This is a genomic window from Microcella pacifica (genome assembly GCF_009371975.2).
Lineage (GTDB): Bacteria > Actinomycetota > Actinomycetes > Actinomycetales > Microbacteriaceae > Microcella > Microcella pacifica.
Map to the genome: position 1 here is coordinate 56,531 of NZ_VIKT02000005.1, position 57,671 is coordinate 114,201.

Here is a 57,671-nt window from a genome sequence, read left to right on the forward strand (position 1 = left end):
CGACTGCTGCTCGACGCCGCGCGGCGGCACGGGAGTGCCGCCGCTGCCATCGGCGTGCTCTCCCCGCTCGCCTATCTCGCGATCCTCGCCGCCTACGGCCTGGCGCCCGTCTCCGTCGTCGCTCCCGCGCGCGAGCTCAGCGTCGTGCTCGTGGCGTTCGCGGGGTGGCTCGTGTTCCGCGAGCCCCACCCCGTTCGCCGCGCGCTCGGCAGCGCCGTCGTGCTCGCGGGCGCGGCACTGCTCGCCGCGGGCTGACCGGGCGGGGGCCGCTCGGCGGCGCGAGCCGCGCATCCCGACCGCCAGACGCCTCGCGGCCACTAGACTGGCCCTCGACCCACCGAAGGAGCCGCCCGTGATCGCCGACGTTCTCGCCGAAGCCGCAGACAAGATGACCAAGGCCGTCGAGGTCGCCAAGGAGGACTTCTCGACCGTCCGCACCGGTCGCGCGAACCCGCAGCTGTTCCAGAAGATCCTCGTCGACTACTACGGTTCGCCGACGCCGCTCGCCCAGCTCGCGAGCCTGCAGAACCCCGAGGCGCGCACACTCATCATCACGCCGTACGACAAGACGGCGCTCAAGGAGATCGAGCGCGCGATCGTGAACTTCCCGAACCTCGGTGCGAGCCCCAACAACGACGGCGAGATCATCCGCGTGACGATGCCGGAGCTCACGGAGGAGCGCCGCAAGGAGTACGTGAAGATCGTCAAGGGCAAGGCGGAGGACTGCAAGGTCGCGATCCGCAACATCCGCCGCAAGGCGAAGGACGACCTCGACGCTCTCAAGAGCGAGGTCGGCGATGACGAGGTGGCGCGCGCCGAGAAGGATCTCGAGGCCCTCACGAAGAAGCACACCGACGCGGCCGACGAGGCTCTCAAGAAGAAGGAAGCCGAGCTCCTCGAGGTCTAGATGCCCCCGGAGCCCGTCGAACCCACCCACGAGACCCCGGTGGAGGAGTCTGCCGAGCCGCAGCCTGCCGAGCCCCGGCGGCGCTTTCCGTTCGCGCGCCGCGGTCGTACGCGCGCCGACGTCGAGGCCGCCCTCCAGGACGTCGAGACGGCCCTGCACGACCTGGAATCGCGAGCACGCGAGATGGATGCCCGGGTGGAGGCCCGCGTCGGCCGCAACCTGCCCAAGGCCATCCTGTTCGGGTTGATCCTCGGTCTCGCCCTGCTGTTCAGTCTCATCGTCGTCAAAGAGATCTTCATGCTCTTTGGGGCGGCCCTCGTGGCCTTCACCGCCTACGAGCTCGCGAGCGCGCTGCGCTTCGCGGGGCGCGATGTGCCGCGCATCCCGCTCGTGATCGCCGCGGTGGGCGTCATCGTGCCCGCGTTCTACCTCGGGGCCGAGGGCCTGTGGTGGGCGATTCTCGCCGGTGTCGCGTTCGTGAGCCTGTGGCGGCTCGCCGAGCAGCTCATCCCCGCGCGGCGCACGGGCGCCGCCTCGCTGGGAACAGACCTCGGCGCGGGCATCCTCGTGCTCGCCTACGTGGCACTTCTCGGCGGTTTCGCCGTCGTGATGGCCGGCCAGCCCGGCGGGCAGTGGTGGGTGCTCGCGTATCTCATCGTCGTCATCAGCATCGACACGGGCGCGTACGCATCAGGGCTGCTGTTCGGCAAGCACCCCATGGCGCCGCGCATCAGCCCCAAGAAGACATGGGAGGGCTTCGCCGGCTCCGTCGTCGTGGCGATCGTCGCCTCGGTTCTGCTCGCGCTCTTCATGATCGGCATCGAGTGGTGGGTCGGCGTGCTGCTCGGCCTCGCACTCGTCGGGGCGGCGACGCTCGGCGACCTGACCGAGTCGCTCATCAAGCGCGATCTCGGCATCAAGGACATCTCGACGTGGCTGCCCGGCCACGGCGGGTTCCTCGACCGGCTCGACTCGATCCTGCCGGCGACGGTCGTCGCGTACGTGTTCTTCGTCATCGTCGCCTGAGGCTCTCCGACTGGGGCAGAATGGTGACGTGACCTCCACGTTTCCCGCTCCGCGCCCGGGCAAGCCGGGCTACGACATCGACGAGGTCGAGCAGTTCCTCGAGGTGGCCCGCACCGCCTACGGGGCGGCACCGGGCACCGACGGCTCGCTCACGAGCGACGACATCCGCCACACCGCCTTTCGCGTGCGCCGCCGCGGCGGGTACTCGGCCCGTCATGTGGATGCCGCTCTCGAGCGCCTCGAAGAAGCCTTCGCCGCACGGGAGCGCGAGCGGGCGATCGCCGAGCTCGGCCAGGAGGCGTACGACGCCGAGTCGCGCACGACGGCGCAAGACATCATCGATCGGCTCGCACGGCCGGAGGGTCGGCGGTTCCGCCGCGTGAACGCCCTCTCGCGCGGCTACCGCGCGAGCGACGTGGACGCCTTCATGGACCGGGTCAGCAGATACTTCCAGGAGGGCGCCCCGCTCACGGTGGAGAACGTGCGCACGATCGCCTTCCGCCCCGCCTTCCGCGGGTACGACGAGACGCAGGTCGACCTGCTGCTCGACACGACGATCCGGCTCATGCTGGCCGTCCGCTGAGCCACCCCTCGGCTCCACGGGCTAGAATGGCGCCCCGTGGGTAGGCATGCAGCGACAAAGGCGCGCCCCACCGCGTCGAGTCGACCCGGTGAGGGCGCCGTCGACCATGCCCGAACCACGGCCCGCACTACGCCGGGAGTGCCGACGATCGAGCGCCACGTGCGCTCCTCCTGGTCGCTGCCCCTCTTCGCCTCCGTCGCGAGTCTCGCCTTCGTTCTCGCGGCCGTGACCGACCCCACTCCGAGCCTGAGCCTCGTAGCCGAGCAAACGGAGGCGCCCGCCGCGCCCGACGTTCAGACCTTCGTCGCCTCCCCCGATCACGAGATCTCGGCCGATCGCGGGGAGTGGACCACGAGCCGCGTCGTCACCTACGGCGTCGCCCCCGCTGCGGGCACGCCCGACCCCGGCACGGCGCAGGGGATCGCCGCAGACATGGTCGCGGCGCGCGGCTGGAGCAGTGCGGAGTTCGACTGCCTCGTCGCCCTCTGGAACAAGGAGTCGGGCTGGAACGTCTACGCGCACAACGCCAGCTCGGGGGCCTACGGCATTCCCCAGGCGCTCCCCGGCAACAAGATGGCGAGTGCGGGCTCCGACTGGGCGACGAACCCCCGCACGCAGATCATGTGGGGTCTCGGCTACATCGAGGCGCGCTACGGCACGCCGTGCGGTGCGTGGGCGACGAGCCAGCGCATCGGCTGGTACTAGGCTCCCTCGGTATGCCCCGCAGCAACCGATCGCGTCGCCGTCGCGCCGCGGAGGAGCCGTCGGAGCTCGATCTCGAGCGCATCCTGCTCGGCATGCGGCGCACCGAGGCGAAGCGCTCGGGCACTTGGAACGTGCAACCGGTCGGGGCCGCGGCCGCGCAGAAGGTCTACACCTGCCCGGGCTGCGGGGCCGAGGTGCCGGCGGGTGTCGCGCACGTCGTCACGTGGCGTGCCGATGGCCTCATGGGGGAGCAGGCAGACCTCGCCGCACGGCGTCACTGGCACTCCCGCTGCTGGCAGATCGAGCCGTGACCCGCACCACTGATGACGTCACGAGCACCGCTGATGACGTCACGCGCACCGCTGACGACGAGGATCGAGAGGACGCGACCGTGAGCGAACTGATTCGGGGCGGTACGGTGCTGCCCGCCCGGCGCGAGGAGATCGAGCTGCACACGGCCGACGGGCTCACGCTCGTGGGCGAGCTGGCGCTGCCGGAGGAGGCCGAGCCGGTCGCGACGCTCGTGTGCCTGCACCCGCTGCCCACGGCGGGTGGGTTCATGGATTCGCACGTGCTGCGCAAGGCGGCGGCCCGCCTGCCGGCGATGGCGGATCTCGCCGTGCTACGCTTCAACTTTCGCGGGGTGTCCTCGCCGCGCGGCACCTCGGAGGGCGACTTCGGGCACGGCGAGGCCGAAGCCGATGACCTCGCCGCCGCGATGGCCTTCGTGCGCGAGCGCGGCCTGCCCGCGCCGTGGCTGCTCGGCTGGTCGTTCGGCACCGAGGTCGCGCTCAAGCACGGTCTCGAGCACGAGATCGATGGAGCGATCCTGCTCTCGCCTCCGCTGCATCGTGCGAGCGAGGAGGAGGTCGCCGCGTGGGCCGATGCGGGCCCGCGCCTCGTCGTCGTGGTACCCGAGCTCGACGACTACCTGCGGCCGCCCGAGGCCGAGGAGAGGTTCGCCTCCGTGCCGGAGAAGGAGTTCGTCGCCGTCGAGGGCGGCAAGCACCTCTGGGTCGGCGAGGCGCAGACCGCGCGGGTGCTGAGCGAGATCGTGGCGCGGCTCAACCCCGGTGTGCTGCCGCTGCCCACCCACTGGCCGTAGGCCCCACCGCTAGAGCGCCTCCTGCTTGGGCACGACGACCTGGTCGATGATGATGAGGATCGAGGCGGCGACCGGAATGGCGATGAGGGCTCCGAGGATGCCCAGGAGCGTGCCTCCCGCGAGCGCGGCGATCACGACGACCACGCCGGGCACCCTCACGGCCCGGTTCATGATGTTCGGGCTCAGCACGTACGCCTCGATCTGCATGTAGACCAGGTAGTAGATGGCCGCGACGATGACGGTCGAGATCGATTCCGGGTTGACGAGAAGCTGCGTGAGCACGACGAGGATCGACCCGGAGAGAGTTCCCACGAGCGGCACGAGTGAGAACAGGAACGCGACGAACGCGAAGAGCGCGGGGTACTGGGCCCCGATGATCGACAGGAAGATGAAGCTCAGCACGCCGTTGCAGAGCGCGAGCGTGACCTGGCCGACGACGTAGCGCCCGACCGCCGAGGAGACCTGCTCGGCGATGCCGATGAAGCGCTCGCGCTTGGACATCGGCACGAGCTTGTAGACGGCGCCCTTGAGGTTGTGGAGCGACGCGACGAAGTAGAGCGTCAGGATGAGGATGATGAGAGCGCCGAACACGCCCGTGGCGATGCCGATGCCGACCGACAGCACGCCGCCGCCGACCTGCGTGAGGTTGTCGGGGTTCGTGATCCACTCGAGTGCTGACTCGGCCGCAAGACGCACATCGACGACCTCGACGGGGATGAACGACTGCACGTTGTCGAAGAAGTCGTCGAGTGAGTCGAGCGACCTCACGTAGTCGGAGATGCGCGCCACGAGCCGGCTCGACTGCTCGACGATCACGGGGATGATTGCGAAGACGAGCCCTGTGAAGAGGCCGAGGACTCCGACGAGGACGGTGAGGATCGCCGCCCAGCGAGGCCACTTTCGCTCCTCGAGCCACGAGACGAGCGGGTCGAGCCCGAGGGCGATGAAGAGCGCGGCACCGATGTAGGTGATGATCGTCGCGAGACTCGTGATCGCGCCGCCGATGACGAGCGCCACGAGTACCCCGAGCCCACCGAACAGGCCGAAGCGAAATGCGTTCTGAATCTTCACGTGCCGTGGCTCCTGAGGTCGAGCGGCGTCAGCCTAGTCGTCGCGCTGGGACAGCGTTTCTGCCTGCGAGAGTACTCCGCGCAGACCCTCGAAGTAGCCCGCCACGGCGTCGCGTTCGACGCGGATGCGTGCGAGCGACTCCTCCGCCTCGGCGACGAGCTTCGCACTGCGCTCCTCCGCCTCCTTCTGCAGCGCCTGCGCGCGCTGCTCGGCATTCGCGAGCACCTCGCGCGCCGTGGCGTCGGCATCGGCCCTCCGCTTCTGGGCGTCTTCGCGCGCGCTGCGGTCGAGATTCTCGGCCTCGGTGCGCACCGCGGCCGCTCGAGCCTGGGCCTCGGTGAGCTGGGCGGTCGCCTCATCGAGGTAGCGCTGCGTCTGAGCAACGGCCTCCTGCTGGCGCGCGAGGTACTCCTTCTCGGCTTCGTCCCGTCGCGCCGTGAGCTCGACCTCGAGGTCGGTGCGGGCCTGCTCGGCAGCGCGCTCCAGGCGCGCGCGGCTCTCCTCCGCATCGTGCACGAGCTGCGCCCGTGCCTTCGCGGCCTCGTCGGCGAGGGCGCCGCGCTGCCGGGCCGCCTCGCGCTCGAGCGCACTGCGGGTCTCGAGCGCCTGCTGCTCAGCTGCTTCTCGCAGTTCGGCGAGCTCGCGCTCGGTCGTCGCGCGCAGCTCCATCGTGTCCTGCTCGGCTCGCTCGCGCAGGCGCAGCGCGGCCGTCTCGGCATCCTGGCGCCGTTGCGATGCTTCGCGCTCGGTCGACGCCCGCAGCTCCGCGAGCTCGCGCTCGGTGCTCTCCCGCAACTCCGTCGTGTCGCGCTCGGCGGCGTCGCGCAGTTCGGCGGCCTCCCGCTCGGCGGTCTCCCGCAGCTCGGTGGCGTCGCGCTCGGTGATGTCGCGCAGCTCGGTGGTCTCCCGCTCGGTGGTCTCCCGCAGCAGCGTCGTCTCGCGCTCCGCGGTGAGGCGCAGAGCGGCGAGCTCGTCCGTGAGCTCCTTCCGCCGACGGGCCTCCTCGGCCGCCCAGGCCTCCCGACCCTGCGCGACCTCGCGCGCGGCCTCGTCGCGAGCCCGCCGCACCTCGTCCTCGAGGTCGGCCCGCGCGTTCGTGATGTCGGCGTCGAGCTGCGCGCGGCGCGTGGCGTCGTCGCTCTCGAACTCTGCGCGGGCCTGCTCGGTCTCACGGGCGAGCTGTGCCGCGGCATCCCGTGCGTCGGCCACCTCGCGGTCGGCGACGACACGCAGCTCGGCGAGCTGCCATTCGGTCTCGGCGCGCTGCGCCGCGATCTCGCGCTTCGCCGTCGCGCGCGACTCCGCCGCCTCCGTGGCGACGGCTCCGCGGATGGCGGCGGCCTCCCGCTGCGCCTCGGTCACGAGGGCGTCGGCATCGGCGCGCGCACGCGTCACGAGTTCCTCGGCCTCGCGCGTCGCGTCGTCGATCAGCTGTCGCGCGCGCTCCGTCGCTTCGGCGACGAGCTGCTCCGTGCGGCCCGCCGTCTCGGCCTGCAGACGCTCCGCCTCGGCCTGAGCGCTCGTGCGCAGCTTCTCCGCATCGATGTCGGCCTGGCTGATGAGCCGCGTGGACTGCTCCTCGGCGACGCGCAGGGTCTGCTCGAGCTTCGTGCCGAGGCCCGCGTAGGTCGGGCGGCCCACCTCGTCGAGCTCCGACTGCAGGTCGTCGATGACGGCGTGCAGGCGCTTGAGCTCCTTGGCGGTCTCCGCCCTCTCCGTGTTCGACTGGATGAGGTCGCGCCGGAGGTCCTGGAGGGCCTTGTCGACGTCCTCGCGCTTGTAGCCGCGCATCTCGGTGCCGAAATCGAACTCTGTGCCTGCCACGTGGGGGTCTCCATGGGTCGGTGGGGCGCGAACCCTGCGAGTCTATCGGCGCGCGCGGCCTTTGCCTCGCCTGAGTATTCGGCCTGAGGGGGCCCGCTTGGCCGCCCCGCGACGACGCGCACCCCGAGCATCCGCTAATCTGGAATGTCTGTAATCTGCTGGCCGCTGACTGCACCGAGCTGACGCTCTCGTCGCCCGATCAGTCCTGAACCGCAGCGACCTCGTCCCTCAGCGACCGCCTCCCGCGGTCGTCACGCGTGGGCGGGCGCTGAACGGGGAGTCGTGCGCCGGCACGAGAGGAGTGAATCCGTGCGATTCATCATTGCCATCGTGTTCTTCGTGGTCGCCGTCGTCGGCGTCGGCCTCGGGGTCGCCCAGCGCACCGTGCTCGCCCCGCCCGAGAGCGTCACGTCGACCGTGCAGCTCGACAGCGCCGCGACCGTCACGGTCATCGACGGGTCGGCCCTCAACGCCTACGAGGGTCGCCAGACCCTTGCCATCAGCGGCGGGGTCGTCGCCCCGCCCGAGACCGCCGCCGATGCCGAGGCCGACCCGGAGGCGGATGCCGACGCGGAGGACGGCGAGGAGCAGATCGCCCAGACCGACCGGGTCGTGGCCGCCTACGGGCGCACGGGCGACGTGCTCGCGTGGGTCGGCGACGCGCGCTACACGCTCGTGACCTTCGACGAGGAGCTCGGCGAGCTCGTGGCGCAGCCCGTGAGCGGGTCGGAGGAGTCGGTTCCCGACCCCTACGGCAGCGACCTCTGGTACGACGACTTCACGGGCGAGGGCGAGCTCGGCATCACCGTCAACGTGCCGCGCGACGTCTCGCTGCTGCTGGCCTCGGACGGCGAGCTGCCCGCGCCCCAGGAGTTCTCGGTCACCTGGCCTCTCGACAGCAGCACGCCGTACTCGACCTGGCTCATCCTCGGCGGAGTCGGATCGCTCATCCTCGGCCTCATCGCCCTGCTCTGGGCGCTCCTGCACATGCGCCGGCAGCGCGGACCGCGCCGGAAGTCGTCCAAGACGCAGAAGATGCCCAAGGTTCCGCGGCCCTCCCGCTACCGCCCGCTCTCGGGGCGACCGTCGCTCGGTCGGCCGAAGGGGCGGCGCTCAGCGTCGCGCATCGCTCTCGTGCCCGGGCTGCTCGTCACAGGCCTCGTGCTCTCGGCGTGCACGCCCAGTGCATCGATCGTTGCGACGCCGAGCCCCACGCCGACGGAGGAGCCCGAGACTCCCGCGGTCGCGGCGAGCGAGCGCCAGATCGACCGCATCGTCAGCCGCATCGGCGAGACGGTGGCACGCGCCGACGAGGAGACCGACGAGAGCCTCGCCGCCACGCGACTCGCCGGCCCCGCGCTCCAGTTCCGCGAAGCGGCCTACGCGGTGCGCGAGGAGGACTCCGAACTCGGGTCGCTGCTGTCGATCCCCTCTCGCGATGTCGCGCTCGCCCTGCCGCAGCGCCTCCCCGACGAGGGCGCCACGTGGCCGCGCGCGATCTTCGCCGTCGTCGAGGACCCGAGCGATGAGACGCGGCCCCCGCAGGCGCTCATGATGATTCAGGACGACCCGCGTAGCCCGTATCGCGTGCACTACGCCCTGACCCTCGAGCCGCAGGCGGTCGTGCCGCCGCTCGCGCCCGTGGGGCTCGGCAGCCCCCTGCTGCCCGCCGACACCCCGCAGCTGGCCGTGACGCCCGCCGAGGTCGCCGCCTCCTACTCGCAGCTGCTCCTCCGCGGCGAGGATGCCGAGAACTTCGACCTGTTCGCGGCCGAGGGCGACAGCCTGCGCACCCAGATCGGCGTCGAGGCGAAACGAGATCGTCGCTCCGCCCTGCCCGACACCGCGTCGATCGAGTTCACCAACCGCGTCGTGGAGGACGCCGACATCCTCTCCTTCGTCACGAACGACGGCGGCGCGATCATGACGGCCTACCTCACCGAGACCGAGACGGTCACGCCCACGCAGTCCGGCGCGGCCGTCAACTCGAGCGGCGCCGTCGAGGCGCTCTCCGGCAGCGCGCAGAGCACGCGCGGCATCATCGCCACCTACGGCTTGCAGATCCTGTTCTTCGTCCCGCCCCTGGACAGCACGGAACCCGTCCGCGTGCTCGGCTACACCCAGGGGCTCGTCAGTGCCAGGGAGGTACCGTGACCGACAGCCCGATGAACCCTGACGCCCTGCGGGGCGCCGTCGACCTCTCCTCGCTCGTGCGCGCGGCGCAGCAGCCGCCGGCCCAGCAGGCCTCGGCGGGCGCCGCCGGCCCCGCGCCGGCCACGGGCACCGGCACGAGCGCCGTCGTGCGCGATGTGGGCGATGCCGAGTTCGGCGAGGTCGTCGAGCTCTCGCGCAGCGTGCCCGTGATCGTCGAGTTCTATGCCGCGGGCATCGCCCCGGCCCTGCCGGGCATTGTGAGCTCCTACGGTGGCCGACTCGTCCTCGCCACGGTCGACGGCAACAGCAGCCCGCAGGTCGCGCAGGCGTTCCAGGTGCAGCAGGTTCCCGCGGTCGTCGCCCTCGTCGGCGGTCGGCCCGTGAACCTCTTCGTCGGCATGCCTGCCGAGGCGGAGGTGCGTCAGGTTCTCGACCAGGTGCTCGAGCTCGCGGCGCAGAACGGCGTGACCGGAACGGTGTCGGCCGACACGCCCGAGGAGGGCGAGGAGGAGCCCGCCGAGCAGCCCCTGCCGCCCCTCCACCAAGAGGCCTTCGACGCCATCAGCCGCGGCGATCTCGAGGCGGCGGCCACGGCCTACCGCACGGCGATCGCGCAGAGCCCCGCCGACGGCGACGCGGTGGCCGGTCTCGCGCAGGTCTCCCTGCTGCAGCGGCTCGAAGGGCGTGAGGCATCGGAGATCCGCGACGCGGCAGCGGCGGCACCCGATGATCTGGATGCTCAGCTCGCGGTCGCCGACCTCGACCTCAGCGGGGGTCACGTGGAGGACGCCTTCGCGCGCCTCCTCACGCTCTTCCCGGGCCTCGACGCCGACGGCAAGGCGGTCGTCCGCACCCGCCTGCTCGACTACTTCGAGATCGTCGGGGCGGAGGACGAGCGCACGATCACCGCGCGCCGCGCCTTCACCAACCTGCTCTACTGACGCCTCAGGCGGGGCTCAGGTAGAGCCCCGCGAGGGGCGGCAGCGTGAGCTCGACCGAGGCGGGGCGGCCCCCGTAGGCGGAGTTCTCGGCCGTCACCTGGCCGAAGTTGCCCACGCCTGAGCCGCCGAACTCCTCGGCGTCGGTGTTGACGACCTCGCGCCACACTCCCGCGCGCGGCAGGGGCAGGCGGTAGGGGCCGACCGTGTTGCCGCTGAAGTTGAAGACGCCGACCACGGGCGTGCCATCCGCCGCCCGACGCTCGAACGCGATGACGTTGTTGCCCGCGTCGCCGCCCTCGAGCCACTCGAAGCCGGCGGGAGAGTTGTCGAGCTCCCACAGGGCGGGGTTGTCGCGGTACACGCGATTGAGCTGGGCGACGAGCCGGTGCAGCCCGCGGTGCACGGGCTGGTCGAGAATCCACCAGTCGAGGCCGCGCTGCTCGCTCCACTCGCTCGGCTGCCCGAACTCCTGCCCCATGAAGAGCAGCTGCTTGCCGGGGTGCGCCCACATGAACGCGAGGTAGGCGCGCATGTTGGCGAGCTTCTGCCACTGGTCGCCCGGCATCTTGCCGAGCAGCGAGCCCTTGCCGTGCACGACCTCGTCGTGGCTGATGGGCAGCATGAAGTTCTCGCTGAACGCGTAGAGGAAGCTGAAGGTGATCTCGCCGTGGTGGTGCGAGCGCCACATCGGGTCGCGCTGGAAGTAGCTGAGGGTGTCGTGCATCCACCCCATGTTCCACTTCATGCCGAAGCCGAGCCCGCCCTCGGAGGTCGCTCGCGTGACGCCCGGCCACGAGGTCGACTCCTCGGCGATCATGACGATGCCGGGCACGCGCTTGTACGCGGTCGCGGTGGTCTCCTGCAGGAACGCGATCGCCTCGAGGTTCTCCCGGCCGCCGTGCACGTTGGGAAGCCACTCGCCTTCCGAGCGCGAGTAGTCCAGGTAGAGCATGCTCGCGACGGCGTCGACGCGCAGGCCGTCGATGTGGAACTCCTCGAGCCAGTAGAGGGCGTTGGCGACGAGGAAGTTGCGCACCTGGCTGCGGCCGAGGTCGAAGACGTAGGTGCCCCAGTCCGGCTGCTCACCGCGACGGGGGTCGGGATGCTCGTACAGGGCCTTGCCGTCGAACCGGCCGAGCGCCCACTCGTCTTTGGGGAAGTGCGCCGGAACCCAGTCCATGATGACGCCGATGCCGGCCTGGTGGAGCCGGTCGATGAGGTAGCGCAGGTCATCCGGATGCCCGAATCGCGCCGTGGGGGCGTAGTAGCCGGTCACCTGATAGCCCCAGCTGGGGCCGTAGGGGTGCTCGGAGAGCGGCATGAACTCGACGTGCGTGAACCCGAGCTCGGTGACGTACTCGATGAGCGGGTCGGCGAGCTCGCGGTAGCCGAGACCCGGGCGCCATGAGCCGAGGTGCATCTCGTAGACGCTCATCGCCTGGCCGTGCGGGTCGTGCGCGGCGCGCCGCGCCATCCAGTCGTCGTCGTTCCAGGTGTAGTCGGTGTCACCGACGATCGATGCCGTCGCCGGGGGAGTCTCGGTGTAGCGCGCCATCGGATCGGCGCGCGTGAGCCACGTGCCCTCGGCGCTCAGCAACTCGAACTTGTAGGTGGAGCCAGAGCCGAGGCCCGGCACGAAGAGCTCCCAGACGCCGTTGTCGTCGAGGCGGCGCATCGCGTGGCCGACCCCGTTCCAACTGTTGAAGTCGCCGATCACGCGGGCTGCCTGGGCGTGGGGCGCCCACACGGCGAAGCTCACACCGTCGACGCCCTCGTGCGGGCGGTGGTGGGCCCCCAGCACGTGCCAGAGCTGCTCGTGGCGCCCCTCGCCCCACAGGTGCAGGTCGACATCGCCCACCGAGGGCACGAAGCGGTAGGCGTCATCGGTGTGCCAGTCGGGCCCGCCGTCGTAGGTGCTCTCGACCGTGTACGCCTGGCCCTCACCGGGCAGGAAGCCGTGCCACAGCCCGTCGGCGACGTGCTCGAGGGGCACGCGTGTGCCGTCGGCGCGCACGACCGTCACCGTGGCGGCGAGCGGGCGCACGACCCGCACGACCCAGCCGCCGTCGAGCGCGTGCGGCCCGAGCGCGTCGTGGGGTCGCGGGTGGCGCCCCTCGACGAGCGCGCGCCGGTGGTCGTCGTGCAGCGCCGGCAGCGGTGCGGCCGCCGTCGCCGGCGTCGGGGCAGGGGTGGTCGCGGGCTTCTCTGCTGCGGGCTTCTTCGCTGCGGGCTTCTGCGCTGCGGGCTTCGCGGCGGGCTGGGCCGTGGGCTTGTCTGCGGCCTTATCTGCGGGCTTCTGCGCTGGGCGCTTGTCGGTGGCCATCAGACCCCCTTCGGGTAGTCGATGCGGAAGATGTGGACGGGGTGCACGAAGGCGTCGAGTCTGACGTAGTTCTCCGTGCCCCAGGTGTACCGCTCGCCTGAGAGCAGGTCCTTGACCTCGAAGGTCGACCCGGGCGGGAGGCCGAGCGCCTCGAGATCGAGCGACACGGTCGTCTCGCGGGCCGAGTGGGGGTCGACGTTCGCGACGACGATGATGCCGTCCGTGCGGCCGGAGCGTACGAATCGGCCGGGCAGCACCTTCGAGTAGCAGAGGATCGCATCGTCGCGCGTGACGTGGATGCGCAGGTTGCGCAGCTGGCGCAGAGCGGGGTGCTGCGCACGGATCGTGTTGAGCTGCGTGAGGTACGGCGCGATCGACCGGCGCTGCGTCTCGGGGCTCGACCAGTCGCGCTGCTTGTACTCGTACTTCTCGTTGTCGATGTTCTCCTCGCTGCCGGGGCGCGCGACGTTCTCGATGAGCTCGAAGCCCGCGTATGCGCCCCACGAGGGGCTCGCCGTCGCGGCGAGAGCTGCCCGGATCTTGTAGGCGGGCACACCGCCGAACTGCAGGTACTCGGTGAGGATGTCGGGAGTGTTGACGAAGAAGTTGGGGCGGAAGTACGCGCTCGTCTCCTGCGAGACCTCCGTGAGGTATTCCTCGAGCTCCCGCTTCGAGTTGCGCCACGTGAAGTACGTGTACGACTGCTGGAAGCCGACGGCCGCGAGGGACTGCATCATCGCGGGGCGCGTGAACGCCTCGGCGAAGAACACCACGTCGGGGTGCTCGGCGTTAATCTCGTGCAGGAGCCACTCCCAGAACGCGAGCGGCTTCGTGTGCGGATTGTCGACCCGGAAGATGCGCACGCCCAACTCGATCCAGTAGCGCACGATGCGCAGGATCTCGGTGCTCAAGCCCTCCGGGTCGTTGTCGAAGTTGAGCGGGTAGATGTCCTGGTACTTCTTCGGCGGGTTCTCCGCGTAGCGGATGGAGCCGTCGGGCAGCGTCGTGAACCACTCGGGGTGCTCGGCGACCCACGGGTGATCGGGGGCGCACTGGAGTGCGAGATCGAGAGCCACCTCAAGCCCGTTCTTCGCGGCACTCGCGAGGAACGCCTGGAAGTCCTCCACCGTGCCCAGGTCGGGGTGGATCGCATCGTGTCCGCCCTCCTTCGCGCCGATCGCCCACGGGCTTCCCGGGTCGTTCGGGCCCGCCTCGAGGGTGTTGTTGGGGCCCTTGCGGTTGAGGCGGCCGATGGGGTGGATGGGCGGCAGGTACAAAACGTCGAAGCCCATCTGCGCGACCGCCGGCAGCCGCCGCGTGGCCGTCGCGAAGGTGCCCGACTGCCAGGAGCCGTCCTTGCGGCGCTTCGCCCCCTCCGAGCGGGGGAAGAACTCGTACCAGCTGCCCACGCCGGCGCGCGTGCGCTCGACGCGCAGGGTGTGCGGGGCCGAGACGGTCTCGAGGCTCGTCAGGCGATGCTGCTGCAGTGCGGCCACGACACGGGCGTCGCTCGCGACAGCGAGACGCGCCGCCGGCGACAGCGAGGCGTTCATCATGGCGGCGCGGGCATCGGAGAAGGTCTTGCCGGCCGGGGTGTCGGCCCCGGCGAGCTCGGTCGCCCGCTCCAGCAGCTCGCCGCCGCCCATGAGCGTGACCTCGACGTCGACGCCCGCATCGATCTTGATCGTCGCGGCGTGCATCCACGTCGCCCAATCATCGGAGTAGGCCTGCACGCGCCACGTGTACAGCCCTAACTGGTCCACGAGCACCTCGGTGTGCCAGCGGTCGGTGCCGGGTGCGCCCATCGCGAGAGGGTGCGCGCTCTGTGTGCCGTCCGGCGCGCGCAACAGCAGATCAGCGCCGAGCAGATCGTGCCCCTCGCGGAACACCGTCGCGCCGAAGGGCACGACCTCGCCGAGGAAGGCCTTGCTCGGCCACCGGTCCTCCGGTTGCACAGGGCTCAGGTGCCGGATCGGGATGCGCCCGATGCGCGGGGTGAACGGGGTCGATTCGGTGACAGCCACGTCTCGACCGTACTCCGCCCGGACGGCGAGCGCTCGGGAGGCGTCCAGGCGTCCAGGGGCCTCGGAGGTGCGGGTGGGTCTCGGTGACGGGCGTGTCGGGCAAAGAGGGGACAAAATGTACCCCGGGCAGGGTACGCGAATTCCTGTCAGACTCTTGGGATCGAGCGGTTGCGTGCGTATCGTCGAAGAACGACGTCAGCACTGTCGCGAGACCCGAACGCGACAGCATGGCGTCGGAACGACAGCACGATGATGAGTCCGACCCGAACGGACTCATGAGACAGGACCGAGACTCGCACCCCCCAGCGAGGCCGGTCCTGTTCGTCGTTAACCGAGCTTCGCCCGTCGCGGCGGGAGCCCTGCAGTCGACCGCCGGGCGTTCTGGAACCGGTTCCCGATTCGGCCCCGACTCGCCTAGAGTGGCGAGTCGGGGCGTGCGCACCCTCACGACCACGCAGACGTGATCGAGTCGCGCTCCCCACGCTCGTTCGCACCGCCGCACCCATCCAGGCCCCCGAGGAGAAGCTGTGAAGGCGATCCGCCGATTCACCGTCCGCACTGTCCTGCCCGAGGCGCTCGACGCCGTCTCGGCGCTCGCCGCGAACCTGCGCTGGTCGTGGCACGAGCCGACGAGGCGACTCTTCGCCCGCATCGACCCCATCCTCTGGGACGAACTCGATCACGACCCGATCGCCCTGCTGGGGGCGGTCGACTCCGCGCGGCTCGAGGAACTGGCCGGCGACGGGCAGTTCATCGCCGACGCGCAGGCACTGCGCGCCGACCTCACCGCCTACCTGGAGGAGCCCCGCTGGTACCAGTCGCTCGAGGACGCCCCGCAGCGCATCGCCTACTTCTCGCCCGAGTTTGGCATCGCCTCGGCGATTCCCCAGTACTCGGGGGGCCTCGGCATCCTCGCCGGTGACCACCTCAAGAGCGCGAGCGACCTCGGGCTGCCGCTGCTCGGCGTGGGCCTCTTCTATCGCGCCGGCTACTTCCGGCAGGCCATCGACCGCGACGGCTGGCAGAAGGAGACCTACCCGCTCCTGGACCCCGACGGCCTGCCCATGCAGGTGCTGCGTGAGGGAGACGGCGCTCCCGTGCTCGTGACTCTGCCCCTCACCGGCGGCAGCCAGTTGCACGCGCGCGTCTGGCAGATGCACGTGGGCCGCGTGGTGCTGCTGCTGCTCGACACCGATATCGCCGAGAACGAGGAGGAGCTGCGCGGCGTCACCGACCGGCTCTACGGCGGAGGAGGAGAGCACCGTCTCCTCCAGGAGCTGCTGCTCGGCATCGGCGGCGTCCGGGCCATCAAGGCGCACGTGCGCATCACCGGTTCGCCCGCCCCCGAGGTGTTCCACACCAACGAGGGGCACGCGGGGTTTCTCGGGCTCGAGCGCATCAGCGACCTCATCGCCGAGGGCCTGACCTTCTCGGAGGCCCTGCAGGTCGTGCGGGCGGGGACGCTCTTCACCACCCACACGCCCGTGCCCGCGGGAATCGACCGCTTCGACGCCTCCCTCGTCGAGCGCTACTTCCAGACCGACCTCCTGCCCGGCGTGGATGCGCATGACGTGCTCGCGCTCGGCCGGGAGGACTACCCGGGCGGCGACCGCGGCGTGCACAACATGGCGGTCATGGGCCTGCGGCTCGCGCAGCGCGCCAACGGCGTCTCCCAATTGCACGGTGAAGTCTCGCGCGGCATGTTCGGCGAGCTCTGGCCCGGATTCGATGCTGCCGACGTGCCCATCACCTCGGTCACCAACGGCGTGCACGCGCCCACCTGGACCGACCCGCTCATGGTCACCCTCGCGAAGGACTCCCTCGGCACCTACGACACGACCCGCTGCGACTGGAGCTCGGACGCGGTCTCGGATGCTCAGTTGTGGTCGGTGCGCCGTGCCATGCGCGAGCAGCTCGTGACCGACGCGCGCGAGCGCGTCGCCGCGGCGTGGGTCGAGGAGAACCCCGGCATGGCCGCGCCGCAGTGGATGACGGGCGTGCTCGACCCCGACGTGCTCACGATCGGCTTCGCGCGGCGCGTGCCCACCTACAAGCGCCTCACGCTCATGCTGCACGACCAGGATCGCCTGCGCGCTCTCCTCACCGACCCCGAGCGGCCCGTGCAGCTCGTCATCGCGGGCAAGTCGCATCCCGCCGACGACAGCGGCAAGGCGCTCATCCAGAAGCTCGTGCAGTTCGCGGCCGAGCACGACGTGCGGGAGCGCATCGTCTTCCTGCCGAACTACGACATCGGCATGGCCCGCCTGCTCTACCCGGGCACCGACATCTGGCTCAACAACCCGCTGCGCCCCTTCGAGGCGTGCGGAACATCGGGCATGAAGGCCGCGCTCAACGGGTCGCTCAACCTCTCCATTCTCGACGGATGGTGGAACGAGTACTACGACGGCGAGAACGGCTGGGCGATCCCCAGCGCCGACGCCGCGGGGGACGGCGCCGAGCGGGATGCGCTCGAGGCCGAGGCGATGTACGACCTCATCGAGCACCAGATCGCTCCGCGGTTCTACGACCGTGACGACGAGGGCCTGCCGCGCCGCTGGCTGCGCAACATCCGCCACACCCTCGCGACGCTCTCGCCCGAGCTCTCCGCGGACCGCATGGTGAGCGAGTATGTCGAGCGCCTCTACGTGCCCGCGGCCCGCGCCCGCCGCGCGATCTCCGGCGAGTCCTACGGGCCCGCGCGCGATCTCGCGCAGTGGAAGGCGCGCGTCACGGCCGAGTGGCCGAACGTCGCCGTCGCGCACGTCGAGTCGGGAGGCGTGCAGTCACCGCAGGTCGGCGATGAGCTGACCGTCCGCGCACACGTGGAGCTCGCGGGCCTAAGCGCCGACGACGTGCTCGTCGACGTCGTCTTCGGCCGGGCGCGCGACGGCGATGAGCTCGCCGACGTACACCACATGCCGCTCACGCTCGAAGCGCACGAGCTCGGCCAGTCGGCGACGTTCACCGGCACGGTGCCGCTCGCGCGCTCCGGCTCGTTCGGGTACACCGTGCGCGTGACGCCGTGCCACGAGCTGCTCGCCCACCCGGCAGAGCTCGGCCTCGTGGCCGTCGCGGAGCACTAGCCGAGCATCCCGCTGTCGGCCGGCCTCAGCGGGCGAGGGGCGCGAGCCGACCGCCGGTGACGCGCAGGAGGTCGTCGGGGGCGAGCTCGAGGTCGACGCCGCGCCGCCCGCCCGAGACGAAGATCGTCGCCCAGGCGGCGGCCGAGTCGTCGAGGAAGGTCGGGCTCGCGGTGCGCTGCCCGAGCGGCGAGATGCCGCCCACGACATACCCGGTCTTGCGCTCGGCGAGGGCGGGGTCGGCCATCGACGCGCGCTTGGCGCCGGCGGCCGCGGCGAGCGAGCCGAGGTCGAGCATCCGCGACACGGGGACGATGCCGACGAGGAGGCGACCGTTCGCGACGGCCAGCAGCGTCTTGAACACCCGGTCGGGGTCGACGTCGAGCGCGGCCGCCGCTTCGAGCCCGTAGTTCGAGACCTGAGGGTCGTGCACGTAGGCGTGCGCCGTGTACGGGATGCCCGCCGCCGTGAGCGCGACCGTCGCGGGAGTGCCCGGCCCGGCCTGCGCACCCGTGCGCTTCTTCTTCGCCATGCGCTGCGCCGTGCCCTTCGTCGCCGTTCGCGCCGCTACTCGCCGTGCGCCCGGAACAGCAGCATCGAGGTCGGCCCGACGTCGAGCGCCGTACCGGGGGAGTGCTCAGACGCGAGGTCGGAGATGTCGTCGTGCGAGCTGTCCCACAGCAGCGTGTAGCCGGTGACCCCCTCGTGCTCGGGCAGCGTCACCTGCACCGGCTCCTCCAGGCCGTGGACGACGAGCAGGATGCGGTTGAACTCTTCGCGCTCAGGGGTCGACGCCGCGAGGTACTGGAGGGTGCGCTCGGCGGGCGAATCCCAGTCCTCCATCGTCATGGAGGCGCCCTCCTTGTTGTACCAGTCCATCTGGGTCGCGTTGGGCACCGTCTCGCCCCAGCGGCCGTATCGGCTGGGCCGCAGCGCCGGGTTCTCGCGGCGCAGCTGCGTCAGGCGCGAGGCGACCCGCAGCAGGTCCTGCTGCCAGCCCTCGTGCGCCCAGTCGAGCCAGGTGAGCTCGCTGTCGTGGCAGTACGCATTGTTGTTGCCGCGCTGCGTGCGCCCCACCTCGTCGCCCGCGGTGATCATGGGCGTGCCGGCGCTCAGCAGCAGCGTGCCCAGGAGGTTGCGCATGGCCTTGCGCCGCGCGCCGGTGATGCCGGGCTCGTCGGTGGGACCTTCCACTCCGAAGTTGTAGGAGCGGTTGTGATCGTTGCCGTCCCGGTTGTCCTCCCCGTTGGCCACGTTGTGCTTGTGGTCGTGGCTGACCAGGTCGGCGAGCGTGAAGCCGTCGTGCGCGGTGACGAAGTTGACGCTCGCGAGCGGCCCGCGCTCGGCGGCGAACACGTGCGCGCTGCCGGTGATGCGGCGGGCGAGCGACCCGATGCCCTCCGGCGCGTGCCCGTGCTCGCGCGCCGAGGCAATGTCGGTGAGCCAGAAGTGTCGCGCGCGGTCGCGGTAGCCGTCGTTCCACTCGCTGTACCCGCGGGGGAAGTTGCCGACCTGCCAGCCGCCCATCCCGACATCCCACGGCTCCGCGACCATCGTCACGTCCTGCAGGGCGGGGTCGTCGAGAATCGCCCTCAAGAGGGGATGCTCGGGGTCGAAGTGCGCCGCCGCATCCCGCCCGAGCGTGGCCATGAGGTCGAAGCGGAACCCGTCCACCTGCACCTCGCGCGCCCAGTAGCGCAGCGAGTCGAGGATGAGCCGCTGCACGACGGGCCGCGAGGCGTCGATCGTGTTGCCGCAGCCGGTGACATCCAGGTACTCGCCGCCGCCGCCGCTGCCGCTGCCACTCTCGCCCTCGCCGTCACCGGCCCCGCCCCCGATGTGCCGGTAGTAGGTCGCGTTGTCGATGCCGCGAAAGCTCGACGTCGGGCCGTCGAGCCCCTCCTCGGCGGTGTGGTTGTAGACGACGTCGAGCATGACCTCGAGGCCGGCCTCGTGCAGTAGCCGCACCATGCCCTTGACCTCGCGCAGCACGGCGTCCGGGCCGCCCTGCTGGGCCTTGCGCGTGGCGTACGCCGCGTGCGGGGCGAAGAAGTTCAGCGTGTTGTAGCCCCAGTAGTTGGTGAGGCCGAGGGCCTGCAGCCGCTGCTCGCTCACGAACTGGTGGATCGGCAGCAGCTCGACCGTCGTCACGCCGAGGTTCTTGAGGTACGCGATCGTCGTCGGGTGGGCGAGCCCCGCGTAGGTGCCGCGCAGCTCGTCCGGCAGTTCGGGTGCGAGCTTGGTGAGCCCCTTGACGTGCGCTTCGTAGATGACGCGCTGATCGTCCGGGATGCGCGGCTTGCGCACGCCGCCCCAGTCGAACGCGTCCCCGAGCACGCGGGCGCGCCACTCGCCGCGCGGGCTGCGCTCGACGCCGCGCGCGTAGGGGTCGAGCAGCAGCCGGTCGGGGTCGAAGGCGTGCCCCGTGCCGCGTTCGGCGTCGCGCGGGCCGTCGACCCGCAGTGCGTACACGGCACCGGGGGAGAGCTCGCGCGCGGCGATGTGCCACGTTCCCTTGTCCTTCTTCATGCGGTGCATGACCAGCTCGCCCGTCACCCGGTCGAGGTCGTCCGGGTCGAACAGCACGAGCCGCATGCTCGACGCGTGCTCGCTCCACACGCGCAGCTCGCCGCCCGTCGACGTCGGGTGCACGCCGAGGCGCGCGAAAGCGGGTGCGGAGGGCATGAGTCTTAGGGTAAAGGCGATGACGATCTACCTGGACCACGCGGCGACCTCGCCCATGCCGCGCGCCGTGCGCGAGCGGTACGTCGAGGCGCTCGAGGTCGTGGGCAACCCGTCGTCGATCCACTCCTCCGGCCAGTCGGCGCGCGCCCTGCTCGACGAGGCACGTGCCCGCATCGCGGCCACCCTCGGCGTCGACCCGATCGAGGTCACCTTCACGGGCGGCGGCACCGAGGCGGTCAATCTGGCCGTCAAGGGGATGCTCTGGTCGCGCCGCGCGGCCGGCCACGGCTCGCGCATCCTCGCCCCGGCAGCCGAGCACCACGCGACCCTCGATGCGGTGCAGTGGCTCGTCGACCACGAGGGCGCGACGGTCGACTGGTTGCCCGTCGACGCGAGTGGCCGGCTGCGGCTCGACGCCCTCGAGGCGGCGCTCGCGAGTGGGCCCGCCGCTCTGCTCACGATGCTGTGGGCCAACAACGAGGTCGGCACGCTGCAGCCGGTCGCCGAGGCGGCGGCGCTCGCCGCGGCTGCGGGTGTTCCCGTGCACGTCGACGCGATCGCCGCCTACGGCCAGGTGCCGCTCGCGCCCGTGCCCGTGGGGGTGAGCGCCGTCTCGATCTCGGCCCACAAGGTGGGCGGGCCCGTGGGCGTCGGCGCGCTCGTGCTGCGCCGCGGTACCGAGGTCGAGCCGCTGCTGCACGGCGGCGCCCAGCAGCGGGGCCGTTCGGGCACGATGGACGCCGCGGGGGCGGCCGCGTTCGCGCACGCTACCGAGCTCGCGCACGACGCGCTCGACGACCGGGCGGCGCACAAGCGTGCGCTGCGCGATCGGCTCGCGGAGGGCATCCGGGATCGCGTGCCGGAGGCGCGCCTCTCGACCGACCTGACCGATTCTCTGCCGGGCACGCTGCACCTGCGCGTGCCGGGGGCGGAGGGGGATTCGCTGCTGTTCCTGCTCGACCAGGCGGGGTTCGCCGTCTCGACCGGGTCGGCGTGCCAGGCGGGCGTGCCCGAGCCTTCGCACGTGCTGCTGGCCATGGGGGTCTCGCCCTCCGAGGCGAGGGGCTCGCTGCGCATCTCTCTCGGCCCCGACACGACCGCCGCCGAGATCGACGCCCTCCTGGATGCCCTGCCTCACGCCACCCGCCAGGCCCTCGCCGCGGGGCTCGCGGCGCGGCAGCCGCGCCTCGGCCGCTAGCCCCGCCGCCCCCGCTAACCGGCCCTGCGGCCCCGTCTCGCAGCCTCGCCCTGCAGTCCCGCACTGCAGCCCCGCCCAGCGCACCCGCGTACCCTGGAGGCATGAAGGTTCTCGCGGCGATGAGCGGTGGCGTCGACAGCGCCGTGGCTGCCGCGCGCGCGGTCGACGCGGGCCACGACGTCGTGGGCGTGCACCTCGCGCTGAGCCGCATGCCGGGCACCCTGCGCTCGGGTGCGCGCGGCTGCTGCACGATCGAAGACTCACTGGATGCTCGTCGCGCGGCCGAGAGGCTGGGCATCCCGTTCTATGTGTGGGATTTCAGCGAGCGGTTCCGCGACGACGTCATCGACGACTTCATCGCCGAGTATGCGGCCGGCCGCACGCCCAACCCGTGCATGCGCTGCAACGAGCGCATCAAGTTCGCGGCCGTGCTCGAGAAGGCCCTCGCGCTCGGTTTCGACGCCGTCGCGACCGGGCACTACGCGCACATCGTGACCGACGACTCCGGGCACCGTGAGCTACACCGCGCCTCCGACGAGGCGAAAGACCAGTCGTACGTGCTCGGGGTGCTCACGAGCGAGCAGCTCGCGCACGCGATGTTCCCGCTCGGGCGCACGCCGAACAAGGCCGCCGTGCGGGCGGAGGCATCCGCACGCGGGCTCACCGTCGCGCAGAAGCCCGACAGCCACGACATCTGCTTCATCCCCGACGGCGACACCCGCGGTTGGCTCGCCGACCGCATCGCTCCGGAGGCGGGCACCATCGTCGACCGCGACGGTGCGCAGGTCGGCTCGCACGACGGGGCGACGAGCTTCACGGTCGGCCAGCGCCGCGGACTCAACCTCGGCGTTCCTGCTCCCGACGGCCGCCCGCGCTTCGTTCTCGAGGTGCGCCCGCGCTCGAACGAGGTCGTCGTCGGCCCGCGCGAGGCGCTCGCGGTGCGCGAGCTCGCCGGCGCGCGCTTCACGTGGGCGGGGCTCGACCCGGTCGCATCCGGCATCGCGGTCGCCGATTCCACCGCACCGGATGCCGTGGCCGAGTTCGCGTGCGAGGTGCAGGTGCGCGCGCACGCCGACCCGGTGCCAGCGCGGGCTCGCGTGGTGCCGAGTACGGGCGCAGCGCCGGGCGCCGCCGCCGACGCGGACGACGCCGGCTCGCCCGCCGGGCTCCCGAGCGCGGGCACCCTCGAGCTCGTCGTCACGGTGCAGGAGCCCCTCCACGGCGTCGCCCCGGGCCAGACCGCCGTGATCTACGTCGGCACGCGCGTGCTCGGCCAGTGCACGATAGATCGCACGGTCAGTGCCGATGCGCACTCGGATTCGCCGAGCGACGCCGTGCCGGCCACCGCGTCTTGAGCGAGCGCGCTTCGCGCGCCTTCCACTCCGAAGTTGTGGAAGGTGCGGCGGAATGCTGGGCGAGCCGTCGCGGCGCGTGATGTCAGCGTGCGCTTCTAGACTGGCGCCGTGAGTGGCGCCGCGAGAGATGACCGCACCGATACTGCGGCCGAGTCGACGAGTTCGTCGACCCCGGTCGCGCAGTTGAGCCGCGATGCGGCCCGCGCCCAGGTCGAAGCGCTCACGAGCCGCATCCTCGAGCTGCGCGACGCCTACTACGGCCGCGACACCGTGCTGGAAGACGACGCCTCGTACGACGAGAAGCTGCAGCGGTTGGCGGAGATCGAGCGCGAGTTCCCCGAGCTGCAGAGTCAGGACAGCCCGACGCAGACGGTCGGCGGCCGCGCCGAGTCGACCCTGTTCGACCCGGTGACGCACGCCGAGCGCATGCTGAGCCTCGACAACGTGTTCACGCCGGAGGAGTTCGCGGCGTGGGCGGCCAAGGTCGAGCGCGACGCGAACCGTGCGATCCACTGGCTGTGCGAGTTGAAGATCGACGGGCTGGCCCTCAACCTGCGCTACGAGCGCGGGGTGCTCGTGAGCGCGGCGACGCGCGGCGACGGGGTCGTGGGCGAAGACGTCACGGAGAACGTGCGGCTCGTGCCGGGCATCCCGAATCGCCTCGACGATGACAGCGTGCCCGACCTCGTGGAGGTGCGCGGCGAAGTATTCATTCCGAAAGCGGCATTCGATGCGCTCAACGGCCTGCAGCGTGAGGCGGGCGAGCGCGAGTTCGCGAACCCGCGCAACGCGGCGAGCGGTTCGCTGCGGCAGAAGGCGGAGGGCAAGAACGCCGCGCAGCTGGCGCGCATGCACGATCGTCTGAGCCGATTGCGGATGCTCGTGCACGGCATCGGCGCATGGCAGAACCCGCCCGTGGCCTCGCAGAGCCAGATCTACGAGCTGCTGTCGCGCTGGGGGCTGCCGACGAGCGACCACGCGAGCGTGCGCGACTCGGCGGAGAGTGCTGCCGAGTTCATCAGGTACTTCGGCGAGCACCGCGACAGCGTCGAGCACGAGATCGACGGCGTCGTCGTCAAGGTCGACGAGCTGGCCCTGCACGACGAGCTCGGGGCCACGAGCCGTGCCCCGCGCTGGGCGATCGCCTACAAGTACCCGCCCGAGCAGGTCAACACGAAGCTGCTCGACATCGTCGTGAGCGTCGGCCGCACGGGCCGGGCCACACCGTTCGCGGTCATGCAGAAGGTACGCGTCGCCGGCAGCGAGGTGCGGCAGGCGACCCTGCACAACCAGGACGTCGTCAAGCTCAAGGGCGTGCTCATCGGCGACACCGTGGTGCTGCGCAAGGCGGGCGACGTGATTCCCGAAGTGCTCGGGCCGGTCGTCGAGCTGCGCGACGGCTCCGAGCGCGAGTTCGTCATGCCGACCCATTGCCCCGAGTGCGGCACCGAGCTGCGGCCCGCGAAGGAGGGCGACGTCGACCTGCGCTGCCCCAACGCCCGCAGCTGCCCCGCCCAGGTGCGCGGCCGCGTCGAGCACATCGGCAGCCGCGGCGCGCTCGACATCGAGGGCCTCGGCGAGATCGGCGCCGCGGCGCTCACCCAGCCGGAGGTGCCCGCGACGCCGCCGCTCGTGACCGAGGCTGGGCTCTTCGCCCTGACGCTCGAGCAGCTGCTGCCGATCGAGGTCATCGTCACCGACAGCGAGACGGGCCTTCCGAAGCTCGAGGCCGACGGCGAGGCGCGGCGGCGCAGCCCGTTTCGACGGGCACGCCGAGCTCCGCTCCCCGGCCAGGAGCCGACGAAGTCGAAGCCTGATCCGCCTTACGATCCGACGGGGCCGTTCGACGGTGACGAGCAGTTCATCGTCTCCTCCGCCGCCACGGGCTTGCTCGACGAGCTCGAGAAGGCGAAGACTAAGCCACTGTGGCGGATGCTCGTCTCCCTGTCGATCAGGCACGTAGGCCCCGTCGCCGCGCGGGCTCTCGCCGACCACTTCGGCTCGCTCGAGGCGATTCGGGCTGCGACTGCGGAGGAGCTCGCGGCCGTCGACGGCGTCGGGCCGATCATCGCGGATGCTCTCATCGACTGGTTCGCGGTCGACTGGCAGGTCGAGATCGTCGAGCGGTGGGCCGCCGCGGGCGTGCAGTGGCAGACGCCCGGCCACCCCGGCCCGGGCGCAGCGGCGGCCGCCGGGGGAGTGCTCGCGGGGCTCACGGTCGTCGCGACCGGCAGCCTCGAGGGCTTCACGCGCGAGGGCGCGCAGGAGGCGATCATCGCCGCGGGCGGCAAAGCGGCGAGCAGTGTGAGCAAGAAGACCGACTTCGTGGCGGCGGGCCCCGGCGCGGGCTCGAAGCTCGCGAAAGCGGAGGAACTGGGCCTGCGCATCATCGATGCGGCGCAGTTCGCCGTGCTCGTCACGCAGGGGCCCGAGGCGCTCGACGAACCAGCGGCCGCGGGGGAGTAGCGCGCGGCAGACTCTTGATGTCGTCCGTGTAACGACTCCGTGAATGATGAAGGTCTTTGCGGCGATACCCCCCGTTGGGGTCACTTTTCCCCTACCATGAAACCGCGCTGTCTACCCGTGTCTCGGGGACAAGGGGTCTGGCAGCGCGCGAGGGGATCGCAGTGCTCTTCGATGCGACGGCTGTACTTATTGCCTCGCTGACTGTCGCGACGGTCGGCGGGCCCGTCGTGCTGCCCGAGAACTCGGGCGTCTCCTCGAGCTTCTCCTCCGCTCACGCCGGCTACGCGTTCACGACCCCCGACGCTCACGCCGTCACCTCCCCGGCACCGCACACCCTCGCGAGCCTCACCTCCGCACCGCTCGCCCCCATGACCCCCGCCCCTGGGCGGGCCATCGACCTGCCCACCAGTCTGGATCAGCGGTCGGCCCCGACCGTCGTCGCTCCCGCGCTCCCCCTCGCGGCCGAGCAGTTGGCGACGTTCTCGGGCTCTTCGCTTCTGCATGGCCTCTCGGCGCTGCCCCCGGCTGCCGCGGCCGACTTCGTGACCACGCATCCCCATGCGGTTCACGAACTCCTGAGTTCGCCGCCTGCGGCGCACCAGGTGACCAGCTGGTGGGCAGGCCTCGATGCCACCGCGCAGCGTTCGCTCATCGCCGCGACCCCCGAGGTCGTCGGCAATCTGGACGGCGTGCCGTTCGCGGTGCGCAACCAGGCGAACCGGGCGCTGCTGCGCTCCACGATCCGCGAGCTGGAGCTGGAGGCCGATGCCGCGGTGGGGCGCGCGGTCGCCACGCAGAACCTGCACCGACTCGAGATGCTCTACGAGGTCGTGGATGCTCTGGGCCCGGCCATCGCGAACCCGCCGCGCTCGCTGCTGAACCTCGACACGCACGGGCAGGGCAAGGCCGCGGTCGTGCTCGGCGATCTCGAGACGGCCGACTACGTGAGCTACATGATCCCGGGCATGCTCGTCACGGTCGCGGGCGACATCGTGGGCTGGACGGGCTTCGGCGCGCGCTTGTACGACGACCAGACGTCGTGGCTCGCCCTGCTGGCAGAGGCGGGTGCGGCGACGCAGGAGCAGACGGTCGCGACGGTCGCGTGGATCGGCTACCAGACGCCGAGTCTCATGAACGTCGGCAGCATGGAACTGGCCTACGAGGGTCGGGATGCGATCGCTGCCGCGATCGAGGGCCTGCAGACTCTCCGGGCGGATGACCCGCCCTTCGTCTCCCTCCTGACCCACTCGTACGGCTCCACGGCGGCACTGCTGGCGCTCGAGGACGACACGACGGTCGACGCGCTCGCGATGGTCGGCTCGCCCGGCTCGCCCGCGCAGAGCGTCGACGAGCTCAACGTGCGCGGTGACGTGTTCGTGGGCGAGGCGGCGTGGGATCCGATTCCGAACAGCGCCTTCTTCGGCTCCGACCCGGGCGCCCCGTCGTACGGCGCGCGTGTCATGAGCGTGCTCGGGTCGGTCGACGTCATCACGAACGAGGTGCTCGCCGGGTCGGCCGGGCACAACGAGTACTGGGTGCCGGGCACCGAGTCGATGCGCAACCTGGCGCTCATCGCGATCGACCGGGGCGAGCTCGTGACCGACGGTTCGGCGCTCGACGCGGGGCGCACGCTCGCGATGCTGCACTGAGCAGCCTCGCGCTGGCTGCCACCCGACCGCCACCCACGCAGACCTGACAGTCTGCTGTTCCTGCGGCGCATGCCGGTGTTAGGTTGACCGCGGAGGGCCATGATCAGGCGCAGCAGGTTCGGCATCGTCGCCGTGGCGGCGGTCATCGGTGTCGCCGCTCTCAGCGGATGCACGCTGCAGGCTCCGTCGGCGGTGGAGGACGAGGAGGCGCGTGAGCGCTTCGTCGCGCTGCTCGACGACACCCAGGCGGCGGCGGGCGGCTCCTGGTCGGTGCAGGACGATCCGACGCCGCGCGAGTGCACGATTCCGCTGTGGGTGACGGGGGAGCGCTTCCCGGCGCTGCGCCTGGCCGAGGCGCCGGCGTCGCCGTCTCGCGCTGCCGATCGGGTGGAGGAGGCGTGGCGAGCCCATGATCTCGAGGTGACGCTCACCGAGGTGTCTGACGTCATCGAGCTGAAGGGCGAGAGCGCGCAGGGCGAGCTGCTGCTGTTCCGCGCGAGCGACAGCGCGATGACGCTTACGGGCGAGAGCGAGTGCCGCCCCGTCGCGTGAGCGCTGAGCCGTGAGCGCTGTCCCGTGAGCGCTGTCGCGTGGGACCCCTCGCGTGAGCCCGTCGGGGCCGAGCATCCGTCTCAGTAGGATGGGAGCATCCCGCTTGCCTGCAATTTTTCGTTTCGGAGTCCCATGTCTGAGATCACGCCCGAGCGCGTCGCGCACCTGGCGTCGCTTGCCCGCATCGCTTTGACCGACGACGAGATCGAGCAGCTCACGGGCGAGCTCGGCGCGATCGTCGACGCGGTGGCGACCGTGCAGCGCGTCGCGACGCCGGATGTGCCGGCGACGAGCCACCCGATCCCGCTGACGGGCGGCATGCGCCCCGACGAGGTGGGGCAGACACTCACGACGGAGCAGGCCCTCGCGGGCGCGCCCGACCACGACGGCAGCCGCTTCCGCGTGACCGCCATCCTGGGCGAAGAGCAGTAGGGGCCACGATCATGACCGATCTCACTCGCCTTTCTGCTGCCGACCTGTCGTCTCGCCTGACGTCGGGCGACGTCTCGAGCGTCGAGGTGACGCAGGCGCACCTGGACCGCATCGCGGCCGTCGACGGGGATGTTCACGCGTTCTTGCACGTGAGCGTCGACGCCCTCGACTCGGCGGCGGCGGTCGACGCCGACCGGGCTGCCGGCAAGACTCTGGGCGAGCTGGCCGGGGTGCCGATCGCCATCAAGGACGTGCTGTGCACGCTGGATATGCCGAGCACCTCGGGCTCGCGCATCCTCGAAGGATGGGTGCCGCCGTACGACGCGACGGTCGTCGCCCGCCTGCGCGAGGCGCGCCTGATTCCGCTCGGCAAGACGAACATGGACGAGTTCGCGATGGGCTCGTCGACGGAGCACTCGGCGTACGGGCCGACGAAGAACCCGTGGGCACTGGACCGAATTCCTGGTGGTTCGGGCGGCGGTTCGGCGGCGGCGGTGTCGGCGTTCGAGGCGCCGATCGCGCTCGGCAGTGACACGGGCGGCTCGATTCGCCAGCCGGCCGCGGTCACCGGTTCGGTGGGCGTCAAGCCGACCTACGGCGGGGTGAGCCGGTACGGCGCGATCGCGCTCGCGTCGTCGCTCGACCAGGTGGGCCCGGTGTCGCGCTCGGTCCTGGATGCGGCTCTCGTGCACGACGTGATCGGCGGGCACGACCCGCGCGATGCGACGTCGATTCCGGATGCGTGGCCGTCGATGGCGGCTGCGGCGCGCGCAGGCCAGTCGGGTGACGCTCTCAAGGGCGTGCGCGTCGGCGTGGTGAAAGAGCTCGAGGGCGAGGGCTTCCAGGCGGGCGTGAAGCAGCGCTACCACGAGACGCTCGACCTGATGGCGGCGGCGGGTGCCGAGATCGTCGAGGTCAGCGCTCCGAACTTCGAGTACGCGATCGCGGCGTACTACCTGATCCTGCCGGCGGAGGCCTCGAGCAATCTGGCGAAGTTCGACTCGGTGCGCTTCGGCATGCGCCGAGAGGTCGCGGGCGGAACGGTCGAGGATGTCATGGCGGCGACGCGCGAGGCCGGGTTCGGCCCCGAGGTGAAGCGCCGCATCATCCTGGGCACGTACGCGCTGTCGGCGGGCTACTACGACGCCTACTACGGCAGTGCGCAGAAGGTGCGCACGCTCATTCAGCGCGACTTCGCGGCGGCGTTCGAGCAGGCGGATGTTCTCGTCTCGCCGTCCGCGCCGACGACGGCCTTCAAATTCGGCGAGAAGATGTCGGACCCGCTGGCGATGTACCTCAACGACGTGACGACGATCCCGGCGAACCTGGCGGGAGTGCCCGGCATGGGCCTGCCGATCGGTCTCGCGCCGGAGGACGGTCTGCCGGTGGGTCTGCAGATCATGGCGCCCGCGCGCGAGGATGCTCGCCTGTACACGGTAGGTGCAGCGGTCGAGCAACTGCTCGAGGCGCAGTGGGGCGGCCCGCTGTGGACCCAGGCGCCCGAGCTCACCTAGCCGCGCCAACCCCGCGCTACCCTGCGCGTTCCCGCACGGCCAGCCAGCCCCGTGCAGCCAGCCGGCCCTGCCCCGCACAGCTGATATGTGACTGATTCCTGTCAAGTGGCAGGGGAAAGAGCGCCCGGAGTGATCATGCTCCGGGCGCTCTTTCGTGTGGTCGGCGCAGGTCGCGTGGGTGTCGTGCGTGTCGTGGGCGACGCGCGGTCAGACTGATATGCGCGGGTTGGATACCGCAGGACGTGCTGTTCGGCTGGAGCGGTTCCGCTTGTCTAGGATCGAGCGTCGCCTGCCCGTAGGCGGGCTGCTCATAGCTGTTCCGCGGGTCGCTCCTCGCGCTGCCGTCACCTGCCGCCTGAACCGACCGGTCAGAGGGCCCAGGTCAGTCGGGCATCACGGCCAGGGACCAGCACCAGCCGGCGAGCTCGCGGGCGATGGCGACGTTCGCGATCGTGGACCGCTTCTTGCGTGCGGTGAAGTGCTGCCATTTGTGATGCAGGCGCCGGTTGCCGTCGTCGCCGCGGGATACGGCAAGGCTGGGCGCGGCAGCCCACCGGGCCTGCATCACCGCTCCGGGCCGATAGGGCTTGCGGTGATGCCAAGCCGCCTCGACCAGCAGGCGTCGGGCGTGAGTGTTGCCGGTCTTGGTGATCGAGCCCTGGGAGCGTGACTGTCCGGAGGAGTGCTCTGAGGGCACCAGTCCGACGAACGCTCCGATGCTGGATCCCGTGAAGCGCTCCCAGTTGCCGATCTCCACCGCGAGGCCGAACCCGGTCAAGGTCGAGATCCCGCGCAGGCACCCCAGTCGTCGCACCACGGGCGCGTAGTCACTGGTGGTGGCCATCTGCTGAATGATCGCGTCGAGTCGGTCTTTGCGGGCGCGCACCTGCTGCACTGCTTCGTAGTCGGCATCGAACGCGGCCTGCAGTCCGGGATGGTCGAACCTCTGCCGGCGAAGCCAGGCATCATGCGCGCCGGTCCACGCCTGCTTGCCGTCATAGATGATCCCGTGGCGCAGCAGCAGCTTCGAGAGCCGATGCCGTGCCGCCATCAGCTCACCCCGATTGTCTTCCCGGGCTCGCACCAAGTCGCGTGCGGTTTCCTGCTCGATCGTGGGCACGGCAACCGCGACGATCTCCCCCAACCTCAGCAGCCTGGCCAAATGCAACGCGTCCCTGGCATCGGTCTTGACCCGATCCCCGACCGGGCGCTGCAACTTCGACGGCGCCGCCACGAGGCACTCGATGCCGGCGGCGGTGAATAGGCGGGCCAGAGCGAACCCGGTCGGCCCGGCCTCATAGGTCACTGCTGCCGGCTGCGGCAGGCTCCGCACCCACTCCAGCACTGCCGCAGGGTCGTAGCCGAAACGGTGACGGATCACCTCACCGGTGTCCTCATCGATCGCGCATGCCACAACGCTGCGGGCGTGCACGTCCAGACCGACGCTCGTACGCTGGATTCTCAACTGGGGCCTCCATTCGCCTGGTGGATAGGCCAGCCCTCAACAGCTGGCAACCCACGAATACGCGAATCGAGGCCCCAGCCTCAAGAACCGGACCGAAGACCCATATCGTCTAGCCCGGACCCGCCGCCCAGCCCTGCCGTGGGCAGTCCGGCCCTGCCGTGCCAGCAGGCTCGGCATGTCTGCGTTCCACGCGGCGCCGCTACCCGGCCTGGGCGCCGAGGGCGCGCTCGAGCACCCGAGTCTTGCGGGGTGCGGGGACGGGACGTTGTTCGGGGTCGAGAGACCGGGGTGGCACGACTGCGAGCTCGCCGTCGACCCGGGTGATGCCCCAGTCGTTGTTGTGCAGCAGCAGGTGGTGATGTCGGCAGAGCAGCACTCCGTTGTCGACGTCGGTGGGACCGCCCTGCTGCCAGGGGATGATGTGGTGCGCTTCTGCCCAGGAGGGTGGCCGATCGCAGCCGGGGAAGCGGCAGCCGCCGTCGCGCGCGGCGAGGACCAGGCGCTGGCGGCCTGTGAACAAGCGGGTGCGACGCCCGAGCGACAGCACCTCGCCCGCATCGGTGACGACGATGGGCGTGACGCCCGCCTCGCACGCGTGCCGCTCGGCGGTGGTGATGCTGATGGGCTCTGTCTGGCCTTCGAGGCGGGCGATACCGCGGCCCTCGCGGAGGTCCCGCTCGGCGACGATGACCTGGACGGCGGGAGGTCGGGCTCCGAGCAGGTCGGTGGGCGCGACGCCTCCGCCCAGTCGAAGCAACTCGACGAGCGTGTCGGCGGCGATCTGCTCGGTCGTGCGGGTGTCATCGACGAGCCGCTCCGCTCGTTCCACGTCGGCGGTGCTCACGAAGCGCGGCCCGCCCCGCCGCGGTGAGGTCGCGGCGTCGATCGCGGACGTGACGAGTGCCGCGGACTCTGGGTCGAGCAGCCCGGAGAGTCGGGTCATGCCGTCGGGCTGCCGCGAGAGGTAGAGGTAGCGCCGGTCGCGCAGGGCCTGCTCGCGCTCGGCGACGCGACTCGCGTCTGCCTCTGCATCGAGCTCGGCGCGGGCGTATCGTGCTCGGGCGGCGAGCTGCTCGACCGTGCAGGTCGGGGCTTCGGCCACGAGCCGCTCGGCGGCCACGGCCAGTTGTTCCGCGGTCACGCCGCCGCTGTCGCCCTCATCAGGGCTCTCGCCGGCGCGCGACTGCACCGAGCCGTCTCCCGAGGCGTCGCCCGAGGCGTCGGGCGCGCTCGGCTCGCCGAGCCCGGCGCGGATGGCGTCGGCGGCGGCGAGCGACAGTCGCGCTGCGGCGACGGCCGCTGAGACCGACGCGAGCCACGGCTTGCCCAGACGCGCATCACCTGGGTCGGCAGCGCTCGAGTCGTCGGGGGAGGGGAGCGGAGCATCCTGATCAGAGGCGGGAGGCGGAGGCGTCGCCATGAGGGTGCCGACGCGCACCATGGCGGTCGCGTCACGGGCGGTCGCGCCGGTGAGGCGTTGGACGAGGCGTTCGGGGGTGCGGACTCCGAGACGGTGGGCGAGGCCCTCGCCGCCCAGGTCGCGGCGCGAGCGGTGGGCGATCTCGGCGGCGACCGTGGCGGCGGCGGTATCGACGCGGCGCCCGATCTCGGCGAGTGTGCGCTGCTGGGCGATGAGGTCGTCATCGGTCAGGTCTGACACGGTCGGGGGCGCGAACGCGCGCGACACATCGATGAGCGATGTGTGCAGTGCGTTCGAATCTGACATGTCAATAGTCTCCAGCAGTATCGAACACCAGTCCAGAGGGCGAGCAATACTCGTGGATAGGTTTTCGCAAGCGGCGCCTATGGAGGAGCGGCGGGACGGTGGAGCGGTACGAGAGGGCGGGCGGCGAGGGCCCGGTGCCGGGTGGGGCGCGAGTGCGCGGAGCGGGCGAGAGGGAGACCCAGACGAACGAGAGTGGGGCCGACAAGAGCGGGAGAGAGCGACACGAATCAGAACGGAGCCGAGGCCAAAGAAAGGACACCCGCCTCGCTCCGCTCACCCCTGCCAGAATCTCCTCATGGCCCCGACCTCCGCGCCGACACACGCCCTCGCGCGCCTGCTCGCGATCGCCGCCTACACCCTCCTACCCCTCGCCAGCGTGCTCGCCCTCGGCTGGGACTGGCGCGAGGTGATCATCCTGTACTGGCTGGAGAACCTGACGCTCGGCGCCGCGATGGTGATCCGCCTGCTGCGCACGCGCGGCGACCCCGGCCCCGAGCCGATGATCATCAACGACCGCCGCGTCGCCCAGACTCCAAAGACGATCGGCTGGCTCGCGCGCTTCTTCGTCCTCCACTACGGCCTGTTCACCCTCGTGCACGGCGTTTTCGTGTTCCTCATCGCGGCAGGCGTCTTCAGCGGCATTGCGACGACGACCAGCGCCACCAGCATGGCAGCCACCGCAGCCGCCGAGACCGGACTGGCCGGGGTCGATGGGCCGGGCATCCTCATCATCTGGATCATCGCCGGCATCGCCCAGCTGCTGATCGCCGCCCGCGGCCCCCTGCCCGCCCGCCGCGGCACCGCCCTCATGATGAGCGCCTACCCGCGCATCATCGTGCTGCATCTGGGCGTCATCGGCGGTGCGATTCTCATCGCCGAATCCGGATGGCCCCCCATCGCGGCCGTCCTCCTGATCGCGCTGCATGGCATCGTCGATGCATTCGGGTGGATGCTCAGCGCACGCCGCGCGAACCGCCCGGGCTCGGGGCCCACCGTGTCGATACGCCTCGGCTGAGAGTCGCGCACACCGCCCCGCACACTGCCCCCCTCCCCGCACCGCAGCGAACCCTGCCCCGCACCCGACCCCCGCCGACCCCGAATAGGATTGACCCCATGGCGCGCGCAGAACTCATGGACTTCGACAAGGCACTCGAGATGTTCGAGCCGGTGCTCGGCTTCGAGGTGCACGTCGAGCTGAGCACCCGCACGAAGATGTTCTCCGACGCCCCCAACCCGGCGCTGAGCGACAACACCATTACTGAGCCCAACACCGCGATCACCCCCGTGTGCCTCGGCCTGCCCGGCAGCCTCCCGGTCGTCAACGAGCAGGCGGTGCGCTTCGCGATCTCGCTCGGCCTCGCGCTGGGCTGCCAGATCGCCCCGAGCAGCACGTTCAGCCGCAAGAACTACTTCTACCCGGATCTGGCGAAGAACTACCAGATCAGCCAGTACGACGAGCCGATCGCCTTCGAGGGCTCCGTCGAGGTCGAGCTGGAGGACGGCACGCTCGTGCAGGTGCCCATCGAGCGCGCCCACATGGAGGAGGATGCCGGCAAGCTCACGCACGTCGGCGGCTCGACGGGCCGCATCCAGGGCGCCGAGTCTTCGCTCGTCGACTACAACCGCGCCGGCGTGCCGCTCGTGGAGATCGTGACGAAGCCGATCTACGGGGCCGAGCACGGCGCGCCCGAGATCGCGAAGGCGTACGTGAGCACGATCCGCGACATGGTGCGCGCGCTGGGCATCAGCGAGGCGCGCATGGAGCGGGGCAACCTGCGCTGCGATGCGAATGTGTCGCTGCGGCCGCGCGGGCAGGTTGAGCTGGGCATCCGCACGGAGACCAAGAACGTCAACTCGTTCCGCTCTGTGGAGCGGGCGGTGCGCTACGAGATTCAGCGCCAGGCGGCGATTCTGGCGAAGGGCGGCTCGATTCAACAGGAGACCCGCCACTGGCATGAGGATACGGGCGTGACGTCGGCGGGCCGCGTGAAGAGCGACGCCGACGACTACCGCTACTTCCCGGAGCCGGACCTGCTGCCGGTCGTGCCGACGCAGGCCCTGATCGATTCTTTGCGGGATGCCCTGCCGGAGCCCCCCGCGGCCCGACGCCGCCGCCTGCGCGAGGAGTGGGGTTTCACCGATCTGGAGTTTCGCGACGTCGTCAACAGCGGCCTGCTCGTGGAGGTCACCGACACGGTCGCGGCGGGCGCGTCACCGCAGCAGGCCCGCAAGTGGTGGACGGGCGAGATCGCCCGCATCGCGAACGCTCGGGATGCTGAACCGGCGTCGCTCATCACCGCGGCCCACGTGGCGGAGATCGTGCAGCTCGTCGAGTCGGGTGCGCTCACCGACCGGCTTGCCCGGCAGGCGCTGGAGGGTGTCATCGAGGGGGAGGGCACCCCCGCCGAGGTCGTGGAGTCGCGCGGGCTCACGGTCGTCTCGGACGACGGTGCTCTCATCGCCGCGGTCGATGCGGCGCTCGCGCAGCAGCCCGACGTGCTGGAGAAGATCCGCGACGGCAAGGTGCAGGCCGCCGGCGCCGTCATCGGTGCGGTGATGAAGTCGATGGGCGGGAAAGCGGATGCGGCGCGCGTGCGCGAGCTCGTGCTGGAGCGAGCTCAGGCGTAGCGCACACCATGTCTGCCCTGGACTCGCTCCCGACCTTCGTCGTAACGACGCTCGTGGCGGGGACGGGTGTGGGGGCGGCGGTGCCGCTGGTCCACCGCGTCGTGACGTCTGGCCCGGCCAGTGTGCTCGACGGGTGGGCCATGACAATGGCAGGCCTCCTACTCTTGTACGGCGCCATGCTCGGACTGTTTCTCGCAGGAAGCGCAGCGGCCGGAGCTGTAACTCTCGGCCTCCTCGCCGGACGGCCGCGATGGTCCTGGATGCGTCCGATCGCTCCTTTCGTGGGTGCCAATGTGGCGTTGATGTGGGTGCCCTTCTTGACGTTCATGTGGTGGGAGTCTCTCCTCTTCATGCTCATTCCGTCGGTGACCGTCGGGGTCACGGCGTGGCTACCGTGGCGGGGTGGTTTCATGAGTGCTCGTGCCGTCGCGAGCGTTCGGCAGGATCAGGACGCCACGCGCCTCGTCGGGACGGTGCGGGCGGAGTGATCATCTGCGGCGGCTTCAGCGACAGCGATCAGGCCGGGTTCGTCTACCCGGCGACAGTGCTCGCCGACCTCGGTGGGCTGGGCTGTGACCTGCTGGGAACGGCGTACCTCGGCTCTGACGTCGGTTCGCGCCCGTGACTCAGAAGCAGGACGGGAAGCGGCCCGTCTCGCTACCGCTCCTTCTCTTCTCCGTCGTGTTCTTGGTTGGCATGAGCGCGATCTTCCTGTGGGGACCTCTCTCGCCGAGGTTCGACGACTCCAGAGTCTTCATGGGCGTGTTCTTCGCTATCGCGGCGCTCGTCGTCGTGGTGGTGTCTGTGCGCGGCGTCAACCCGGAGGGCGCGTATGCGCAGAGGCACGCTGACCTGCAGGCCGCACTGGCGCTGGGTGTCGGCGAACCGGCTGTGCTCTTCGCTGGCATTCTCACGACGAAAGACTCTGCGGAGCGCACTGTCGAGGGTCTGCGGGCTCTGCGCCGCCCGTGGCCAGCCAGCGTCTTGTGTGCTGTGGGGCCCTCGGGAGTGATGCTCGGGCGCCCTGGTCGTCGTGGCCCGCGGACGGTGACTCTCGCCAAGACCGGAGACGTTGTTCGGTTCAGGCGGGGCGGAGCCGGAGGCTTCTTCCTCCGGCCTCGAAGCGACTCCACTCCGCGGCTGCGCATCGACATCGAGCGCGCGGGAGGTACCGACACTGTCGTGCTCGACCAACTCGTCAGTCCCACGCGCCCGCTTGAGGTGCGCGACGAGTCAGAGGTCGCGATGCTGCTCGACCAGATCGCGCAGGCGCAGTCTCGGGATTGAGCGCTCTTCGATTTGACGTGTAGCCCGCATCACCGAGGCGGGCCCGGCCGTAGTGGAGGAGCGTGGACGCCCGCATCGCGAACGCGCGGGATGCTGAACCGGCGTCGCTCATCACGCCCGCCCACGTGGCCGAGATGGCGCAGCTCGTCGAGTCGGGTGCGCTCACCGACCGGCTGGCGCGGCGGTCAAGTCCCTGGTAGTGGTGTAACGGCTGATCCTTCGCTTTATGCGCTGAGCGCGATGAAGGTATCGGCGACCACCTCGCTTTCGATGTCGGGCACCACGCGCATGCGGGAGCGGGCCAGAACCTCCAGTCCCAGGTAGCGGCGCCCCTCGGCCCACTCGTCGGTCTGCTCGGCCAGGACGCCGCCGACCAGGCGGATGATCGCGTCGCGGTTGGGGAAGATGCCGACGGAGTCGGTGCGGCGGCGGATCTCGCGGTTGAGGCGCTCGTTGGGATTGTTCGACCAGATCTGTGACCAGACGTCTTTGGGGAAGTCGGTGAAGGCGAGGATGTCGGCCCTGGCGGTATCGAGGTGCTCGGCGACCGCGGGTAGCTTCTCGGTCACGTAGTCCAGGGTGCGATCGAACTGAGCGTGGACGTCTGAGGCGGTGGGTTGGTCATAGACGGAGTGCAGCATCGCTTTCACCGCCGGCCACATGCTCTTCGGGCTCACGCTCATCAGGTTCGCCGCGTAGTGGGTGCGGCAGCGTTGCCAGGTCGCACCGGGCAGGTTCGCCGCGATCGCGTCTTTCAGCCCGGCGTGAGCGTCACTGGTGACCAGCTGGACCCCGGTCAGGCCGCGGGCGACCAGGTCGGCGAAGAACGCATTCCACGCCGACCCGGTCTCAGCTGTCGCTGTCTGCACCCCCAGGACTTCGCGGCGGCCGTCGCCGTTGACGCCGGTGGCGATCAGCACGACCGTGTTCACCACCCGGCCGCCCTCGCGAACCTTCATCGTGAGAGCGTCGGCTGCGACGAAGGTGAACGGGCCTGCCTCCAAAAGCGATCGGTGCCGGAACTGGTTCACGTGCTCGTCGAGCTCGGCCGCCATCCGGGAGACCTGCGACTTCGACAGGGCGTGAATGCCGAGCGTCTTCACGAGTTTGTCCATCCGACGAGTGGACACCCCGGCGAGGTAGCAGTCGGCGATCACGGTGATCAGAGCCGCCTCGGACCGTTTGCGGCGCTCCAGCAACCACTCGGGGAAGTAGGTGCCCGATCGTAGTTTCGGGATCGCGACATCGATCGTGCCAGCCCGAGTATCGAGGTCTCGGTGGCGGTAGCCGTTGCGGTGAGTGACACGGTCAAGGCTCGGCTGACCCCATTCGGCGCCGACCACGGCGTCGGCGTCGGCGGACAGGAGGGCGTTGATTATGGTTTGCAGCAGGTGTCGCATCAAATCGGGCGACGCGTCGCTGAGGGCTTCACCGAGCACCGTTGCAGGGTCGACAATGTGGGGAGCGGTCATCGTGTTGATGCCTTTCGAGTTGGGGTAAGAGACTTCTCGAAGGATCACACGGTGACCGCGTTCACGTCGTCACCGACGCGGTGGGCCACCGGGCGTTACACCACTATGCGGGACTCCACCGGCGCGGCAGGCGCTGGAGGGTGTCATCGAGGGGGAGGGCGCTCCCGCCGAGGTCATTGCGGCTCGCGGCCTGGAGGTCGTCTCGGACGACGGTGCTCTCATCGCCGCGGTCGATGCGGCGCTCGCCCAGCAGCCCGACGTGCTGGAGAAGATCCGCGACGGCAAGGTGCAGGCAGCCGGCGCCGTCATCGGTGCGGTGATGAAGTCGATGGGCGGCAAGGCCGATGCGGCTCGGGTGCGCGAATTCGTGCTGGAGCCCGAGCAGGTGGGAAAACTCCAGACCGCTTGCCCGGAGGGCGAGTCCGGAGCCTACCAATGCTGGATTCGGGACACTCTGAGCTTGGCATCGTCACTGGCGTCCGTAATGAGCAGAGTCCTGATCAAGACGATGCCAGGCCAAAGCAGTCCGACTCACCGAGGATCCGTGGACTACGAATGGATCGCGAACAGTCGAACGTACTCCTCTAGTGCGTCTGCGGGTAAAGGGTCCAATCTGAGGGATCGAAAACCGACCATTCGTGATCTGTCTTCGACCGTTCGATAGCCCACCTCGTCCTCCACCAGGCGGCGATCTCATCCACTTCGAGTGTCTGCCAGTCCAATTCGGCGTCGTCCCCGCGAAGCCAAGCCAGGGAGTTGCTGGCTAGTTCAGATACGAACACTTGGCGGTGAACACCGTGGACTCGCATGCCATGTGAGTTTAGGCCAAGCGACGACATGGCTTTTTGGATCACTTCCCGACGATTCCTGAAGCCACGACCCCATTTCTCGTGTCTTTGAGACTCTCCCAGCTCGGTGTCGGACATCGCGAAAGCGGCAAGTCGGTCATATATTGCTCCCGAGAGATGGAAGTCCCCGCTCCCCTTGGTGAATCCGACCGGCCGTAGGACCAGCGATCCGTCCATGCGCCTCACTCTGTTGTAGACCGAAGAGCGCCCAAGAGCAGAGGTGGTTGTGATCAGTGCGAGGTGAGCATCAGGATCTCGTTCGCTAATCAGTGTGGTTCGGTGGCCATACCGTTCTCGGAACGCATCGCTTAGAGTCCTCGACTGGAGAAGCGAAGCAAGTAGTTTCCCTCCGAGCAGGTGAGAGTAAGGAGGCACCGCTCCCAGGACGAAAGCGTCCATGACACTCGCTAGCTTTGTCATTCGTTGATCCCTGGACCAACCAATTTCCTTGTCTCGAACCCCTAGCGCGAACACGGGATCCGCCAGTCCGATTAGTCCAATGACTGCGTCTCCGTGTGCTTCATCAACAACCAGGGCCCTGATTCGACGACCGTAGCCCGACGAAACTGGAATCGTCCAATGGAGTGAGCACCACCTCCAGAGAAGAGCGTTCTCAGAGCGCCCGGTCGGAAGAATCTCCAATCGCGGCTTGATATCAGCCGGATTCAAGTCTGAACCCGCGCGTAGCCTCCTGGCGAAGCGAGTGTCTAGTTTGGCGAGTGCGCCATGAGCACGATCTCTTTGTGCTGCTACCGACTCTGCGTGGAGGTTGCGTACTGAGTCCTTGTCGGTGGAAACCGGCACGATCAGGCCACGATCGGTCAGCTTGAAGCCTTGATCCCGAAGATGCTGAAACAACGCCGAACGAAGCTCGTTGGCAACTTTCTCTCGACCGGCGACTACATTCTGAGCTATTGGGACGGCTTCCGCTGCATCCATCGGCCCTCCTTCTCGTCCTAGTCGCTATGCGATCAAGCTACTGGCCACCTTGGGGACGTCTACGCCCGCAGCGCGGTCAACTGCAGGTTGCGACCTCACTGCACCTCCGTGAGCTGACCCACACTAGACAGAAGGCTCGAAATGTCCTGCAAGCTACCGAGATGTAGCAAGTATATTTGGCCGACCCCGTGGGAGTAGCTCCTGCCGGCATACCGGGCAGGACCAAGAAGTTGAGCCTTCACATCCGACCGCATCTCGCAGAACAACGCGGTCGCCACGGTCTGCATCTTCGATCCGAATGGCAACACCGTCAGACGCTCGTGCCCGAAAGCATCCTGGTAGCATGACTCGAGACGTTGAAGTGTTTCTGCATAGTTCAAGGTTGACGTGACGTGGAAGTCCATCTCCGAGTTGCCTTCCACCGATGAGTGGATGTCCATCATCGCTGTCAGCCTCCACTCATCCTTCTTGCGCGGTGGTCGACCAGCGATGTAGGTGACCCGAGAGTGCGGAACATCAATATTGAACGCCGTGTCGATGTGGTCTAGTGCTGCTCTAGCGCGGTCCGCATTGAAACCGCAGACGACTACCGCTCGGTCTGGAACATGCTCGATGTGCTGCCCCGGGTACTCAACGGAGGGACTCACTTCCTCAGCGTCGAAGTCGAGACCTAGAGTCGATTCGCCTGGCTTTCGTGAGGCCTCGATGAGGGCTCGCGCCTCGCGATGAGTGGGGGCGTATTCGCCTGCCTCGGCATACGCGATCGTCAAGATCACCTGCAGCCGAGACGATCTCTGCAACTCGAACAGTGAGCGAAGGACGCGGAGGATGATGCGCCCAGATGCTCCGCTTATGTCGAGCAGGATTCTGACCACATCGTCCGCCGCACACGCCTCCGCGATCTCTTGCAGCTCGTTCCGAAGCTTCGGAGCGGCTATGCCGAACTCAACATGAATGACACGCTCTGAACACACTGACAGAGCTTCTTCAAGATCGTCGACCGTGCGGCGATTGTCTTCAATGTTGCTGGGGTAGTGAAGGAGCAACGTAGTTGCCACCCGAATGTGGCGCTGGGCAAGCCACTTAGGCACGGCCGCGGTGCGATCTTCGAAACCATTGACTGCGACACAAAGATCAAACTGCGGCAAGCCAGACTTCTCGACAGACTCGGCCGTAGCCAAGGGGGGCAGTTGGCCGATGACATCCGAGAGAGTGGTCTTATGAAAGCGCATCGAAGTCGCCTTCCCACAGGCCGGTATCCGGCTTCTTTCTGCGCTGAGCTTCCTGGACAGCGAGCATCTCGACAGGGCTCTGCAGGAACCACTGGAACTGGCCGGGTGCGATCTTCACTGCGTCGTTCTTGCCAAGGCCGGCACGAAACGCGGGCAGGTAGATCCGTCGAAAGTGCCAGCGCAACGACGTCACGTTGTCATGCCGACTTCGCCCAACGTCCATTTCAATGAACACTGCCCGCCTCAGCAGTTCCTGACTTAGTTCAAGCTCTTTTTCGCTAAGCTTTATGGTCGCATTCGAAGCGCTGTCGACTTCAATTCTGGGGACTTGAATCGGAACGATCTTGCCATGCTCTTTGATTCCCTTCCCCTTTCGGTACGCATTGCCAACAAACTTGCCATATGCGTTCGCGATTTCATACATCGACTTCCCCAACGGACGGTGGTAGACGACCGCGTGAAGAAGCTGCCGGCTCGTCTCACGGACTGCCTTGTCTTGGAGCGAAGAGGAAACGGTTGCGACGGTGTAGGGGCCGCTCATCGCGAGCATGCGCCTGTATAGAAACAGAAGAGTCGAAACATCGCCGGAACACAATTGTGATATGACGTCGACTCCGAAGTAGGCAGCGTTCTGTGAGCCTGCCTTTGTGAGAGCCGTATTCATCTCCTCGGTCGACGGGGAATTGCCGAGTAGATCTGCCGCAGTGCCCTGCCATTGTGCGGCTCGCAGCCGATTATTGAGAAAGTCCAGAGCAAACTGGCGGTTCGGCACCGTCGACTCACGCTTGAGATACTCGGCGCCACAATCGATTTCAATACGTTCTCGTGCTGGGTCTGCGGTTAGCTTGTTCCAAGTCGCTATGGCGCCGTACTTCTCGCTGCTCACCTTGAAGATGTGGCTCGAGCGGCGTTCCCAGACAATAGGCGAGAGGATCAGCTGAACTGCCTCCGTTATCCGATGTGTACTGAAGTCGTCGAGCAAGAACGCAATCGGGTGCGCGGAGAAGAACGGCAGAATCTTCTCGACCCGCGACGTTACGTCTGCGATAAGGGTTGCCGGTGCAATCGGCGCGGAAGTCGCGTTGTGCAGTCTCTGTTGCGATGCGAAAATCTCTTGCTCTACTCGTTCCCGCGCGGCGACCAAGGGTGAAGGGCTGAAGCGGACGGTGTGTTCGGACGGCAGGAACCGAACAACCATCTCGTGGATTTCTATCGCCTGGTCTTCTCCAAGTCCGAAGACTGACTCTGAGTCATGCCGCGCGGCAATCGCAATGAGGGTATTCAGCAATTCGAGCACATGGAGGAGGTTGAAATAGTGGACGATCTCGCCTTCGTGGCCGAGCGTATCCTCCGGCGTCCGAAAGTGACTAAATCGCGTTTGCAAGTCAGAGGTGCACGACACGTAGACGCCACTGATTCTCAAGGTATCGAGTGGGACTGGTGCTTGTTCTTGGCTGGCGTGCGCGCGCAGCGACAGCCACCTGAAGACCATACTCTTTCCGCACCCGCGAGGTCCAGTCAGCAAGATGGGGTCAGCACTCGCAACTGCGTCGACCCATGTCGTACGCGCAAAGAGCGTTAGGAGCAGTTCATCGCTGCTAATTTGCTCCGCACTGATGTATTCGAATGGGTTGGAGAGTCGTTGCCCCCGGTTCGTTGGCATCTGGGCTGCGGACATCGCGTCAAGGATTGCGCGTCGGATAGCCTCCCCGCTTCGCAGAGCTCGGTTGGCATCGTCTTCGACCATCATCTGGACAACGGGAAGCAGGGCGGCCAAGAAGCGCCTATCAGAAAGGCTGATGTCCCTTCGCCTTGCAACAATGTTGTGAAGACGAACTAAATGGCGTGCAACGTGGTCTACGTCGCTCACGCCTTTCGATGTTCGTTCGGCATGCTTGAGGCTTCCCGTATCCACAACCACGAGTTGGAATCGATCTTGGCCTGCCTGGCTGTATCCGGCTTCACCGGCTCGCGCCGGACGGAGCATCAGGTTTTTGGCATGCAGATCGTCGTGCGCCAGGTTGTTGCCCTCGAGTGCCTCCAGCGCGCTCGAGATTTGCCGTGCAAAGCTGACGATCGTACTTACAGATATCTGGCCGGCGTGCTCATTGCATAACTCGTCTAGTGTGATGGCATCATCGACCCATTCCTCAATGGAGACGATGAATCGTCGATCGGTCCCAGAAGGAACCCACTCGCCAGCGTCGGCCCACCTCGTAAACAGTGGTGACGGAAGTCTGCCTCTTCGCGCGGCCTCGGCGAAGACCGACTTGTCGACGTAGTCCTCTACCAGAGTCAGCTTCGCGGCATATTCTTGGCCGTATTCGTCTTTGACCTTCCAGACAACACCCTTGAAGCCGTGAGTGATGTACTCAACAGGGAGGTAGTCACGTCCGACGTGGAGTTTGCCGTCCTCAAATATTGCGGCCTTGCTGAGCAACTGGACAAGCTCGTCGTCGAGGTCGCCGATGCCTAGTTCACGAGGGGCACTCATTAGTCCTGTATACCGCATCACGGTAGGTGTCGCGTTTTGTGAAGGAACGAGACAGACCGCGCCTTGTCTAGCGCGGCTCAGCTCCTATGGTTCGCCAAGCGAACCTGGGCTCGAGTGCGAAGAGATCACCATTCCCGCTGCTCGCTCGAGTGACCATGAGTCCCTCCACAAGAGCAGCGAAACCATTTAGTTCCGCAAGCGCGCCCTCGAGACGCGTCAACTCTGTGCTCGTCGCGTGGGACTCGGAGAGCGCCTGTGCGGCGGCACTTCGGCGCCGAAGTACTTCTGACGCAAAGATCTCCAAAGCGGCGAAATCGAGGTGGTCCGGCTCGCGACGAAGGCCAAGCGATCGCACCTCTGACGCCTGATGCTCCGCGAGCAGAGTGTCCCTACTCTGGCATCGATCGGTACGGGTGTCGACGATGAGGGTCTCGCCGCAGGAGCACTCGTATTCGATAACGCCTCGTGCTCGAGACCAGCCTTGCGGTTCGATCAACTGATGACGCGCCAAGGTTTGTGCGATCTCGCCATCAAGAAGTTCATTCATTTGGCTGTTGTCCATCCATATTGATGTGATTCTGGTCGATGGCCAGACGCGCGGCGATTTCTGCGGGTAGGACACGCTGGCAGACTAGACGCCCAAGAAACAAGTCTTATGCTATCGGCTCTCGCTGGGCCCAGCAGTCACCCTTTTGGGGGACCAAAGGCAGGGTGATTCTCCTCTCCCCATGACCCGCTGGAGTTCTGTGTGCGTGGATTGGCCGATACGCGTCACGGAGAATTCCTCGAGAAGAATGAAGTGATCATTCCATTGCTGTATCAAGCCCGAAGCCCGAAGCCCGACGGGCAAGATCCAGTCCCTTGGGATATGCGCATTCCCGCGCGAGAAGCTCATTGTGTTGGCGGCTGCCTGCGGAGGCCGATCTCAATGAGTCGATGACTTGACGCCCTCAACCAACGAATTGCTCACGGTGTAGTTGCGGCAACCAACCCACAACCCATCGCGGGCGCGGGTCATGCCGACGTACAGCTCCCGCCGCTCGATCTCGCGACGCTCCCGGGCTCCATCGTCGAGCCCCTCGACCGTGAGTGCGAGCAACTCCTCGGCCACGCGCCCGAGCAGCACGTGCTTGAACTCGAGACCCTTCGCGCGCTTAATCGTTCCGACCTTCACGAGCGAGGCAGTCGACCCCGTGTAGCTCGTCAACTCGACCACGCCGAACCCGGCTGCGCGCAGCGCGGTGGCGAGAGCCTGGGCATCCCGATTCGTCGCTGCCAGCACACCGATGTCGCCGGCATCGACACTCGAGGCGACGAGCGACCGCACGTGCGCCACGAGAGCGGCATCGTGCTGGGCGTGCGACGCGAACGACGACAGCACGGGGGAGGGGCCGGTGCGGGGGACGGCGAGCGCGGCATCCGCCCGGCCCGGCCCGCCCTCGATGTCGACGAACTCGTCACCCTCGACAATCGAAGACGCGAACGACGCGATCTCGCGGGTGTTGCGGTAGTTCGTCGACATGACGACTCCGCGGCCGGCGACCGAGATGCCCGACTCGGAGAGCGAGTAGCCGCCCGTGTAGATGGTCTGCTGGCCGTCGCCGATCAGCGTCAGGCCGTCGGGGCGGTCGCCGACGATCGCGTGCAGCATGCGCAGCATGACGCACGACAGGTCTTGCGCCTCGTCGATCACGACGGCGCTGATGCCCTCGAGTGGGCGCTCGCGCAGGGATGCCTCAGCGTGCAAGATCACATCCTCGAAGTCGACCACCCCCGCGGTGCGCAGGTTCTGCTCGTACTGCAGGTACAGCCGCCACACCTCGCGACGCTGGTCGACGCCCAGTCGTCGGCGCCGGCCGCTACGCGCCAGATCGGCGTACTGCTCGAAGCTGGTCAACCCTCGGCCCTTGATGACCTTGAGCAGCTCGTCCTGCCAGTACTTGCTGTTGGCGTCGACCGACCCGAGCAGGCCGTTGCGGCCGACGACCGCCCACGCGCGGTTGAACGCCTGCGTCGCCTCCGGCAGCTTGAGCTCGACACGGTGCCCGCGCTCGCGCAGCACCCGCAGGGCGAACTGGTGGATGCCCGTGAACTCGACCCGGTCGGCGACCTCCGGTGCGAGCCGCTGCAGCAGCGTCGAGAGCACGTCGGGCAGCGTGCGCACATACGTTGTCACGATGACGCGCCCCGTCGTGCCGCGCGCCAGGTACGCCGCCCGGTGCAGCCCGACAACCGTCTTGCCCGTGCCGGCGGCCCCGCGAATCCTCGCCGGGCCTGAGAAGCTGCGTCGCACGAGCTTCGCCTGATCGGGGTGCAGAAAGGCCATCCACTCCTCGATGGGGGCGGCGAGCATCCCCGCCAGGAACGTGTCGGCCACCTCGTCGACCGTCAGCAGCGCAGGCCCCTCGATCACCGGGTCGGGAACGCTCAGATCGCGCGGCACGGCCTCCTCGCCGAGCGGCGGAAAGTGCGCCATGACCGCGCCCAGCACGGCATGCTGCTGGCGCTCCGTCAGGCGGCGCCCGAACCCGTTGATGAACGCGGATGCTCGCCTCTCGCCGACCACCACCAGGCCGCCCAGGCTCGAGAGCGCTACCGCATCCATCGCGGAACCGGCGAGCACCACGACCACGCGCACCTCACCCGGAGCGAGCCCCAGCTCGGCGAGCACCGCCTCGGTGCCCACACCGACGTCGGCGAGCCCGGCCAGGTCGTCGGTCACGTCGGCCTGGCCACGGAAGAGCCGCCCGCCCGCGACCGACACGTCGCGCCACCCCTTCGTGTCGACGACGAAGACGCCGCCCGGCCCGACGAGCACGTGGTCGATCTGCGCGCGGCTGCCACGGCGGGCGCCCGGCCAGCCGCGGTCGTGCAAGAACGTGAAGCCGCACGCGCTCAACGGCGCGAGCGTGCCGGCCACCTGCCGCTCGGTGCGGTGGGCGATCATCCAGCGCTGGGCAGCCTCGCGGGCCGCGGCCGCGCGCTCATCGTGCGCATCGGCGAGCGCGACGAGGCGGTGTGCCTCGACCCCCGCCGACCTGCCTGCCTCGCTCATGGTGCCCCCAGTTGCCGCTCGGGGCGACACCGCGCTGAACCCGAGCCTCGCTCTAGTCTGTCGCCTCAAGCTCGGCAGCGGCACCCCCTGAGGTGGGGGCGCTTAGTGCTCGCGCGGCACTCCGAGCAGCTGCCGCGCCCGCGCGAGCGCATCCTGCCGCTCCCCACCGCTCAGGACCGCGAGCGGGTGCCGTAGGAGCCCGAGTGGCACGCCGACGGGCCCCGACGCGGAGTCAACCGCGAGGTTGAGGGTGGGGATGCGCAGCATGCCATCGGTGATGGCGCCGAGCGCGGCATCCTCGATCGCGGAGGCGGCGAAGAAGCGTGCTTCGTCGCGGTGCTTGGGGTGGCTGTGCACGTGCACGCCCTGCGGGGTGATCTCGACGAGCTTCCAGCCCCAGAGTCCGCGCGGCGTGGCCTGCGCACCCTCGATCGCCATGAGCCGCAGGCCGGTGGTGCCGAAGCCGAAGGTGGGGAAGAGCATCCGGTCAGGGCCCTCCGGCGGCACGGTCGCCTCGAGGGCACGCAGACTGCGCACCGCGTGCGCCGTGAAGGCGAGCACCACGAGCAGGATCACCACCGCCCCGATACCCACCATGTAGACGAGGGCGGCGACGCCGCCGTCGGTGAGCGTGCGGCCGAGCCGATTCAGCACCGAGATGATCGCGTAGGCGATACCGGCCGCCGCCAAGATGCGCAGCCACGGCCACTGCGGCGCGTTGATCTTCGGGTCGGAGAGCGCGGGGTGCACGCTTCAGGATGGCACGCCTCGCGCGCACGGCGAGGCCATAGGGGTGCGCAGTAGCATGGCCGCATGATCGAGCAGCTGCAGCGTCTCGCCCTCGCGGGCGGTGGCGCGCTGCTCGTCGCCCTCGCGCTCGGGCACGCCTCGCCGCTCGACACAGCCTCGGCGCTCGCCACGGGTGTGCTGCTCGCCGCGAGCCTCACCCTGCTCGCCCGTGCGGCGGTGCGGCCCGCCGCACGCGTCGAGCTCGCCGTGGGCAGCCGCGCGCGGGCTCACCGCGAGTCGCTCGGCGAGCAGGCGCAGCCTGCGCATCCTCTCACCGCGGGGCGGCCCCTCGCGCGCGCTCCCGGCGCGGCCCTCTCGGCCGCCTGAGCGCAGCACACCTGCACTCACCACGCACCCCCGCTCGAGCTCTCTGAGCTCGAGGGATGCGGCGGCCCCACGCCCCCGCACACCCTCGACCGTTTTGGAGATCCCTCATGGACATCACCACCTGGCCCCTCATCGGGCCCCTCGTGCAGCTCGGCGCGGCAGGCCTGCACGAGTTCGTCGACCTGCTCGAACCCCTCGCCGCGGCGGGTGCAGCGGCCCTCGCCGTGGCGCTCATCACGCTCGTCGTGCGTGCGCTGCTCATCCCGCTCGACGTGCGGATGGTGCGCGCCGAGGGCGCCCGTCGACGACTCGCCCCCGCCCTCGCCGCGCTGCGCACGCGGTGGAAGAAGAAGCCCGAAGAGCTGCAGCGCCGCACCATGGAGCTCTATCGCGACGCAGGCGTCTCGCCCGTTGCCGGCTTCGGGTCGATGCTCGCGCAAGCGCCGATCGTCTCGCTGCTCTACCTCGTGCTCGCGAGCCCGGCCATCGCGGCCGAGCCCAACCCGCTACGGGTCGAAGAGCTGCTCGGCGTCGGATTCGGCGAGGCTCTCGGTCTCGCCGTCGTCACCGGCGGGGCGGGCGCGATCGTTCTCACGGCATCTGTCGTCGTGCTGCTGACCCTCTCGGGGCTGCTGCAACGGCGCGCCATGCGGATGCTCCAGCAGGGTCTGCCCACCCCCGAGATTCCCGCCGCCATCGCGCCGATGCTCGGCATCCTGCCGTTCATCGCCATCATCCCGGCCCTCATCGTGCCGTTCGGGGCCGCGATCTACCTCGCAGTGAGCAGCCTGTGGAGCGCGATCGAGCGGCCCGTGCTGCGCCGCGTGCTGTGGGGCGAGACGGAGTGGCGGCCGGGGGAGGGGGACGAGTGAGGGCTCCTGAGCTGTTCGCGTGGCGGCTCGATTCCTCGTGAGAGAAGGTCGGCGACATCAGGAGTCAACGAGCGCTTAACTCACAAAACTACGCAAAAAATTACTCTTGAGGTAATGTTAAGCGTATTGGAGGTCGTCCATGCGAGAAATAGCGGTGCCCATCGTGATTGCACGCGCTCCGATGCGCACTGTGCGACCAAGCGGATTGACGCAGCGTTGGGCGCAACCGGCGAAAGAACTCAAGCGTCTTCGAGACAACGGAGTGATCCGACGGCTCGCGCATGGCCATTACATTGCGCCGCCGGACGGTGCCGTCGCGCGCGACTGGCGTCCTGATCTCGAAACCGCGGCGATGGCGCTGGCCACGGCACGCTATGGCGACCGGGTTCCAGTCCTCATGGGGATGGGCGCCGCGCGATTTCATCGAGCTGTGCCGCGCGCGTTCGACCGTACTGTGGTGGCCGTGCCAGAACAGGCGCACAGGGTTGATCTCGATGACGAACTGGGCCGAGTTGTCTTCGCCACTCGAGATACCGCGCTCCTCGATGCGCGGCTCGAAGAGTTCGGCATCGGGCGCGCACTCGTGGCGACACCGGAACAGACCGTGCTCGACGTTGCTCATCGCCCGGAGTGGGGTGGAGGCGATGATGTGGCCGCAGAGACGATTCGGGCACTGTGGCCGCGCGTGGATCGAGTGCGCCTCGATCGACTCGCCGTGCGTCAGGGGCGTGTGGCAGCACGAGATCGGGCCATACGCGTGGCGACGAGAGAACCGGTGACTAAGGAATCACAGCAGTGAGCACGCCACAACCGGGGGTACTTGCCGAGACCGAGCTGCGCGCCGTTGCGAAGAAGTTCGGTGTCGCCGATGAACAGGTTCGCCGCGATCACCTGATCTCGCATGTGCTCGCCTCGATCCAGTTTGTGCCTGGAGTGGTGTTCTACGGCGGCACCGCACTGACCCGAACGGTACTGCCTGATCTTCGACTGAGCGAAGACGTCGATTTGCTCGTCTCCCGATCCCGACGAGAGGTCGCCCGCGAGTTGTCGGACGCAATCGACGATGGGCTCGCGCGATCATTCGGTGAAGTGAACTGGGTTCCCGCACTTGACGCCACCCACGACGCGCAGCCGGCCACGCTCGAGGTGCTCGGGCGCATGAGCGTGCAAGTTCAGATCGTCGATCAGATCGGTCGTGCGGTATGGCCCACCGAACGTCGCGCGATCGATCAGCGGTACAGCGATGCGCCACCGGCGGAGCTTGAGTCGCTGACGAATGCAGGCTTCGCCGCCGCCAAGATCTCGGCATGGCTCGAACGACGTGAGTGCCGGGATCTCTTCGACCTGTGGGCACTGGCCAGCGCTGGGCTGCTCGATTCTGGTGCGAAACACCTGGTGCGTCGTTCGACCATCTGGAGTCGATTCCCGCAGAACGTCGTGTGGCCGACGCAGCCGGATGAGTCCACGTGGCAGTCCCGGCTCAGCCACCAGACTCGGCTCAGGGTGGCGGCTGCAGATGCGTACGCCGTTGTGCGGTCGACGCTGGAAAGGTGGGCCACTGAAACGGCAGAGCGTCACAACCCCACGGCAGACTGAACGCATGGCCATCGCGTACGACTTCACCGCCGAGCTCTGGGAGTGGGAGGGCAAGGCGGCCTGGCACTTCGTGACCGTGCCGGTCGACGTGAGCGACGAGATCGCCGCGCGCATGGAGGGCTTCACGCGCGGCTTCGGCAGCGTGCGCGTGCGGGTGACGGTCGGTGGCAGTCATTGGGCGACGAGCGTCTTTCCCGACTCGAGCCGCGAGGCATACATCCTGCCGATGAAGAAGGCCGTGCGCGAGGCCGAGAACCTCAGGGTCGGCACGGCGACGCGCGTGCACCTCGAGCTCGTCGACCTGCGCCCATGAAGCCGCCGAGAATCGCCGCCTACCCGTTGCTCGTGGCCGATCGTTCGGCCATCCACCAGCTCGCGCTCACGCTGGCAGACTGGGCGCCGTGACCGACGTCTACCTCTTTCGAGCCGTCAACGTCGGCGGTATTGCGAAGCTGCCGATGGCCGACCTGCGCGCTCTCGCGACCGAGCTGGGTGCCACCGACGTGCGCACCTACATCGCCTCCGGCAACCTGCTGTGCACGCCGCCGGGCGACCCGGCTGCCTTCGCCGACGAGCTGCGCTCCGCCGTGCGGCAGAGGTACGGCTTCGACCGGGAGGTTCTGCACCGCACGCCCGCCCAGCTGCGGGATGCCCTGCGCGAGCATCCCCTCGATGTCGACGACCCCGCCCGCTCGTATGTGACGTTCCTCGACGCGGTGCCCGCCGCTGCGGCCGTCGATGCGGCGCAGGCCGTCGAGTCGGGCGACGACGAGTGGGCCGTCGTCGGCGACCACCTGCACGTGCGTTTCGTGCACGGCGCCGGTCGGGCCACGCTCAGCACCGACCGGCTTCTTCGGGCCCTCGAGGTCGTCGGCACCGCGCGCAACCTGCGCACCGTCGCGCTGCTGGAGACCCGCGCGGGCGAGTCGCCGTAGCTCGTCGCCCCTAGCCCTTCGCGGCCCTGCGCCGCAGCGGCTTCGGCTGCTCGAGCTGCCAGTCGCGCTTGTCCCAGGTCTTGACGATCGCCCACGCGGTCGCCGCGATCGGCACGGAGAGCACGGCGCCGACGATGCCGCCGAGAATCGTTCCGGCGCTCAAGGCGAGCAGGATCACGAGCGGGTGCAGCTTGAGCGACTGCGCCATGACGACCGGCTGCAGCAGGTTGCCCTCGAGCTGGTTGACAGCGATGACGACGATGACGACGACGAGAGCCACGAACGGGCTCACCGCAACGAGCGCGACGAGAGCCGCGAGGGCTCCCGCGACCGTCGCACCCACGATGGGGATGAACGCAGCGACAAACACGATGACGGCGAGGGGGAGCGCGAGCGGAACACCGAGGATCCACAGCGCGATGCCGATGCCGACCGCGTCGACAAGGGCGATGATCGACGTGCCACGGATATAGCCGCCGAGCGTGCTGACCGCCGTGCGACCGACGCGCTGACCGCGAGCCTGCTGCTTCGCCTTGAGCGGCTGCAGGAAGAACGCCCAGATCTTGTCGCCGTCCTTGAGGAAGAAGAACAGGATGACGAGGAAGAGCAGGAAACCGGTGACGAACTCGCCGACGGCGACGGCGCCCGAGAGCGCGCCGGAGCCGAACTGAGCGCTCGTGACGAAGTCGATCGCCTGGTCGCGCAGCTCGTCGAAGTCGATCGTGTCGAGCGGCAGCGGCAGGCCCTGCACCCACTCGACGAGCTGGTCGAAGCCGGTCTACGCCTGCTCCCAGAGCTCGGCCCACTGGCTGCGCACGGCGAACACGATGGCGGTGACGATGCCACCGAGGATGAGCACGGAGCCCAGCAGCGTGATCCACGCTGCGGCGAGGGCGGGCAGACCACGGACGCGCATCCAGCGGATGACGGGGCTGAACGCCGCCGCGATGATGACCGCCAGTAGCAGCGGGATGACAGCGATGCGCAGTTGCACCATCGCGAACACGATGAGCGCCGTGAGCGTGATGACGAGGAGGATCTGCAGGCTGCGCGTGCTGAGCGCACCCAGCCGGTCGGTCCACATCTCGCGCAGCGACGTGCGGGGAGTCTCCTCCTCGGCGGTGGCGGTCTCGAACATGCGGCGGAAGATCATGCGGTGCGGTCCTTCCCGTGGAGATCTCTCGGACGCGTCGCACCCCCGGCATGCGGAGGTGCCCACCCAGCCTAGGGGGCGGTCTGGCCGGCGTGCTCGCCCTCGTCGACCTCTTCCACTAGCTTCGCGCAGAACGCGGGCAGGTCGTCGGGGGTGCGGCTCGAGACGAGCCCCGCGTCGACGACGACCTCCTCGTCGACCCACTCGGCGCCGGCGTTGAGGAGGTCGGTGCGCAGGCTCGGGTAGCTGGTCAGCTCGCGGCCCTTCACGACGTCGGCCTCGATGAGAATCCAGGCGCCGTGGCAGATGACGCCCACGGGCTTGTGCTGCTCGAAGAAGGCGCGCGTGAACGCGACGGCGTCGGTATCCATGCGCAGGTGGTCGGCGTTGACGACGCCGCCGGGCAGCATGAGCGCGTCGAAGTCATCGGCGTCGGCCTGGCTGACGGGCTGGTCGACCGACTGGCTGTGGCCCTTCTTGCCCTCCACGGAGGCGCCGGCGGGCGAGACGAGCACGGCAGTGCCGCCTGCCTCGGTGACGGCCTTCCACGGCTCGGTCAGCTCGCTGTCTTCGTAACCGTCGGTGAGCAGAAAGGCGACGGTCTTGCCGGTGATGTCATGGGCGCTGATGTCATGAGCCATGGTGGTTCCCCCTGGTGATCAGAATGGACGCAGTGGTCGACAGAGACGCAGAAGTCGGTCGTGCTGTCGGACGCCTCCACGCTAGGCAGGGGAGCGTGCCTATGGGGCGTGTACTCAGCCCGCGTCCAGCCCCGCGGTCGGCGGATGCTCAGGAACCGGGCCGCGCTAGGCTCACGGCATGCCTTCGCCCTCGTCGCCGCGTCGCTCCGCCCTCATCGTCGTCGACGTGCAGACCGGCTTCGACGACCCGCGCTGGGGTGCGCGCGACAACCCCGACTGCGAGGCGAACATCCTCGCCCTGCTGCGGTCGTGGCGCGACGCGGGCGACCCCGTCGTGCTCGTGCGCCACGACTCGGTGAGCGAGGGCTCGCCCCTGCGCCCGGGACAGCCGGGCAACGCCCTCAAGCCCGGCGTGGACGGCGCGCACGACCTGCTCGTGAGCAAGAACGTCAACTCGGCCTTTTACGGCGACCCCGACCTGCACGCCTGGTTGCAGGCGCAGGGCGTCGGCAGCGTCGTGGTGTGCGGCATCCAGACCAACAAGTGTTGCGAGACGACGGCGCGCATGGCGGGCAACCTCGGCTACGATACGACGTTCGTGCTCGACGCCACCCACACCTTCGACGCGCCCGACCTCGACGGTGCGACGATCCCCGCCGCCGAGCTCGCGCGCGTCACGGCGGCGAACCTGCACGGCGAGTTCGCGACCGTGCGTTCGACCGCCGAAGTGCTCGGCGCCCGCGACGCCTGACCGTCAGTCCCGCAGCCGCACGCGACGGTTCTGCGAGCTCTCGTCGAGCTCGGCGACCTCCTCGCGCGACTTGACGAACGCGCTGAACGACGAGAAGCCGAGCACCTTCTCGTTGAAGGCGGGGTCGAGGCGCACCATCTGCTTCTTCACCTCAGAGTTGTGCAGCCAGTCGCTATCGTCCTTCTCGTGGGCGAGGCGCAACGCGCGCACGAGCAGACCGGTCGCCTCGTCCTGCGTCGTGCGGGGCGACGTGGTCGCGGCCTTCGTCGCCCGGCGGCGGCGGGGCTTGGTGCCGGCGGAATCGTCGGCGCCGTCGGCCTCGGCCGCATCCTTCGCACCGTCCTCCGCCTCGACCGCGCTGCTGAGGTCGGCGGCGATGCGGGATGCAGGCCGGATGCCCGGCAGACCGTCGTAGTCGGCGAATTCGTTGCACGCCGCCTTGAGGCTCTTGCTCGTGCCGCCCGCTACCCCGATGCCGACCACGTAGCGGCCGAGTCGCTTGGAGCGCTGCGCGAGGGCGATGTAGTCGCTGTCGCCCGCCGCGATGACGACGTGCGTGATGTCGGGCAGGCGGAAGAGGTCTTCGACGACGTCGACCGAGAGTCGGATGTCGGCGCCGTTCTTCATCTGCTGCGTGGCCGGGAAGAGCTGCGTGAGGTCGACGGCGCGCTCCATGAGCTGGCCCTGGTAGGCGGCGTTCACTCCGATCGACCAGTCGGCGTAGGCGCGCGAGAGCACGATCGTGCCGAAGCTCGAGGCGAAGTCGAGGATGGCGCTGATGTCGACCTCGGCGTGCCGCAGCTTGTCCTTGATCTCGTCCGTCGCGCCCGTGAGGCCCGCCGGCAGCCGGTAGACGTTGTCTTTGCGCCACGCGCCGCGACCGTGCACCTGGTCGTAGCGGGAGATCACGATGTTGTCGAAGTCGATGTAGACCGCGACACGACCCTCGAACGGTTCAGCCATGGGGCCAGTCTGTCAGGCCCGCGGCGGGCACGGTCAGACTGCGGGCACCTGCTCGACGAAGCGCACACCGGTGAGGCGCTCCGACACCGCCCACAGGCGGGCCTCGGCCGCACGATCGCGAGCGGCGCGGGGGATGCGCGCGGGCGCGGGCTCGCCGCGCACCTCGAGGAAGCCTTTCGGGCCGTAGTAGCCGCCCGGCTCGGCGTCGGGGCTCGTCGCCGCATACAGGGACGGCAGCATGCCGACATCGACTGTCTGCATGATGCGGGCGGAGAGGCGCTGGCGGCGCTTGCTCGGCGCGACCCCGCGCCGCGGGCCCGTCGTCTGCAGGTTCGTGAGGGTGCCGCCGGGGTGCGCCGCGGTGCTCACGAGCCCCCAGCCGTGGGCGTCGCTGCGGCGCTGCAGCTCCCGTGCGAAGGAGAGGTTCGCGAGCTTCGACAGGCCGTAGGCGCCCCAGGCACTGTAGCCCTGCTCGGCGTTCAGGTTCTCCCACTGCCAGCGGCCGGCGTTCGCCGCGAGGCTGCTCGTCGAGACGACGCGCGGGGCCTCGGCGCGCACGAGGGCGGGCAGCAGATGGCCGGTGAGCGCGAACGGGCCGAGGTGGTTGCTGCCGAACTGCAGCTCGAAGCCCTCCTCGGTGCGCTCGAGCTCGGGCACAGCCATGATGCCGGCGTTGTTGAGGAGCAGGTCGATGGGGCGGTCCTCGTCGAGGAGCGACTGCGCCGCGGCGCGCACGCTGTCGAGCGAGGCGAGATCGAGGTCGAGCAGGCGCAGCGTCGCGGCGGGGTGCTGCTCGAGCAACCGCGTGCGAGCATCCTCGCCCTTCTCCCGGTTGCGCACGGCCATGACGACCTCGGCGCCCGCTTCGGCGAGCCTGCTGGTGAGGCCGAAGCCGAGTCCGCTGTTGGCGCCGGTGACGACGGCGAGGCGTCCGGTGAGGTCGGGCACGGTCGTGTCGAGGGCGCGGCGGGGCATGAGGCTCCTAGGTTGTGGGATGTGCGGGTGGTGTCATCCCATCATTCGGAGCGCGAGACGCGCTGGACGGGAGCCCGGTGCAGGCTGGGAGCGCTGTGTCGGCCGGAAGCGCGGCGGCTGCGGAAAACGCGCTCAGGCCCCGAGCGCGCGATCCTCGGCGGCGTAGTCGAACCAGTTCTCGGCGCCGTACCGCGCGAGCCCGGGGAAGAGCTCGCGCCAGTCGCCCTCCGCCACCCGCGCGAGCATCCAGTCGAGTGCTGAGCCGATCGTCGACCGGTGCGTGCCGAGCGGCTCGTAGCCGAGCTGCTCGCGCGCCGCCTGCATTGACAGCACCATGGGGTTCGGCGCCGCCCACGGGTGAGCGCCAACGCCGTCGACGGGCGGCCCCGCGAGCAGGTCGAATTCGGCGGTATGGCCGACGTGGGCGAAGACGTCCTGCCCGATCTCGAGCGCCGTGGGCACCGGGTCGTCGACGGCGTTGAGAACCCTCCGGCCCGGATGCTCGGCCGCGAGCCGCACGAGCTCGGCGATGTTCACCGTCGCCGATGTCGAGAACCTGCTCTCCCCGCGGTAGGCGAGCGGCACGCGGTCGCGACCATCGAGCGCGCGCTGGAGGAAGTACCACTCGCGCAGCGCCGGCGACTCGGGGCCGTGGATCGCGCCGGGGCGCAGGATCGTCACGGGCAGGTCGTCGAACTCGAGCAGGGCGCGCTCGAGCGCCGCCTTGCCCGCCGAGTAGCTCGTGCGCGCGCCGGGCCCCGCGTCGCCGACGGTGGGGTGATCCTCGGTGATGGGCACGGGGTACGTGGGGAAGTCGTCGACCCCGGTCGCGTCGTCGGGCGAGGAGCCGTCGAGCCCCGCGTATACGGACGCCGTGGAGATGACGACGAGCGAGCCCACGTCGCCCGCGAGGGGCGCGTACGTCTCCGCGTGCTCGGCGGTGTAGGCGACGGAGTCGAGAACGAGGTCGGCACCGGATGCCGCTGCCCGCACGGCCGTCGCATCCTCTCGGTCGAGGGTGAGCGTGCGCACGCCCTCGACGACGCTCGACCGCGCGCCGCGGTGCGCGACCGTGACGTCCCAGCCGTGGGAGAGGAGGGTGCGGGCGGTGGCTGTGCCGATCTGACCGGATCCGCCGAGAAGAATCGCCCGCTTCTGCATAGGCTGAACTCTAGAGCGCACGGGTTGCGCTTCGACACCCCTCTCCCCACCCTCAGGAGCACTCATGGCGAACTCGCCGATGACCCGCACCCAGTTCTCCAGCAGCCTCATCGCCGGCGCTGTGGCGCACACGATGTTCCAGACCGGCTGGTTCGGCTTCGGCATGTCGCTCGCGGGTCTCGCGGCAGCGGCGCTGTTCGGCAACCTCGTCGACGTCATCGGCGACGCGATCGGCAGCGAGGCCCTGCCGAGCCTGTTCAACTCGCTCGGCGTGGGCGCCGATATCCTCTTCTGGGTGCTCATCGCGATGCTCATCGGCAGCCTCGTGCTCGTGCTGCTCGCCGTCATCGTGAGCGTCTGGTTGCTGCGCCTGACCGGTCAGCGCAAGCCGTGGGCGGTCACGTGGGCCTCGCTCGGCATCACCGCCGTGCTCGACATCGGCCTGTTCTGGCTGTACGTGTGGCTCGCCACGGTTGTGACCGACTCGCCCGTCGCCGGCCCCGTGCTGCTGACACCGGTGTTCGCGCTCGTGGGGGGCATCCTGCTCGGAGCCCTCGTGTGGTGGGCGATCGCGCACGCATTCCGCGACAAGTCGGCCGAGCAGCAACACAGCGACGGGGAGAAGGGCGACGGGGATGCGGCCACCGCCGCACCCGCCCCGGTTACACCCGCCGAAGCCTGAGGCCTGAATCGCCTGCGACCTGGCAGAATGGGGACACCATGAAAATCACCGTCGTGATCGCTTCCCTCGCGCTCTTCTTCGCCTCC

Annotated in this window: 53 protein-coding genes and 1 pseudogene (2 of these 54 running past the window's edge); 33 read left to right on the forward strand and 21 right to left on the reverse strand. The window is 69.1% G+C overall.

The window, feature by feature from the left end; genetic code table 11:
* From FK219_RS04220 to FK219_RS04250, 7 genes are all read left to right on the forward strand, one after another.
* Positions 1-255: the 3' end of an EamA family transporter gene (locus FK219_RS04220; RefSeq protein ID WP_152583188.1), read on the forward strand. The gene continues 639 nt to the left of window position 1, outside the view; only the last 255 of its 894 coding nucleotides appear in the window; the start codon falls outside the window, past its left edge; it ends in the stop codon at positions 253-255.
* A gap of 97 nt (positions 256-352) precedes the next feature.
* On the forward strand, positions 353-907 hold the full coding sequence (gene frr, locus FK219_RS04225; RefSeq protein WP_152583189.1) for a ribosome recycling factor: 555 nt from the start codon (positions 353-355) through the stop codon (positions 905-907).
* Complete coding sequence (locus FK219_RS04230) at positions 908-1,933, forward strand: phosphatidate cytidylyltransferase (protein ID WP_235923750.1); 1,026 nt, start codon at positions 908-910, stop codon at positions 1,931-1,933.
* Between the two features lie 28 nt (positions 1,934-1,961).
* Positions 1,962-2,516 (forward strand): DivIVA domain-containing protein, encoded by a 555-nt coding sequence (locus tag FK219_RS04235; RefSeq protein WP_152583190.1) that lies wholly within the window; start codon positions 1,962-1,964, stop codon positions 2,514-2,516.
* 36 nt (positions 2,517-2,552) lie between these two features.
* The gene (locus FK219_RS04240; protein ID WP_328821596.1) at positions 2,553-3,221 is read left to right on the forward strand and encodes an aggregation-promoting factor C-terminal-like domain-containing protein; all 669 of its coding nucleotides are present in this window, start codon (positions 2,553-2,555) and stop codon (positions 3,219-3,221) included.
* Positions 3,222-3,232: 11 nt separating this feature from the next.
* A complete protein-coding gene (locus FK219_RS04245) occupies positions 3,233-3,532 on the forward strand; it encodes a hypothetical protein (RefSeq protein ID WP_152583191.1) in 300 nt (99 codons plus the stop codon).
* An 80-nt stretch (positions 3,533-3,612) separates the two neighbouring features.
* Positions 3,613-4,326: an alpha/beta hydrolase gene (locus FK219_RS04250; RefSeq protein ID WP_152583268.1), complete on the forward strand. Its 714-nt coding sequence runs from the start codon at positions 3,613-3,615 to the stop codon at positions 4,324-4,326.
* Between the two features lie 9 nt (positions 4,327-4,335).
* On the opposite strand, the gene FK219_RS04255 is transcribed toward FK219_RS04250, so the two are convergent.
* On the reverse strand, positions 4,336-5,397 hold the full coding sequence (locus FK219_RS04255; RefSeq protein WP_152583192.1) for an AI-2E family transporter: 1,062 nt from the start codon (positions 5,395-5,397) through the stop codon (positions 4,336-4,338).
* 33 nt (positions 5,398-5,430) lie between these two features.
* On the reverse strand, positions 5,431-7,221 hold the full coding sequence (locus FK219_RS04260) for a DivIVA domain-containing protein (protein WP_328821597.1): 1,791 nt from the start codon (positions 7,219-7,221) through the stop codon (positions 5,431-5,433).
* 309 nt (positions 7,222-7,530) lie between these two features.
* Between FK219_RS04260 and FK219_RS04265 the strand changes: the two genes are divergently transcribed.
* Together FK219_RS04265 and FK219_RS04270 are read left to right on the forward strand one after the other, a co-directional pair.
* On the forward strand, positions 7,531-9,375 hold the full coding sequence (locus FK219_RS04265) for a hypothetical protein (protein ID WP_152583193.1): 1,845 nt from the start codon (positions 7,531-7,533) through the stop codon (positions 9,373-9,375).
* Positions 9,372-10,316, forward strand: coding sequence for a co-chaperone YbbN (locus FK219_RS04270; protein WP_152583194.1), 945 nt, complete (start codon positions 9,372-9,374; stop codon positions 10,314-10,316). The genes FK219_RS04265 and FK219_RS04270 overlap by 4 nt, the downstream gene beginning before the upstream one ends.
* Positions 10,317-10,320: 4 nt before the next feature.
* Here the strand turns inward: FK219_RS04270 and glgB are convergent, their stop codons facing one another.
* Entirely contained in the window at positions 10,321-12,639 is a 2,319-nt protein-coding gene (glgB, locus tag FK219_RS04275; protein WP_152583195.1) for a 1,4-alpha-glucan branching protein GlgB, read from the reverse strand.
* Positions 12,639-14,663: a maltotransferase domain-containing protein gene (locus FK219_RS04280; protein ID WP_152583196.1), complete on the reverse strand. Its 2,025-nt coding sequence runs from the start codon at positions 14,661-14,663 to the stop codon at positions 12,639-12,641. The genes glgB and FK219_RS04280 overlap by 1 nt, the downstream gene beginning before the upstream one ends.
* Positions 14,664-15,190: 527 nt before the next feature.
* On the opposite strand from FK219_RS04280, the gene glgP reads away from it, so the two are divergent.
* Positions 15,191-17,746, forward strand: a complete 2,556-nt coding sequence (glgP, locus tag FK219_RS04285; protein WP_152583197.1) for an alpha-glucan family phosphorylase — start codon at positions 15,191-15,193, stop codon at positions 17,744-17,746.
* A gap of 25 nt (positions 17,747-17,771) precedes the next feature.
* Here the strand turns inward: glgP and ybaK are convergent, their stop codons facing one another.
* Positions 17,772-18,275 carry a Cys-tRNA(Pro) deacylase gene (gene ybaK / locus FK219_RS04290; protein WP_152583198.1) on the reverse strand — a complete coding sequence of 168 codons (504 nt, stop codon included), beginning with the start codon at positions 18,273-18,275 and terminating at the stop codon, positions 17,772-17,774.
* A 35-nt stretch (positions 18,276-18,310) separates the two neighbouring features.
* On the reverse strand, positions 18,311-20,428 hold the full coding sequence (glgX, locus tag FK219_RS04295; RefSeq protein WP_152583199.1) for a glycogen debranching protein GlgX: 2,118 nt from the start codon (positions 20,426-20,428) through the stop codon (positions 18,311-18,313).
* A gap of 19 nt (positions 20,429-20,447) precedes the next feature.
* On the opposite strand from glgX, the gene FK219_RS04300 reads away from it, so the two are divergent.
* The 7 genes from FK219_RS04300 to gatA all read left to right on the forward strand — a co-directional run bounded on the left by FK219_RS04300 (position 20,448) and on the right by gatA (position 29,594).
* Positions 20,448-21,626 (forward strand): cysteine desulfurase family protein, encoded by a 1,179-nt coding sequence (locus tag FK219_RS04300; protein WP_152583200.1) that lies wholly within the window; start codon positions 20,448-20,450, stop codon positions 21,624-21,626.
* A gap of 101 nt (positions 21,627-21,727) precedes the next feature.
* Entirely contained in the window at positions 21,728-22,981 is a 1,254-nt protein-coding gene (gene mnmA, locus FK219_RS04305; protein WP_152583201.1) for a tRNA 2-thiouridine(34) synthase MnmA, read from the forward strand.
* A gap of 183 nt (positions 22,982-23,164) precedes the next feature.
* Positions 23,165-25,447, forward strand: a complete 2,283-nt coding sequence (gene ligA, locus FK219_RS04310) for an NAD-dependent DNA ligase LigA (protein ID WP_168212489.1) — start codon at positions 23,165-23,167, stop codon at positions 25,445-25,447.
* 161 nt (positions 25,448-25,608) lie between these two features.
* Positions 25,609-27,096: an alpha/beta hydrolase gene (locus FK219_RS14070; protein ID WP_152583203.1), complete on the forward strand. Its 1,488-nt coding sequence runs from the start codon at positions 25,609-25,611 to the stop codon at positions 27,094-27,096.
* A gap of 99 nt (positions 27,097-27,195) precedes the next feature.
* Positions 27,196-27,648, forward strand: coding sequence for a hypothetical protein (locus tag FK219_RS04320; RefSeq protein WP_152583204.1), 453 nt, complete (start codon positions 27,196-27,198; stop codon positions 27,646-27,648).
* Positions 27,649-27,780: 132 nt separating this feature from the next.
* Positions 27,781-28,080: an Asp-tRNA(Asn)/Glu-tRNA(Gln) amidotransferase subunit GatC gene (gene gatC / locus FK219_RS04325; RefSeq protein ID WP_152583205.1), complete on the forward strand. Its 300-nt coding sequence runs from the start codon at positions 27,781-27,783 to the stop codon at positions 28,078-28,080.
* Between the two features lie 11 nt (positions 28,081-28,091).
* Entirely contained in the window at positions 28,092-29,594 is a 1,503-nt protein-coding gene (gatA, locus tag FK219_RS04330) for an Asp-tRNA(Asn)/Glu-tRNA(Gln) amidotransferase subunit GatA (protein ID WP_152583206.1), read from the forward strand.
* A gap of 382 nt (positions 29,595-29,976) precedes the next feature.
* Here gatA and FK219_RS04335 read toward each other — a convergent pair whose 3' ends face one another.
* Together FK219_RS04335 and FK219_RS04340 are read right to left on the reverse strand one after the other, a co-directional pair.
* Positions 29,977-31,053 (reverse strand): IS110 family RNA-guided transposase, encoded by a 1,077-nt coding sequence (locus FK219_RS04335; protein ID WP_456238276.1) that lies wholly within the window; start codon positions 31,051-31,053, stop codon positions 29,977-29,979.
* Positions 31,054-31,258: 205 nt separating this feature from the next.
* A complete protein-coding gene (locus tag FK219_RS04340; RefSeq protein WP_152583208.1) occupies positions 31,259-32,785 on the reverse strand; it encodes an HNH endonuclease signature motif containing protein in 1,527 nt (508 codons plus the stop codon).
* 295 nt (positions 32,786-33,080) lie between these two features.
* On the opposite strand from FK219_RS04340, the gene FK219_RS04345 reads away from it, so the two are divergent.
* From FK219_RS04345 to FK219_RS04370, 6 genes are all read left to right on the forward strand, one after another.
* On the forward strand, positions 33,081-33,800 hold the full coding sequence (locus tag FK219_RS04345; protein WP_152583209.1) for a DUF6498-containing protein: 720 nt from the start codon (positions 33,081-33,083) through the stop codon (positions 33,798-33,800).
* A gap of 98 nt (positions 33,801-33,898) precedes the next feature.
* Entirely contained in the window at positions 33,899-35,413 is a 1,515-nt protein-coding gene (gatB, locus tag FK219_RS04350; protein ID WP_152583210.1) for an Asp-tRNA(Asn)/Glu-tRNA(Gln) amidotransferase subunit GatB, read from the forward strand.
* 8 nt (positions 35,414-35,421) lie between these two features.
* Positions 35,422-35,901 (forward strand): hypothetical protein, encoded by a 480-nt coding sequence (locus FK219_RS04355; protein WP_152583211.1) that lies wholly within the window; start codon positions 35,422-35,424, stop codon positions 35,899-35,901.
* Positions 35,898-36,038 carry a hypothetical protein gene (locus tag FK219_RS04360; RefSeq protein ID WP_165638044.1) on the forward strand — a complete coding sequence of 47 codons (141 nt, stop codon included), beginning with the start codon at positions 35,898-35,900 and terminating at the stop codon, positions 36,036-36,038. The genes FK219_RS04355 and FK219_RS04360 overlap by 4 nt, the downstream gene beginning before the upstream one ends.
* Positions 36,035-36,700: a hypothetical protein gene (locus FK219_RS04365; RefSeq protein ID WP_152583212.1), complete on the forward strand. Its 666-nt coding sequence runs from the start codon at positions 36,035-36,037 to the stop codon at positions 36,698-36,700. Before FK219_RS04360 ends, FK219_RS04365 begins: the two co-directional genes overlap by 4 nt.
* A gap of 62 nt (positions 36,701-36,762) precedes the next feature.
* On the forward strand, positions 36,763-36,900 hold the full coding sequence (locus FK219_RS04370; RefSeq protein ID WP_165638045.1) for a hypothetical protein: 138 nt from the start codon (positions 36,763-36,765) through the stop codon (positions 36,898-36,900).
* 24 nt (positions 36,901-36,924) lie between these two features.
* Here FK219_RS04370 and FK219_RS04375 read toward each other — a convergent pair whose 3' ends face one another.
* On the reverse strand, positions 36,925-38,172 hold the full coding sequence (locus FK219_RS04375; RefSeq protein WP_152583213.1) for an IS256 family transposase: 1,248 nt from the start codon (positions 38,170-38,172) through the stop codon (positions 36,925-36,927).
* A gap of 121 nt (positions 38,173-38,293) precedes the next feature.
* Here FK219_RS04375 and FK219_RS04380 point away from each other — a divergent pair.
* Positions 38,294-38,548 (forward strand): annotated as a pseudogene (locus FK219_RS04380) (Asp-tRNA(Asn)/Glu-tRNA(Gln) amidotransferase subunit GatB); the annotation flags it as partial.
* A 208-nt stretch (positions 38,549-38,756) separates the two neighbouring features.
* On the opposite strand, the gene FK219_RS14230 reads toward FK219_RS04380, so the two are convergent.
* From FK219_RS14230 to FK219_RS04410, 6 genes are all read right to left on the reverse strand, one after another.
* On the reverse strand, positions 38,757-39,959 hold the full coding sequence (locus tag FK219_RS14230; RefSeq protein WP_152583214.1) for a Druantia anti-phage system protein DruA: 1,203 nt from the start codon (positions 39,957-39,959) through the stop codon (positions 38,757-38,759).
* Between the two features lie 95 nt (positions 39,960-40,054).
* Positions 40,055-41,191 (reverse strand): hypothetical protein, encoded by a 1,137-nt coding sequence (locus FK219_RS04390; protein ID WP_152583215.1) that lies wholly within the window; start codon positions 41,189-41,191, stop codon positions 40,055-40,057.
* A complete protein-coding gene (locus FK219_RS04395) occupies positions 41,178-43,685 on the reverse strand; it encodes an ORC-CDC6 family AAA ATPase (protein ID WP_165638046.1) in 2,508 nt (835 codons plus the stop codon). The genes FK219_RS04390 and FK219_RS04395 overlap by 14 nt, the downstream gene beginning before the upstream one ends.
* Before the next feature lie 67 nt (positions 43,686-43,752).
* Positions 43,753-44,307: a hypothetical protein gene (locus tag FK219_RS04400; protein WP_152583217.1), complete on the reverse strand. Its 555-nt coding sequence runs from the start codon at positions 44,305-44,307 to the stop codon at positions 43,753-43,755.
* Between the two features lie 303 nt (positions 44,308-44,610).
* Positions 44,611-46,740: a nuclease-related domain-containing DEAD/DEAH box helicase gene (locus FK219_RS04405; RefSeq protein WP_152583218.1), complete on the reverse strand. Its 2,130-nt coding sequence runs from the start codon at positions 46,738-46,740 to the stop codon at positions 44,611-44,613.
* 102 nt (positions 46,741-46,842) lie between these two features.
* The gene (locus tag FK219_RS04410; protein ID WP_152583219.1) at positions 46,843-47,490 is read right to left on the reverse strand and encodes a hypothetical protein; all 648 of its coding nucleotides are present in this window, start codon (positions 47,488-47,490) and stop codon (positions 46,843-46,845) included.
* Positions 47,491-47,553: 63 nt separating this feature from the next.
* On the opposite strand from FK219_RS04410, the gene FK219_RS04415 reads away from it, so the two are divergent.
* The 6 genes from FK219_RS04415 to FK219_RS04440 all read left to right on the forward strand — a co-directional run bounded on the left by FK219_RS04415 (position 47,554) and on the right by FK219_RS04440 (position 51,259).
* A complete protein-coding gene (locus FK219_RS04415; protein WP_152583220.1) occupies positions 47,554-47,856 on the forward strand; it encodes a hypothetical protein in 303 nt (100 codons plus the stop codon).
* A gap of 107 nt (positions 47,857-47,963) precedes the next feature.
* Positions 47,964-48,728 carry a YidC/Oxa1 family membrane protein insertase gene (locus FK219_RS04420; RefSeq protein WP_165638047.1) on the forward strand — a complete coding sequence of 255 codons (765 nt, stop codon included), beginning with the start codon at positions 47,964-47,966 and terminating at the stop codon, positions 48,726-48,728.
* Between the two features lie 154 nt (positions 48,729-48,882).
* Positions 48,883-49,527: a type IV toxin-antitoxin system AbiEi family antitoxin domain-containing protein gene (locus tag FK219_RS13625; protein WP_165638048.1), complete on the forward strand. Its 645-nt coding sequence runs from the start codon at positions 48,883-48,885 to the stop codon at positions 49,525-49,527.
* Positions 49,524-50,324: a nucleotidyl transferase AbiEii/AbiGii toxin family protein gene (locus FK219_RS04430; RefSeq protein WP_165638049.1), complete on the forward strand. Its 801-nt coding sequence runs from the start codon at positions 49,524-49,526 to the stop codon at positions 50,322-50,324. The genes FK219_RS13625 and FK219_RS04430 overlap by 4 nt, the downstream gene beginning before the upstream one ends.
* A gap of 4 nt (positions 50,325-50,328) precedes the next feature.
* Positions 50,329-50,637: a DUF1905 domain-containing protein gene (locus FK219_RS04435; protein ID WP_168212475.1), complete on the forward strand. Its 309-nt coding sequence runs from the start codon at positions 50,329-50,331 to the stop codon at positions 50,635-50,637.
* 88 nt (positions 50,638-50,725) lie between these two features.
* Positions 50,726-51,259: a DUF1697 domain-containing protein gene (locus FK219_RS04440; protein ID WP_152583224.1), complete on the forward strand. Its 534-nt coding sequence runs from the start codon at positions 50,726-50,728 to the stop codon at positions 51,257-51,259.
* A 10-nt stretch (positions 51,260-51,269) separates the two neighbouring features.
* Here FK219_RS04440 and FK219_RS13430 read toward each other — a convergent pair whose 3' ends face one another.
* The 3 genes from FK219_RS13430 to FK219_RS04450 all read right to left on the reverse strand — a co-directional run bounded on the left by FK219_RS13430 (position 51,270) and on the right by FK219_RS04450 (position 53,053).
* Positions 51,270-52,010: an AI-2E family transporter gene (locus tag FK219_RS13430; protein ID WP_210416770.1), complete on the reverse strand. Its 741-nt coding sequence runs from the start codon at positions 52,008-52,010 to the stop codon at positions 51,270-51,272.
* Positions 52,011-52,037: 27 nt separating this feature from the next.
* Entirely contained in the window at positions 52,038-52,412 is a 375-nt protein-coding gene (locus FK219_RS13435; RefSeq protein WP_210416771.1) for an AI-2E family transporter, read from the reverse strand.
* Positions 52,413-52,483: 71 nt separating this feature from the next.
* Positions 52,484-53,053 carry a type 1 glutamine amidotransferase domain-containing protein gene (locus tag FK219_RS04450; protein ID WP_152583225.1) on the reverse strand — a complete coding sequence of 190 codons (570 nt, stop codon included), beginning with the start codon at positions 53,051-53,053 and terminating at the stop codon, positions 52,484-52,486.
* A 178-nt stretch (positions 53,054-53,231) separates the two neighbouring features.
* On the opposite strand from FK219_RS04450, the gene FK219_RS04455 reads away from it, so the two are divergent.
* Positions 53,232-53,804, forward strand: a complete 573-nt coding sequence (locus FK219_RS04455; protein ID WP_152583226.1) for a cysteine hydrolase family protein — start codon at positions 53,232-53,234, stop codon at positions 53,802-53,804.
* A 3-nt stretch (positions 53,805-53,807) separates the two neighbouring features.
* Here FK219_RS04455 and FK219_RS04460 read toward each other — a convergent pair whose 3' ends face one another.
* The 3 genes from FK219_RS04460 to FK219_RS04470 form a co-directional block, all read right to left on the reverse strand.
* Positions 53,808-54,767, reverse strand: a complete 960-nt coding sequence (locus tag FK219_RS04460) for an NYN domain-containing protein (protein WP_152583227.1) — start codon at positions 54,765-54,767, stop codon at positions 53,808-53,810.
* A gap of 33 nt (positions 54,768-54,800) precedes the next feature.
* Positions 54,801-55,742, reverse strand: a complete 942-nt coding sequence (locus tag FK219_RS04465; RefSeq protein WP_152583228.1) for an SDR family oxidoreductase — start codon at positions 55,740-55,742, stop codon at positions 54,801-54,803.
* 132 nt (positions 55,743-55,874) lie between these two features.
* Positions 55,875-56,903: an NAD-dependent epimerase/dehydratase family protein gene (locus tag FK219_RS04470; RefSeq protein WP_152583229.1), complete on the reverse strand. Its 1,029-nt coding sequence runs from the start codon at positions 56,901-56,903 to the stop codon at positions 55,875-55,877.
* 64 nt (positions 56,904-56,967) lie between these two features.
* On the opposite strand from FK219_RS04470, the gene FK219_RS04475 reads away from it, so the two are divergent.
* On the forward strand, positions 56,968-57,585 hold the full coding sequence (locus FK219_RS04475; protein ID WP_152583230.1) for a hypothetical protein: 618 nt from the start codon (positions 56,968-56,970) through the stop codon (positions 57,583-57,585).
* 38 nt (positions 57,586-57,623) lie between these two features.
* Positions 57,624-57,671: the start of a hypothetical protein gene (locus tag FK219_RS04480; RefSeq protein WP_165638050.1), read on the forward strand. 126 nt of this gene lie beyond the right edge of the window; the window shows 48 of its 174 coding nt (coding positions 1-48); its start codon is at positions 57,624-57,626; its stop codon lies beyond the right edge, outside the window.

Coding starts and splice junctions, on each gene's coding strand:
- FK219_RS04420 (WP_165638047.1), top strand. CDS start 47,964: ATGGACATCACCACCTGGCCCCTCATCGGGCCCCTCGTGCAGCTCGGC.
- gatB (WP_152583210.1), top strand. CDS start 33,899: ATGGCGCGCGCAGAACTCATGGACTTCGACAAGGCACTCGAGATGTTC.
- FK219_RS04405 (WP_152583218.1), bottom strand. CDS start 46,740: ATGAGCGAGGCAGGCAGGTCGGCGGGGGTCGAGGCACACCGCCTCGTC.
- FK219_RS04355 (WP_152583211.1), top strand. CDS start 35,422: ATGTCTGCCCTGGACTCGCTCCCGACCTTCGTCGTAACGACGCTCGTG.
- FK219_RS04245 (WP_152583191.1), top strand. CDS start 3,233: ATGCCCCGCAGCAACCGATCGCGTCGCCGTCGCGCCGCGGAGGAGCCG.
- FK219_RS04475 (WP_152583230.1), top strand. CDS start 56,968: ATGGCGAACTCGCCGATGACCCGCACCCAGTTCTCCAGCAGCCTCATC.
- FK219_RS14230 (WP_152583214.1), bottom strand. CDS start 39,959: ATGGATGCAGCGGAAGCCGTCCCAATAGCTCAGAATGTAGTCGCCGGT.
- FK219_RS04470 (WP_152583229.1), bottom strand. CDS start 56,903: ATGCAGAAGCGGGCGATTCTTCTCGGCGGATCCGGTCAGATCGGCACA.
- FK219_RS04300 (WP_152583200.1), top strand. CDS start 20,448: ATGACGATCTACCTGGACCACGCGGCGACCTCGCCCATGCCGCGCGCC.
- FK219_RS04415 (WP_152583220.1), top strand. CDS start 47,554: ATGATCGAGCAGCTGCAGCGTCTCGCCCTCGCGGGCGGTGGCGCGCTG.
- FK219_RS04465 (WP_152583228.1), bottom strand. CDS start 55,742: ATGCCCCGCCGCGCCCTCGACACGACCGTGCCCGACCTCACCGGACGC.
- FK219_RS04320 (WP_152583204.1), top strand. CDS start 27,196: ATGATCAGGCGCAGCAGGTTCGGCATCGTCGCCGTGGCGGCGGTCATC.
- FK219_RS04435 (WP_168212475.1), top strand. CDS start 50,329: ATGGCCATCGCGTACGACTTCACCGCCGAGCTCTGGGAGTGGGAGGGC.
- FK219_RS04345 (WP_152583209.1), top strand. CDS start 33,081: ATGGCCCCGACCTCCGCGCCGACACACGCCCTCGCGCGCCTGCTCGCG.
- FK219_RS04230 (WP_235923750.1), top strand. CDS start 908: ATGCCCCCGGAGCCCGTCGAACCCACCCACGAGACCCCGGTGGAGGAG.
- FK219_RS04450 (WP_152583225.1), bottom strand. CDS start 53,053: ATGGCTCATGACATCAGCGCCCATGACATCACCGGCAAGACCGTCGCC.
- gatA (WP_152583206.1), top strand. CDS start 28,092: ATGACCGATCTCACTCGCCTTTCTGCTGCCGACCTGTCGTCTCGCCTG.
- glgX (WP_152583199.1), bottom strand. CDS start 20,428: ATGCCCTCCGCACCCGCTTTCGCGCGCCTCGGCGTGCACCCGACGTCG.
- FK219_RS04375 (WP_152583213.1), bottom strand. CDS start 38,172: ATGACCGCTCCCCACATTGTCGACCCTGCAACGGTGCTCGGTGAAGCC.
- FK219_RS04460 (WP_152583227.1), bottom strand. CDS start 54,767: ATGGCTGAACCGTTCGAGGGTCGTGTCGCGGTCTACATCGACTTCGAC.
- FK219_RS04395 (WP_165638046.1), bottom strand. CDS start 43,685: ATGAGTGCCCCTCGTGAACTAGGCATCGGCGACCTCGACGACGAGCTT.
- FK219_RS04340 (WP_152583208.1), bottom strand. CDS start 32,785: ATGTCAGATTCGAACGCACTGCACACATCGCTCATCGATGTGTCGCGC.
- ybaK (WP_152583198.1), bottom strand. CDS start 18,275: ATGGCGAAGAAGAAGCGCACGGGTGCGCAGGCCGGGCCGGGCACTCCC.
- glgB (WP_152583195.1), bottom strand. CDS start 12,639: ATGGCCACCGACAAGCGCCCAGCGCAGAAGCCCGCAGATAAGGCCGCA.
- gatC (WP_152583205.1), top strand. CDS start 27,781: ATGTCTGAGATCACGCCCGAGCGCGTCGCGCACCTGGCGTCGCTTGCC.
- FK219_RS13435 (WP_210416771.1), bottom strand. CDS start 52,412: ATGATCTTCCGCCGCATGTTCGAGACCGCCACCGCCGAGGAGGAGACT.
- mnmA (WP_152583201.1), top strand. CDS start 21,728: ATGAAGGTTCTCGCGGCGATGAGCGGTGGCGTCGACAGCGCCGTGGCT.
- FK219_RS04390 (WP_152583215.1), bottom strand. CDS start 41,191: ATGCGCTTTCATAAGACCACTCTCTCGGATGTCATCGGCCAACTGCCC.
- FK219_RS04455 (WP_152583226.1), top strand. CDS start 53,232: ATGCCTTCGCCCTCGTCGCCGCGTCGCTCCGCCCTCATCGTCGTCGAC.